Below are 57,671 nucleotides of genomic sequence, written 5' to 3'. Positions count from 1 at the left end.
GCCGACTAACCCCGCACTGGTGACATTAGCAATCGAATTCTGGATAAAAATGGATTCATCCAATGTGGCGACTAATTCAATATCGTCGGTAATTAAACCCGATTGTCGCAGTTGTTCAATGCGTTTTTTTACGCCATTGACGACTTCAATCGTATTCGCATCGGGTTGTTTTTGTACACTAACTTTAACCGCTGGTTCTCCATTCAGAAAGACAAATACCCGTCTATCTTCCGTCCCATCAATCACTTCTGCAAAATCCCGCAAATAGACCTGACGCGGAGGAGTGGTTGTGTCTGTATCCTGGATTTCAAAGGACAAATTCCGCAATTCGTCCGCCTCCTGAAACCGTCCCATCGTTCGGGTTAAAGGTTCTGATTCTTCTCCCCGTAGTCGTCCCCCGGCTACATCTTGATTTCGTTCATCCAAAGCATCTAAGACATCGGTTAATCCTAATCCTAATCGCTGCAAACGATTCGGATCAATCAGCACTCGAACCTCTTCCCTTACCCCACCGGAAACATCGACGGAGGCGACGCCAGGAACTACACTCAGTTCACGGCTGAGTTCTTCATCCGCAAAGACGCGCAAATCTACGTCTTTTAGGGATGAAGATTTTAGGGCTAATTCATAAACGGGTAATTGAGAGGGATCAAACTTAAATAAACGCGGTTCTTCGATAATTTCGGGTAAATTGGATTGAGCGCGATTATACGCTGCTGTTGCATCATTGAGCGCCTGATCAATATCACCGCCAGGTCGAAAAAATAAGTCTAAACTAATTCGTCCCTCGCGAGTTTGGGAGAAGACTTGGACAACACCCTCCGTTGCGCTTAATCCTTGTTCCAAGGGTTTAGTAATTTCCTCAACCGCCACCTCTGGCGAGATACCGGGCGCCCCTAAACGTAAGCCAATCCGGGGATAGGTAATCGAGGGTAATAAATCAACCTGAATCTGGAGAATGAAAAATATTCCTAGTACAATTACGGCTAAGGTTAAGACTAGGGTACCGATATGGCGGCGAATCGCGATCGCACTAATACTGAGTTTGTCATTTGTCATTTGTCAAAACACTGATTTCACGGATTTATTTGAGAGATTGGGGTGGGGAGGTGAGAGGGGAATGACACTGATTTCACGGATTTATTTGAGAGGTTGGGGGTGGAAAGGTGAGAGGGTGTTGACAGGGATTTTACTCAGAGGGTGGTTTTCTTTCATTTATTATTAATCGTATCTGGTTAATTTATGACTCCCTGCTTTCGATACTTAGTCAGCAAAAGTTGTTGATAGTTACTGGCTGGTTTATTAGGAGAAACCTCTAGGCGATCGACCGACTGAAACCATTGTAGCCATGCTTTTTTTACATCACTGTTAGGCTTATCTGTAGCCGTTCTGTGTTGTTGCTTGTCCCTCAAAAAGTCGATAAAATTACTGACTTCCTGTAAAAGTGGCTCCGGCAATTGTTGCAATTTGGCAATGGTGGTTTCGCGAATCGTCATCAGAATTCCCTCTCCAAAATTTCCCCGTGCTAGTCTTTGACCATTATAGGAGTAGCAACCATAACGGTTCAATTATCTCAGCCTGAGTACCGACGACTGATCTGTATTATTTAAACATTACCAGTCTTTGCCACGGCAGGTGATTGCACAGACTTGGTTGCAGAGGCGTTGGCACACTTGACTGTCTCAGTTTTGGTAGCCGTGACAGTCAGGGTGAGGTAAAGGAGATGCGATTGCCCCTTTTTTGAGGATATTGAGGTAAAACGGTACTAGGTAAGAGGAATTTTAGACAAGGGTTTAGCTAGTTTAGCCTCACAGAGGCAGCATACCCACAGCCTAGATGTTGCTCAAATTTAGAGAAAACGTATCCTACCATCTGTTATGGAACTTCCGCAAATAGTTGTATCTTTAGTACAATCTGGTCAAGTCGTGCTTTTTCTCGGTACAGGAGTAACTTGTGGTTCAATACCAAACAGAGGACAAATCCCCTTCGGAGACAATCTGCGGGATGCATTGGCTGAAAAATTTTTGAATGGTCAGTGCAATCACGAGCCATTGGCATGGGTCACTGAGCTGGCTATTTCAGCAACTGATTTAGGAACAGTTCAGGATTTTATAGCTGATCAATTTCGAGAACTTCAACCAGCAGATTTTCACCTGATTTTACCAACATTCAGATGGCGAGGTATTGTTACAACAAACTTTGACCGATTAGTGGAGACTGCTTATGAAAAAAAACGGAGTCGAGTTCAAGAGTTAGTGCCACTTATATCAAACAATGATAAAATAGATCAGAAAATTCAATCATTAAATAATCTGGCGTTGCTAAAGTTACATGGGTGTATTACTAGAACACAAGATTCTAAATTACCTCTCATTTTAAATACTGACCAATACGGCACTCATAAAGAAGGTCGAGATCGCTTATTTAAGACTTTCTATGAATGGTGTTATGAAAATCCAGTAGTTTTCATAGGAAACAGTTCTGATGATCCAGATTTACGATCAATTATTCTCCAGGTTTTAAAGAATGTAAAAACTAGACCACCCTACTATTTAGTTCAGCCTCACGCTAATAAAATTGAAGAATCTCTTTGGGAATCTAAAGGTATTACACTCCTAAAAGGAAGATTAAAAGACTTCTTGGAATCTCTTGCTCTGGCAATACCGAAAAATTTAAGACCTCTGTCACAAGCACTGCAAATTCAGCATCCCATACAAAAAAAGTTTATCAAAAATGATCCAGTAATTGGTTCAGTCAAAGATTTGTTAATTCACGATGTAGAATATGTACATGATGCTATAGAAACTAAGGAAAGTGAAAGTGATCCTAGACAATTCTATAAAGGATTTGACCTAGGATGGTATCCAATTATTAAAGAACTCGATGTAAGGCGTCGTCTCACAGATACTGTACTGTGCGACGTTATACTGAAACTTGATAGCGATAGACCTACACTTTCTGAACTTTATATAATTAAAGCCGAGGCAGGAGCTGGCAAAACAATATTTTTGAGAAGAGTAGCATGGGAAGCGGCTACTCAGGCTAATGTCATCTGCTTATTTATGAAACCTTTAGGTAATATAAGTTTTGGTGCAATACAAGAGCTTTATCGACTTGTTAATGATCGGATTTTTATTTTTATAGATGCAGCAGCAGATCACGTTTCTTTAATATTAAAGTTACTTGAAGAATCACGCAGTTCTGAAGTTCCGATTACTATAATTGCAGCGGAGCGATCAAACGAATGGAATATGTCATGTGACAGTATTGCTGATTATGTAAATACTGCCTATCAGTTGAAATATCTTAGCGAAACTGAGATTATGAATCTCGTTAATTTATTAGATAAACATGACGCATTAGGTCCTAATCTTCAGGACAAAACTGTTAATGAAAGAGCTAAAGAGTTTGCAGAAAAAGCAGGTAGGCAGCTATTAGTTGCATTGCACGAAGCTACTATGGGACGTCCATTTGAAGAGATAATTTTAGATGAATACAACAATATATATCCTAAACGAGCTCAAAATCTTTACCTTACTGTTTGTCTTCTTAATCGCTTTGGTACTTTAGTTAGAGCTGGTCTTATAGCGAGAGTCTATGGTGTTGTATTTAAAGATTTTAAGGAGGAGTTGTTGACACCTCTTGAATATGTTGTTCAGGTAAAAGGAAATTCTTCCAAAGGTGATTATTATTACACATCTCGACATCCACAAATTGCTCAGATTGTATTTGAAGAGGTTCTTACAGAGGATTCTGATCGCTACAATGAATATATTCGAGTACTTAGATGCCTCAATATTTCTTACGATGTAGATAGAGATTCTTTTCGTAAGCTAATCAATGCCAAAATGCTTGAAAAGATATTTCCATTACCTGAAGATGTCAAAGCTATTTTTGATATTGCTAAAGAAAGTTTTTGCGAAGAGTCTTATCTCTACCAACAAATGGCAAACTATGAAAGGCTCAGACCTGATGGTGATTATCGGTTAGCCGAAGAACTGCTTCATGCAGCTCAAGAAATTGATCCAAGAGATAGTTCAATAGTCCATTCTCGAGCAGAGCTGGCAGTAATGCGGGCACGCAGAACGGAGCGTCCATTAGAGCGGAATAAATTTCGTCGTCAAGCACGCTCACTTTTAGATAGTTTAATGAACAAGCCGCAGTCAGATCGTTATGCTAGAAGCACCTACCTCAAGCTAGCTATTGATGATTTAAAAGATATCCTAAAGGAAGAAAGTACAAATAATCGTGATATAGAGGATGCGATTCGTGACATTGAAAAAATTCTTGAAAGCACAAAGCAAAAATATCCAGAAGATTCTTTTGTTAATAATTTAGAAGCAGCTTTTGCCAACCTCATTGAGGATAATGAGCGAGCTTTAAAAGCTCTCGAAACTGCATTCAATTTGAATCATCGAGATCCTTATATTACAATGCGTTTAGCTAATTTTTATAGAAACAGAAACAACCTAAAATTTGCTAAAGATTGTTTAGAAAAAGCTTTAAATAGTCAGACTTCAAACAAAGAATTATATTACGAATATGCTCAAGTTTTGAGAATGACAGATCCATTAAATATCGATAGCCTTATCTACTACTTCAGAAAGTCTTTTTCTAAATGGGATCAAAATTATTACGCGCAGTTTTGGTATGCTCGCTACTTATTTCAGAGTAATGACTCAGAAAAACTAAATGAGTCAAAAATAATTTTTAGCCATTTGCGAGCTAAGGCTCCCATAAAATATGAACCGCGTATCAAAGTACGTGATTACATAAAAGATAATCGTGGCAACAAGCTTTTTTTAGGGACGATCTCCAGATTAGAGGCAGAGCATGGTTTTGTCATTGTTGATGGGCGAGGAGATAATATTTTCTTTCACAGAAATAACATAGATGATACTACTTGGGCTTCTTTGAAAACTAGCTTGAGGATATCCTTCAATATTGGCTTTACATTTAGTGGTCCTATTGCTGTTGAAATTAAAATTGAATAAATAATTGACTTTAAATTATTTATTTTTTATTGAATAGAAGAGCAAACAATCCGAAAACCACTACTGCTACTCTTTTGACTCGGCACATCTTTATGGCGATTTGCTGAGCGACAATCTTCCATTTTAAGAGAGAAAGAACCGCCACGTAATATTCTAAATCGGTTGTTGCCACCTGTTGCCCAAGAACTTCCATCAGAGGGTGCTTCTTGGTAGTTATCATGCCAATGATCAGAACACCATTCTCTTACGTTACCGTGCATATCATACAGACCAAAAGCATTTGGAGGAAAGGTCATTACATTGGTTGTTTTACCGACGTATTTGCCTTTGATAGTATCTTCATCATATAAACGAATATCTGAGTAGTTTGCTAATTCTGTAGTTAAAGTTTCTCCAAAGTAAAATGGAGTTATAGTACCAGCACGGCAGGCGTATTCCCATTCTGCTTCACTCGGTAAGCGATATTCATGACCTGTAGTCTTAGAAAGTCTATGACAGAACTCCTTTATTTCGTACCAGTTAATATTTTCAACAGGACGATTATCACCTTTAAAGTGGGAGGGGTCAGGATTTAAACTGCAATCGATTTGAGGAAGTAATGCTACCGCTCGCCATTGAGCTTGAATAATTGGATGTTTGCTCATAAAAAATGGCTGAATAATTACTTCATGCTGAGGGATTTCATTTTTATTTTGTTCAATTTCAAAGTTAGATGAACCCATCATAAATTGTTCACCTCGGATAAATACCATATTCAACTTAATGTTTCTGCCCAATTTTTCCGTAAAAAAATTAGCTTTTCTTTTCTGTTGATTAATTATCTTTCCTTGACAATTAACCGTTACTACATTGAAGTTAAAAGTTGAATCAAGTTTAGGTTCAGAATTTCTAGTTTGAGGAGATTCATGCAAACGAAGTGGCGTAGTGGATTGTGGGGAGGATGGCTTATCCGTCTCCTTAATCTGAAGCTTTGCCAACACCTCAAAGGCGAACGCACTTGCATGAAGAGAAGCTTTCTCCTGTCTAACCTGTTCAGGTTCTATGGCATCGTCATTTTTGCCTTCAATCAGATCAGAAATGCCTCGAATCACGATCGCTTGGATATCGGGGTAGGCAAAGGCTGCACTCAGGAAACCGAATCCTTCCATCTCAACAGCGATCGCGTCGTTATAACTCGCCCTCAGAAACTGAAAAATATCCGACTGTCTAGAGGCAATCACCTTTTCACCAGCAGCAATGGGAGCCACGCGAACACAGGGCTGTGGAGAGGGACTGTTGGTTAACCGTTGTAGCCACTCCCCTTTTCTCGCCTCCGCTCTAGCTCTCTGCACCAGCGCATAGGCAGACTTTTCCGCTTTCGGGCGAGTGAAAAACTGCTCTCCTACTTTTCCTGACTCATAGCCGTAAATATCCGTCGCTACCACCACATGACCAATTTCAACGTCTTTGATCCCTCCAGCGATACCTACAAAGAAAAGGATATTGGGCTGGAAATAAGCGATCGCCCGTTCTGCTTCCACTGCTGCACCTGCATTGCCAGCCCCAACCTCGACAATTCCCACTTCCCATTCGTGTCCGTTGGCGATGAATATTCCCCGTTCATAAATTGTTCCTTGGGGATGCATTTCCTCCTGAAGATCGGTCAGATGAGTACGGACAGCCAGATATTCAACAGGAAGAGCAGTCAAGACAACAGCGCTCGGCATGGACTAATAATTCGAGTAATCTGAATATTCACTATTTTGGCGATTTATTCTGGGTTTGCCCAGAGTCAGCGAGAATTTCTTTGGCTGGCAGAGAAAGGGTTTCTCATCCGTCACAATAGATGCAGGGTTTTAGGAACTGGGGAGTCAGCCATGAGCGATAAAGACCAAATTCTGGAAATTTTCTTTAAGGAATATGACAAGCTGAAGTCGGAACAGGCTCAACGGATTGGCTTTCGGGATAACTTGTTATATGTGACGCTGGGTGTGTTTGGCGGGGTTGTCTCTTTTGCCGTTTCCAACCCGTCCAACTATTATGCCCTGCTGGTAATTCCCTGGGTATGTCTGATTCTGGGCTGGACGTATGTGGTCAATGATGAGAAGATTTCAGCGATCGGCAGATACATTCGCTACAAGTTGGTCAATAAGGTCAAGGAACACACGGGCTATGGGGATCTAGAAACCCTCTTTGGTTGGGAGATTGCCCACCGTAGTGATAAGCACCGCAAACGCCGCAAGATTCAGCAATTGATTGTAGATGAAATTACCTTTGTCTTTTCCGGCATAATTGCCCTAAGCGCATTCTGGTTTCTGGTTGCCAAACCCCCTTTAGGTGTGACAATTTTGTCCTGGGTAGAACTTCTACTTTTAATTCTGTTGGGAGTCGAAATGTTTATTTATGCTGACTTGGCAGAGGGGCGTTAACCTTTAATCGGGGTGTACCATACAGCAACGAATGGAAGTTAGGCTATGGCGAAAGTGGAACGGGATGCAGAGCGAGAAGAGCGGATCACAATGGAAATTGTGGTGGATGCTTATGAACCAGAAGAGCAAGCAATGGGCTGGTACTACTACTTGCAGGATACAATGCAGTTTCCCTTCACAGCCGTCTGCATCAGTAAGCGACGCACTTCCCCTGTGAAAGAAAAGGCAACCGTAGAAGTGGTGAGGATGGCACCAGAGGAAGAGTGTGAACAGGAAATGTTTGTTGAGATTGTCTGGGATGACGATAGGCTAGCAGTGCCGTTGATTCAGCTAGAGGCACCAGAGGCAGATGCTACAAACCCAACAGGCGATCGCAGACTGGCATTACTGGGTGAATCAGGGCTATGAGTTTGGGTAAATTACCCAATTTTGGAGTGTGTACGATCGCATTCTGGTATTGATAGTCAACAACTTGATAAACTGCGTTCTTGGATTGATTTAGGATGAATGTCACTGACTTAAGGCTGGTGGGCAATGCCCACCCTACGATAGATAAAGGGTTTTGGTTCTCCCCAAATGCTTATTTCAGTGCTATTCGATTTAGGATGGCATTCTGATCCAGCAACGGATACCGCTGATAGTGATGCTATTGGGGAAAACGTGTGATCGCGTCTCCATGATGATATCCAATTCTGGTATGGCACAATGCCGCTTTGGGGCGTGGATCAGTAGACCATTGGGTGTCATTGGGTAATTTGTTTGTCGATGTCAATATTCTGGAGGAATTGAGCAGCAGCCGTCAGTCAGAATTGGAGGACTTATGGCAGGATTTCAAGGAAATGGGCGAGAGGTTGCCTAGGGTCATCCTACCCCTACCGCTACAATCAAAGCAATCTTGAACAATCTTGGTTGTCAGGAACCCACGCCTAAAGGCGGGGGCTTGAATCAAGCCCATACCTGACCAGCCTAAGTTCTTAGCGAACTACGTTAACGGCAAGTGCCAAACGTCCTACCTTGGGGTGCGTGCCAGCCCTGAGCTGCTAGAATCTCAGCATTAAACAGGTGTATAGGGTTAAGCCAGTGTGTTGAGAAAGTGCCGACTGTTAACATTGGCGAGGCAAACATTACCCCGGAAACGGGAGGGGCATAAGCCCAATCAAGCAACCCTTATGCGTACAGATTAAAAGCACGAGTCTGTAATTGCCCAGACTTTCATGTGAACGCAATACATCGAACGTCAGCAAGTCAATCCAAGGCGGTAGGGGTTTCCATTCAAATATGCAGTCGTGTACACAAGGGAAATGGATACCAACAGCTTCTCAAAGGAAGTCCTGTCGGACTGCTGTTTATGTAAGAGGGCGAATTCCTGCCCATACATAAATGACAGGGGTTTCCATTCGCCCCCTTACCAACCCCAATTTCCGATGATAGCCACTCCCCAACAATCACCCAAAATGAGCTTTGAGGACTATCTCGAATGGGAATCTCAGCAAGAGATTCGCTATGAATATGTCAAGGGTGAAGTCTTTGCCATGACAGGTGGTACGATTCCTCATAACGATATTGCTCTGAATCTCTACAGAGCCTTGTATCCTCATCTACGTTCTAGAGGTTGTCGGGTTAATGTCTCAGATGTGAAGGTGCAAGTGAGTCCGAAGAGCATTTACTACTATCCTGATGTTATCGTCAGTTGCGACCCTGAAGACCTTAACGCTCGCCAGTTTATTCAAAACCCTAAACTTATTGTAGAAGTTCTCTCGCCTGTTACAAGTGCTAAGGATAGAGGGGAAAAATTCACTTACTATCTGACAATTCCCAGTTTGCAAGAGTATATCTTGATTGACTCGGAAACAATCTCTGTCGAACGTTACTCTCGGGGAGAGGGAAGAATGTGGCTTTACTATCCTTACCAGGCGGGAGATACTATCACTTTATCCAGCATTGAATTTGAATTTCCGATTGAATTGCTCTATGAAGGTATCGTCTTTGAAATAGACGAATAAACGCACAGTTGACAGTTTGAATTGACGGTGAAATTAGACTCGAACACGATCAATGAGTTATTTGAACTGCTCAAACCCTTGATGGAAGATGAGCGCAGCCGTCGCTCTTGGTTAATCCTAGCGCTGGGTAATGATGCATCGGTGTTACAGCGCATCACTTGGAGTGGTGCTGTTGCGACGTTCATTCCGGAGATGGTGGAAAAGCTAGCAGACTATGGTGAAATTGCACCGGGTAAACAAGCACTTTGGGCATTGTTGGAGTGTGTGCGATCGCATTCTGGTATCGAGAGTCAGCAACGTATTGATAAACTGCGTTCTCAGATTGATTTAGGATGGGATTCTCAGCGAGTAGCGGATACGTCTGATAGTGATGCTCTCGTGGAAAACGTGCGATCGCGTCTTCATGATGACATCCAATCCTTACATGGCACAATGCCGCTTTGGGGCGTGGATCATTGGGTGCCATTGGGTGATTTGTTTGTGGATGTGAATATTCTGGAGGAGTTGAGCAGTAGTCGTCGGTCAGAATTGCAGGACTTGTGGCAGGATTTCAGAAAGAATCCCGACTATCGTAGTTTAGATCGCATTGGCTTGGGTAAAGAACGGAAACGGGTGTCAGGATTGGAGGTGTTGGCGAAGAATACCAACCTGATGGTAGTGGGTAAACCCGGTTCGGGGAAGACAACCTATTTGCAGCGAGTGGTGACGGAGTGTAATTGGGGAAATTTACAAGCGCACCGGATTCCTGTATTGATTAAACTGCGAGAGTTTGTAGACGATGGGCGAGAGTTTGCCTATTCGCTAAAAGGGTATCTAGAGCAATACTGGCAGTTATCGAATGCCGAAACTCAATTAGTTCTAAAGCAAGGTAGAGCGCTAGTTCTGCTGGATGGATTGGATGAGGTAACGGGGGAGGATGGGAAGAAAATCACCAAGAAAATCAAACAGTTTACTCGTACTTATCCCCAGGTGCAGGTTATTGTAACCTGTCGAATCCCAAGCCAGGAATCGCGATTTGAGCGGTTTGATTATGTGGAGGTAGCGGATTTTAATGAAGCCCAAGTGCGAGCATTTGCGGAACATTGGTTTAAGGCGGTAGTGCGGGATGAGTCGGTGGGATTGGTAAAGGCGCAGGAGTTTTTGGAACAGCTCTTTTTAGAGGAGAATAAGCCGATTCGAGAGTTAGCAATTACGCCGATTTTGCTGAGTTTAACTTGTGCAGTGTTTCACCAGACGGGAAAGTTTTACTCGAAGCGTTCCAAGCTTTATCAGGAAGGGTTGGAGTTGCTGCTGGAAAAGTGGGATAAATCGCGGGAGATTGAGCGGGATGAAATTTATCAGGATTTGTCGGTAAAGCGAAAGCTGGAACTATTGCGCTATTTGGCGGTGAAGAAGTTTGAACAAGAGCAGTATGTGTTGTTTGAGCAGGAGGAGATTGAGGGATATATTGGGGAGTTTTTGGGAATTGGGCTGCGGGATAGTCGGGTAGTTTTGAAGGCGATTGAAGCGCAGCATGGGTTGTTGATTAAGCGCAGTCAGACAGTTTGGTCATTTTCACATCTGACGTTTCAAGAGTATTTAGTTGCCTTAAGCCTAAGTTACAAAGACAAACTTGGGGATGAACTGATAAAACATCTATCTTTAAAAAAATGGGAGCAGGTTATCCTGCTGTTCTCTGAAAAACTATCCCATAGGGATTATTGTGTTTTTATTGATCGACTTCAAGTTACTATTACTCAAACTTTTTCCCATGATGGAAATCTACAAAATTTACTCAAGTGGGCAGATCATAAAGCTGGCAATACTCGTATTAGCCCTTATTCAGAACCAACTCTTCGTGCCTTTTATTTGAGCTTAATGGCAAGCATTAACACAATTGATGAATTAGACCCCCTCCAGATGCTAGAACCCTCCTGGAGACCAAGCTGGTTTTTGCAAGATTTTGGCAATCTTTTATCAAAATTGGATGATGAAATTGAGTTGTCTGTTAATCATTGCTTTGGGACAGGATGGGTCTTAGGGAAGCCTTGGGGTTCTCTAGAGGGTGAACCTGCCTTAGATAACTCTCTCTGCCATGCTCGCGCTCATGCTTCCTTAGACGGGCGAGCTGTACTTTTAGACAAGGAGAAATTTGAGTTGTTTAGTAGCATGGATGATGTCAATTATGATGCAATCGATAAACCTTTGTCTGAGGCTATCGAGTTTTGTCAGAAAAATAATTTTAAAGACTTAGGAGTTGAACTATGCCAACTCTATGATCAACTTAATCAATGGACTGACTGGAACCAGGAAGAATATCATGAATGGTATGTTAATAACATTGAAGAATGGGCAGAAAAGCTAAGATGTATTTCAATTCAATATCGCAATGTAGATTATCTGTGGCAGATGGAAGAGCAAGATTGGTCTAGATTATATGTATATATTTATATCAATAAAGTTTTACTATACTGCATTGAAAACAATCCGGAAAAGTGCAATGATATAATTTCATCTATTAAGAATAATATTTTGCTGCCATACTCAGAGATTTGAGTAACTTGTAGGTTGGGTTGACGAAGGAAACCCAACTGCTCAGTTTTAGAAGCTGGATTTTGCTCCAATCAAGGTCATCAACACATATACAATGTAGTAGTTTTCTTGCATAGGAGTAGTAACTGTGACTGTTCAACTATCCCAGCCAGACTTCAACCGACTCACCCGTATTGTTCAGAATTTACCCGACTTTGCCAATGTACGCGATCGCATACGTTTAGTTGCAGGGGCGTTAGATAAGTTTACCCCAAATTGCGTGATGGCTGGGATTACTCGAAGCAGAGCGCGATCGCTACAATAAAGATAATTTTCAATTATCCCTGTACTCTATGACTCGTCAGGAACTGGAACATCAGCTTCTTCGCCTATCCCCTGCTGACAAAGCAGACATCATTCAGAGTCTGACCAAAACCCTGAGAACGGGCGGAAAAGGAATCAGCAAAACTCCTGGTATTTGTGGTGGAGAAGCCTGTATTGCCGGAACCCGAATTGCCGTTTGGTTATTAGTTGAAGCCCAACAGATTGGTATCAGTGAAGCCCAACTTCTACAAGACTATCCTCACATCAGTGCGGCTGATCTGGTCAATGCTTGGGCGTATGCAGATGCTCATCCCGAAGAAATTGCAGCAGTGATTCGCGCCAATAATGAGGTTGCCTAGGCTCATCCTCCCCCTACTGCTACAATCAAAGCAAGCTTAAACAATACATTACCGCCAATGCAAATTATCCTAGAAGTCCCCGATCGCCTGGGTGAAAAACTGCAACAATTGGGCGATCGCCTCCCAGAAGCCCTTGATCGCGCAATTGAGGAACTTACCCCCCCAGAAACCATCTGCTACCAAGACGAACTCCAGATCATCGAACTGCTTGCTAGTCAACCCAGTCCAGAAGTTATCCTTGCCATCCGCCCCACGCCTGCTTTACAAACCCGCATGAGCGAACTGCTCGATCGCAATAAATCGGGTACACTCTCGCGCTCGGAAGAAGCCGAACTTGATCGATACTTGCTTCTAGAACATTGGGTGCGTTTAGCAAAAGCTCATGCTTATAAACACTTACAAACAGCAGCATGAGTTATGTATCAGCAACTCTGCGTCGGCTAGTGACTCAACGCGCCGGAGAGCAATGCGAGTATTGCCGATTTCCCCAAACAGCTTCACTTTTCGCCTTTGAAATGGAACATATCATTGCCGAAAAACATGATGGCATCACTGAAGCTGAAAACCTAGCTTTATCTTGTCCTTACTGCAACCGCTTCAAAGGAACTGACCTCGGTTCACTCGACCCTGAGACACAACAGCTAACCCCCTTTTTTAATCCCCGTCTCCAGAAATGGTCAGACCACTTCCGGCTAGATGGAGGAACGATCATTCCACTAACTGCCCAAGGGCGCGTAACCGCTAAAATTCTACAATTTAACCTTCCAGAACGCATCCTCGAACGCGAGCAACTCATTATGAACGGAGAATATCCACCACCTCATCCACAAACAACATAATGGCTCTTTTCCCTGGCAGTAGAGGCAGATGCACCAACCCAACAGGCGATCGCAGATTGGCATTACTGGGTGAATCAAGGCTATGAGTTTGGGTAAATTAAATTGATAAAGATACTCCAATAAGCAAGGCAAAAAATCTCAAGACGGCTAGCCGTGCGGACGCGATCGCATACGCTTAGTTACAGGGGGTTTAGATAAGTTTACCCCAAGTTGCGTGATGGCTGGGATTACTGGAAGCAGAGCGCGATCGCTACAATAAAGATAATTTTCAATCATCCCTGTACTCTATGACTCGTCAGGAACTGGAACATCAGCTTCTTCGCCTATCCTCTGCTGACAAAGCAGACATCATTCAGAGTCTGACCAAAACCCTGAGAACGGGCGGAAAAGGAATCAGTAAAACTCCTGGTATTTGTGGTGGAGAAGCCTGTATTGCCGGAACCCGAATTGCCATTTGGTTATTAGTTGAAGCCCAACAGCTTGGCGTCAGTGAAGCCCAACTTCTACAAGACTATCCTCATATCAGTGCAGCTGATCTGGTCAATGCTTGGGCGTATGCTGATGGTCATCCCGAAGAAATTGCAGCAGCGATTCGCGCCAATAATGAGGTTGTTTAGCCAATGGCACGTTTGTATGCTGATGAGCAGTTTCCACGGGACGTTAGTGAACAGCTTCGGACAATGGGACATGATGTCTTGACTGTGCAGGAAGCGGGAAATGCTAACCTAGGAATTCCTGATGAAGAGGTATTAGGCTTTGCTGTCAGCAATAATCGGATAGTTATCACCCTCAATCGCCAGGATTTTAGGGTCTTCCGTAGTTAGTGTGCTAAATTGTTAGTTTAATTTGCCCAAATATTGAACAGCAATAGCTTTAACTATTTCTACCCGGATTTCAAGAGAGTTTTGAGGCGATGAAAAGCTACAGTCCTTGCTTGGCAAGCTTTCTAGCTCATTGAATCTGATAGTTTAGCACACTAAGTCCGGAAGAACCAGATTTGCCAGAGTTTGGCAGTCCCCTTGTCCTCAAGAGTAAGCCAATGCGGAGAGACGATCGCGTAGCCATCATTCAGCATCCAGGTGGACATCTGAAGAAAATCTCGATGCAGAATAACTTTATCGCCTATGCTGATGCCAATGTGGTGCAATACACGACGAGTACTCTACCGGGTTCTTCCGGTTCACCTGTGTTTGATGATGAATTTAAAGTAGTGGCGATACATCACAGTGGCGGGATGTTGGTTGAACCAGGAACGCAGCAACGTTATTTACGCAATGCAGGTACGAGTATGATTGCTGTGTTGAAGGATATGCAAGCGAATGCACCGGAAATTTATGCTCGTTTACAGGGGTAGTTGAGCGATGGCAATCAGTATCGATAGCATCCAAAAATTATTGCTCTTTCTAAGACCTTATATGAAGGATAAGTTATAAAAATGACCTCTATTCAAATCTCTGGTTTACGCGAAGATTTAGAGACAATAGAGCTATTAAGCACAGAGATTTTTCAAGAAAACGAAATTTCAGAAAAAACTAAAATTTCTGAATTTCGTGCAGATAGCATTGAAGTAGATCAAATACTACCTGTACTTACAGTTACTTTTAGTGGAGTGAGTGTACTTATTGGAGTAATCAACCTCGTCATCGCGTCGGTCTACGATCAAGCACTTCTAAGGCAGATTGCGTCTCTCGAAGATTGAAGGCGAGTAACTGCTCAAAAAGCTGAAGACCAACCTCACGATATAAGGGCTGGCGATGTAATTGGATGGCAATCGTGGTTAAACTTTCTGCAATAAATGCAGTCGCTCTGGCTGGATTGGTGAGTTCTAAACCAATCCTAGTCAGGCTCTGACAAACTTCAGCCACGATTTCTGGATGGTTATCTACAAGTTCCTCAACTTCAATAATTTCAATCAAATCATTAGCGGCTTCTACGAGTACCCCTTGGTTCTTGCAGACTGCTTGAATGATTTTCAACATTCCCTTGTCTAAGTTAAAGTGGTCTCGACTCCAGCGGAAGACGCTTGCTACAGCATGTTGAATAGAAGTGGTAGAAGAGAAAGCAAGGGTGGAAAGAATTTCTGCCGCTCGCTTTCGACATTTTCTTTGAATCCATAAATGACTTGCTGCGTAAGCCAGTCCGCAGAGAATTGCTTCATTGTCTTGATTAGCAAGATGGTGATGGATTTGCTCAACCGACCATTCATCCTGATACTGAAGATACTGAACTAGCAACAGTTCTCCATACGCTTGCTGAGAAAAGTTTGAGTGGTTAGCCCTGAGCATTTCCAGCCAGCCTTGTACAGTTTCTTTGGGTTCAAACCAACCAGTCGTGCGTGAGATAAAGTAAAGTGACCAGGCATATTGAAGAACTTCTGGGCAGTTATGAATAACCTGGTCAAAGAGTTCAGTTGCCTGAGTGCGATCGCCATTCAATAGTGGCGGCATCCGCGTCAATATATCGACCCATACGGCTGGATGAGGTTCTACACCTAATTGTGATCTAATAAATTTTGCCCAACCTTCTAAATCCGGAGGGCTTTGTCTGAGATATCCCTCGGCGATCACTCGTACAATATTATCTCTACCACCAGGGAGAAAATGGCAGCCTCCTAAGCCAAACAGGATAGGTGATTTTAGATCAGAATGGCAATCCTCGTTACTCTGGTAATGCTCTAACTCCGGTTTGGTTTGAGTAGATAGCCAACTTTCCATAAGAACTAAGATTTGTGTTGGAAGCCCTTGATTACGTTCAGCCACTTTTTCTAAAGCATCGGCAGCATCTTCACGAAACTCCTCTGAGGTGAAGCCGCGCTGGTCGAGATTTTCGACAATTTGAATTAGATTGCTAGATAAAAAATCTATTTCTGCAAGGTTAACCAGTGCCTTGCCTGCATATCTTTCGTGGCGCTGTGGCTTAAGTTGGGGAAGAAGCCCTAGACAGCGATCAGGATCATTTTTGACAAGTTTACCAAATTCGTGGGATTGTTGCTCTACACCCCCAGCCCGTGAAAGATCTTTGCTCCATCTTCGCAGAGGATGATCCCACCCTGTTTCATCAGAAAGCTCATCAAATAAGCTTAAGAGATGCTCATCTTTTGCACGAGCCATTTCTTCCTTGGTCATGCGTGGTCCGACAATTTGAGCTTCTGTCACAGTTGGGTATCGATCTTGAGCAAATTCCCCCGGAAAAGCACGAATTTCTTCATCTCTTAAGCGTTTACCTTCTGTACTGAGACACTCATCAGGAAATGCGAGTAAGAGCTGGAGCCGATGCTGGCGGTTGTATTGCGAAAAGTGGAATCGAGCCTCGGAATTCCAACTCTCTCTCGGATGGTAGTAATCAAATTTGCGAATGGCATCCTCGATTTTTACCCTTTCATTAGGTGATAGGTGTGGACAAACGGAGGAAATGAGACGTTTGGTTTCATCATGGTGATGCCCTTTTATACTGTCGCCAAGACATAAACGCCTTTGATCGCCCAAAAGATAATCTAAGATCGTTTGTGGTTCCTGACTCGATATCTTCTCCAATCCACGAGCAAGCAACCTGTGAACTAGAAGTAAATCTGATTGTAGGTTTTGCGCTACCAATGCCAAGAAGCTTTGCCTGTGATGCTCAGCTAGGTTGAAAATAGCTTCCAATAGCGCTTCAATAATTGCTCCATGATGACGACCCAGCCTAATCATTGAGTGATCCTCACGATAGCTTGTGCTACTCAAACGAGTGTCTCTTGCAATCTGGTCAACCAGATCGGTAAACCATGTCCAGATTGCATCTAAAAAAGTCTTTGGATTTACCTGTGCAAATTTCTCAATTTCATAAAAACTACCCTCCAATAACCGTTGTAGAGGTTTTCTGGGATCGTGCCAGTAATCATGTGCATACCACTCTGCTTCGTCAGCATCGGGTGGCAACTCTGGAGGCGACACCTGACTAGCTTTAACTGCCTGGGTTAACAGATAGTCCAAATGACCACGAATAACTCTCGCACCGTAGTCCGGTAAAGTCTCAGTGATTCTTTCAGCGATCACCCTAACATCATGCCATTCAAAATTGGAACGCCGAATAATTTGTTCTGTGAGCCAAACTCTTTGGGGAGTCCATTGACTGATACTCCAAATTAAGCGAATGCTCAAAAAATCGTAGGTTGCGTCGTTAAGCCAGTATTCTTCTAGCAGGCCCCAGACATCTTCAGATGCAAAACTGGTAGCTGTGGTTAGCAGTGAAGAACAATAGACAGCCTTTTCTGCTGGTTTCTCTAACCACTGGGTAAATTCAGGGCGATCGCGCAAACGCCTGAACCAGCCCGGACTCCCAATCATTGCATCTAGAACTTTGATTCCCTCTGTTTCTGAGTTGAGTAGAGGGATGAGTAATCCAGCCTCAACTGAATCGGGATTAGGTTGCGCTCCTACAAATTCAATTAGCAGATTGCGAATGTGAGGTCTTACCTGTTGTTGGGAGGTTTGCAACAGAGTTGTTAATTGCTTCTGATATTGCTGAGTAGCTGTGCCACGAACATAGTTCAGGCTCCTTAGCAAAATAGGTCTTACAAAAAGACCATCCTGTCGTTCTAAAACGAGTTCGGTCAGGGATTGTGACCCACGGGCAAAAGCACGGGCAAGGGTATGGTCATAGTAGGTTTGGTGACGGAAGCCGATGGTCGCATTCTCTGGATTGGTCATTAATAGTCCAGCTCGCTCCAACGCCTGCCAAATTTCTGGAGATGTGTCGGTGATCGCATCTGATACCCATAAAACTTCTTCTTCCGTCATGCGATCAGCAAGCTTTTCCAAAAACGCTACGCATTTTTCAGCTTCTGGTTGTTTCTTCACCCGTTCTTGCCAGAGGCGGTCTAATAGTTTTTGGGAAGACGTAAAAACATCTCCCGGTTGGGCAACATCGAGAAAAACATTCAGGTGGAGTGGATTTTGTAATAACTCTCGGAGAGGTTCCCCCATGGTTGCGGGTTGATGTCCCGATGCTTCCAAAATTGGGGCAATACTCTCCCAAGCAGGAAGACTCAACTCCAATTTATCGATTTCTTCAAGCCGAGCAAATTGAGAACCATAGCGAAATTCAAATTCCCGACAGGTGGCAACGATATGAACATTTTCACTGCCAGATAATCTCTGAATTAGAGATAGAAGCAGGTTCAATCGCTGGGATTTGCGATCCAGTAGCTCCGAGACAGCATCTAGCTGATCAATCAAAACAACTATAGGCTCTTTGCTGGCAATTGCATAAATGGCATCGTTGGGACGCAACTCAAGATGCAGGTCATGCTGTAACTTTTCAATTGTGTCGATTGCTCCATTCAACTGGTCGGCCTTAATCGCAAAAATGGCAAAACCTTGCCTGACCAGTTCATTTCCCAAGGTTGCCATCAGTGCTGATTTACCCGACCCAGGAGTACCTAGAACAATTGTTGTGGACGATTCTTCTGTTTTGATGCGCTTCAGCAATTCATCTCGCTCAGGACGTTCAATCTGCTGATTATTACTCAATGTGCGCCGCCAACTCAGCAACCCTTTGGAGGCGTTTTCCAGATTTCGTTTGAGCTTGGCGTACTGATCCGGACTTAGACCCAGAGAGGAACTAGCCTCTAATTTTGCCAGTATTTCAAAGGCAAACGCACTTGCATGTTGAGCTGCGACTATTCTTGGTTGGGCTAGGTCGATTGTGACATCTTGATCGAGTATGTGGGTAATGCCTCGAATAATCAGAGCATTGGTTTCAGCATTGGCGTGAACTGCTTTGAGGATACCATAACCTGTGACATCGACTGCCAAGGCGTCCCCATAGTTTGATTGCAAAAGCTGGTAAATCTTAGAGTGACTGGAAGTAATTTCCTTTTCACCAGCCGCGATCACTCCTACAACGGCTTTGGGTGTCCAGTTTGGCTGCTTGCCTTGAATGCGCTCAACCCAATCGTCTCCTCTAGCTGTTGCTTTTGCTCGCTGTTTCAATCTGTAACTGGCTAACCCAATTTTGGGTCTTGTCAAAAAGCCAGATTCCGTTTCTGTGCCAGACTCGTACCCATACACCTCGATCGCAGCGACAATATCTGTCGTAGCTACATCTTTTTTGAGTCCAGTTGCTACACCAACCGACAAGACTACTTGGGGTTCCCAGTAAGTGATCGCCCGTTCTGTTTCCGTTGCTGCATCCGAATTTCCTGCACTGACTTCAGCAATCGCTACTTCCCAGGTTTTTCCATTTGCAGAAAATTGCCCTAACTCATAGACTGTACCTTGCGAATGTGTTTTTTCTTCAAGGTGCGTTAAATGAGTACGAACAGCACGGTACTCATCAGGATGAGATGTCAGGATGACTGCGCGAGGCATTCGCAAGTACCTTTGTATTAGTAGCTATCACCCTATTGTGACAAGACTCAAGAAATTTGCCTAGTTGGACTCAAAATTAAGTGATGGATTCCTTTCCGTCACAATAGATGCAGGGTTTTAGGAACTGGGGAGTCAGTCATGAGCGATAAAGACCAAATTCTGGAAATTTTCTTTAAGGAATATGACAAGCTGAAGTCGGAGCAGGCTCAACGGATTGGCTTTCGGGATAACTTGTTATATGTGACGCTGGGTGTGTTTGGCGGGGTTGTCTCCTTTGCCGTTTCCAACCCGTCCAACTATTATGCCCTGCTCGTGATTCCCTGGGTATGCCTGATTCTGGGCTGGACGTATGTGGTTAATGATGAGAAGATTTCAGCGATCGGCAGATATATTCGCTACAAGCTGGTCAATAAGGTCAAGGAACACACGGGCTATGGGGATCTAGAAACCCTCTTTGGTTGGGAGATTGCCCACCGTAGTGATAAGCACCGCAAACGCCGCAAGATTCAGCAATTAATTGTGGATGAGATTACGTTTGTCTTTTCCGGCATAATTGCTCTAAGCGCATTCTGGTTTCTGGTTGCCAAACCTCCTTTAGGGGTGACAATTTTGTCCTGGGTAGAACTTCTACTTTTAATCCTGTTGGGAGTCGAGATGTTTATTTATGCTGACTTGGCAGAGGGGCGTTAACCTTTAATCGGGGTGTACCATACAGCAACGAAGGAAAGTTAGGCTATGGCGAAAGTGGAACGGGATGCAGAACGAGAAGAGCGGATCAAAATGGAAATTGATAAAGATACTCCAACAAGCAAGGCACAAAATCTCAAGACTCCCGCTAGCCGTGCGGACGCGATCGCTCTTACAGACTACCCCAGTGAGTAAGTTATAGTTTACCTATGGGGATTACGTTGGTAAAAGGTTAATTTGACGGTGAAATTAGACAGTTACACTATCAATGAGTTGATCGAACTGCTCCAACCATTGATGGAAGATGAGCGAAGCCGTCGTTCCATCCTAATCCGAGCGCTGGGTAATGATGCACCTGTGTTGCAGCGCATAACTTGGAGTGGCGCTGTTGCGACTTTCATCACGGAGATGGTGTGTATGCTAGCAAACCACGGCGAAGTTGAACCGGGTAAACAAGCACTTTGGGCATTGTTGGAATATGTGCGATCGCAAAGGGGTCTTGATGTACAACAACGTATTGACAACCTGCGTCCTCGAATTGCTTTGGGTGTCAAGTCAATGGACGATATGTTAGCTATCGATATTAATTTTATTTCATTTATTCGTTTGTGTTTGGATACTGCCGAAAAGAGACAGAATGCTGGAAAACTTTCAGAAGAACAACAAACCACTATTAATATATTAAAGGATAAGGTGCAACCTCTGATAACCATGAGCGACCAGTTATCTGAAATGGCAAATAAAGCACAAGTATTTCTTAGAGAAACAAGACAAATCCTAGAAACTGAGATAGAAGAGTTACGTTCGCAAGGAAGTAACAATATACTACAAATAGAGCAGCTTAAAACCGATAAAGCTGAACTTGAACAAAAGATAAGACCTCTAGAGGAGCAACTTCAAGTTTTGAGACAGTTTGAACAAGACTTAAAAACTGGCAAAGACGCCGCAAAATGGCTGGACAAGAATCGAGCCGCCCTGGCGAAAAGAGCAGGTAATGTTGCCTTAGATGAATACAAAGATCTAAAAATAGCTTTTTCATCTGAGCAGATAGATGATTTCTATTGGGAAATTGAAAAGTATCTAGAACGTATATCTTGGTGTTTAACTTGGGGAAAATACGATCTTATAGAGGAACCTGATCTCCAAACTTTACCTGCCTATGCTTATCAAATGTCCTTCATTTATATCAGAGACCAAAGAATTCCTGACTCTATGTATAGCCAAGCAGTTACCGAGCTAAAAGCTTGTATAAGCTATCTCATAGAAAGATTATCGTGAGCGAACTAAGATCTATTCCTAAGAGATCTTTCTTTGGCAGTTTCGGAGAGCTTTTTCAAGAGCTTGTTTTTCTAGCAAGTTTTGAGCCGCTTGATCGGCAAGCTCACCATATTGTTGATTGACACGCTGAACCGCTTCATTTAGAGTGACTCCTTGGTCTAGAAGACTAGTTAAAGAATCTTGGAATCTTTGATAGGCAGGTGACATATCAAAAAACTTAGTTTAAGGATTACGTGCTTCGTATACGCTTTACCGGAATTATTCTTAGAGTCCGGAATTCTATTAGGAAAAGAAAATTAAACAAAAGTGGCATGATTGTAGTAAGGCTAACCGATGCTTGGTTGCAGAGGCGTTGGAAGGCAGACCCAAAGCGGATGTAATCTTGGCTCAGCTAGACTTAGACGGTTCCTTGATCGGGGTTTCGTATAGAAAAATTACGTCATCGCCAGTCGGGAACCGGGTGAACAGACAGACTACGCCTTCAATTACCAACTGGATATTAACGGTCACAAGTACGGAATACAGACGGCTCAGGCGTTACCGGAGGTGCATCTTACACGAATCCTGAATTAGACTATACAGTTGTATCCCTAAAACATTTGCCTGACTTTGGCAGTCTCCTTATTCTCAATAGTAGGCAAATGCGGAGAGGCGATCGCGTGGCAATTATTCAGCATTCAGGCGGACACCTGAAGAAAATCTCGATAAGGATAGTTAGGCAATGGCAATAAGTAACGATAGCCTTGAAAAATTATTGCCTCTACTCAGACCCTATTTACGGGATGAGAATGAGCGTCGAGCCTATTTGATCAGGGCGTTAGGCATGGATACACCTGTGTTGAATCGCCTGGTTTTAAATACACCTGTGGATTCTTTCATCACTAGCATGGTGACAGAACTGGTAGACTTCGGCGAAATATCCCCAGGTCAACCAGCACTTTGCGCCTTGTTGGAAGTGATTCGTGAAGATGTGGGCGTAAACAATAAGGCAAAAATAGATAAACTACTTCAACAACTGCGAGAGGAGTTAACTGAGACACCCGTTGCTCAAGAATCCGTATCATCAAAACAAGACGCTCAAAATTTGCAGTGCGCTGTTATCCTCACGGCTATTCCCATTGAATATAGAGCTGTTCGCGCTCACTTGACAAATCTAGAGGAAGAGATACACCCTGAAGGCACTATCTATGAACGAGGAAACTTCTTATCCAACGGTCAATCCTGGCAAATAGGAATTGTTGAAATCGGGGCAGGTAATGCTGAGGCGGCGGTAGAAACGAAGCGAGCCATTGATTACTTTAAGCCGACTGTTGTACTCTTTGTTGGTGTAGCAGGTGGAATCAAAGATGTTGTCCTTGGTGATGTGGTAGCAGCGACAAAAGTTTATGGGTACGAGTCCGGAAAAGTTGTCGAGGAAACGTTCCAACCTAGACCCAATACTAGCCTCGTAAGTTATCGTTTAGAACAGAGAGCTAAGGCTGAAGTTAGGAAAGAAGAGTGGTTAAACAGGATTGGAGAATCGATGCCAACACCAAAACCTCGCGCTTTCACGGGAGCCATAGCTGCAGGGGACAAAGTGGTGGCTTCAACGAAGTCTGATCTGTATCAGCTTCTGCGGACAAATTATGGTGATGCGCTAGCGGTAGAAATGGAAAGTCATGGTTTTCTCAAGGCGGTTCGTGCTAATCCAGAAATCAATGCATTAATTATCCGTGGTATCTCTGATCTCATTGATGGTAAAAGCAATGCTGATGCGGCTGGCTCTCAGGAGAAAGCGGCACAACACGCTAGTGCTTTTGCATTTGAAATCTTGGCAAAACTGTTAGGTGATGGCAATCAGTAGCAATATAATTCAAAAATTATTGCCTCTACTTAGACCCTATTTAAGGGATAAGAATGAGCGTCGAGCCTATTTGATCAGGGCGTTAGGCACGAATACACCTGTGTTGAACCGTCTGGTTTGGGATGTATCTGTGGATGTTTTCATCACAGATATGGTTGAAAAACTAGGAGAATTCGGTGAAATTCACCCTGGTCAACCTGCGCTTTGTGCTTTGTTGAACGTGATTCGTGAAGAGGTGAATGGAAATAGAAAGTTAGATATAGACGAATTGCTACTTCAGGTTAATCAAGAACTGAAAACACCAACACCAAATTTTGTCTGGAAAGGTGTACAGACTCTCAAGGGACATTCAGAGTTAGTTCGCTCTGTGGCAATTAGTCCTAATGGTCAGATACTTGCTAGTAGTAGTAATGATCAAACGATCAAGCTGTGGAATTTGCCAACTGGCAAACTCCTTTACACCCTGGCGGGACACTCCAGTATGGTTACATCTGTTGCCTTCAGTCCGGATGGGAAAACCCTGGCTAGTGCCAGTAACTTGGCAGTTGGAGACGGTAACATCAAATTGTGGAATGTCGAGACAGGAACGCTACAGCAAACACTTGACAAAGGATTGCTCAATTTACGTGTTAGCTGCGTCACCTTTAGCCCAGACGGAAACACTCTGGCTAGCGGAAACATTGATGCCACGATTAAACTATGGCAATTGAACAGTGGCAGATTGGATAATACTCTCAAAGGACATGGGTGGGATGTCAATTCAGTTGCCTTTAGCCGTAATGGTAAAATCCTGGTGAGTGGAGGTTTGGATGGTGCCATCAAGATATGGAATTGGCGTACAGGGGAATTACTACACACCCTGAATCGACCCTCACCGTCAGATATAATTGGTTCCTTGGTATCTTGGTTTGATTCTTCTGTTGGGGTAATTTGGTCTGTGGCTATCAGTCCTGATGGACAAATGATTGCGAGTGGTGGTTCCGAGCAACCCATCATGTTATGGAATTCTGAGACGGGAAAATTGGTGCGTATTCTGACGGGACATTCAGGAAAAGTTTATTCGGTTACATTTAGCCCCAACGGGAAGTTACTTGCCAGTGGTGGTGATGACAATACGCTGAGAATTTGGAATTATCAGACAGGTGAACTACTTCAAACCTTAGAGCATTTAAGCCCAGTTTATTGTGTTACTTTCAGTCCTGATGGACAGACATTAGTCAGTGGTAGTGCAGATAGTACTATTAAGCTTTGGCGCATACATGGTAGTTAGGTGATGGCAATAAATAGGGGAAAATTAAATTATGCAGAACTCGTGCAAACAATCCTTAAGGCGCACTTCGCCCAACTTCAAGATGACGAAACTGAAGTACAGTTAATTCTTGATAGAGAACGCCATCATTACTTACTAATGCTCGTGGGTTGGCACAACCAACGACGAGAATATGGCAGCCTAATTCATATTGATATCAAGGATAACAAAATTTGGATTCAGAGTGATGGAACAGAAGTAGGAGTCGCCAACGAATTAGTTGAGGCTGGAGTGCCACAACAGGATATTGTTTTAGCGTTTAAATCTCCCTTCAAGCGACAATTTACTGACTATGCTGTTTGTTAACCGCAATGAACGCACCCAAACGCCTACTGACTATAGCATTGTCCTGGAAAATCAAACGATGAATCATCAGACGCGATCGCGACTTAGAATGATCAGCCTTAACAGACAAAGCTTGCAGTACCTTCATAGCCTCATCTAGCATGGGTTCTGGCAACTGTTCTAGCTCAATGACGCGATCGCGCACTCTGCTTCTCCTTGCTGCTGCTGGTTGCTCATGGATAATGCGATCGCTTACTAATATTACCTAAAATTGATAGTGAACCAGTACAATGAATTATCTTTACATCTCAAATCAGCGTGCCAATAAAGTAAATGGAACCTCTACCCAATAGCTGGGCAGATATTCAGCCTGATATCATATATCAAACAGCTAATGGGCTGCTCGTATCTTTTAGTCAAGCTCAAATACAACTCGGAATCAAATATGACCAAAATAACAAACATTTAAAAGCCATTGAAAGAGGAATCGTTGCCTCTCGCGGTAATATTGGTCTTGTTCCTTCTGAAGTAGAGAGTTACGATCTAAAATCAAAGGTACTAGGAAAAGGAGGCGATCGCCGTTTTCATGGAAAAATAATTGAGGGAGTCTTACACTTCTCCGGTTTTGTGACAAAACATTAATTATCAATAAACTATGACGAGAATTGAGTTAAAAAATCATCCTGTTTGGCAAGATTTAACTGAAGTATTAGAAGATCTAGATACCAAGGTTCTTGTGACAGAACATCTGGAGTCATGTAACTATAAAATCTGTGGTTACTGGGACGAACAAGATGCATTTTATGAAGAGATTACCTTACCCCGTTCCTTGTCTGCTGAGTTAGTCGGCACTTCCATTGGTATTACAGACAGAAATCGTTGGATTAAACTTAAATTTATTCTCAAGGCTGACCGAATAGTTCACGAAGATGGGTCGAATTCTAATAGTAAACAAAATCTTGGCGAACTAACCATCATTTATGATGAAAATCTGCAATTCATTGATGAAACTTGGCAGATAAACATCGACTCGCCTGCGATTGTTGCCAAACATCTTACCGATATGCCCCTTGACTAATCGCGTTTCAAAGCTCGTGCCTTTAATAAAATCATCAGATGGTCTAATTGCTCGTAAACATCTAACTCCGCTAATTCCATTGAGCTAATTGTTGCAGAGCGATTTTTGGCTAATAAAAATTCCAACTGAGCTTGAGCTTTGGGCGAAACTTTAAAAGCAATAATTTCTTCAGGAGTTGGGTGCTTAATTAAAAAATCAATTACTTCTTGGTAAACGGCAGGAATATCTATAACTCCTGTTTTCACTATTGGCTCAGATGTTGTTTGGAGATTAACAACATCTAACAATTGCAAAAGCAATTCGGGTAAGCGATTTTGTAGAGGTTTTAAACGTTGAGCTAGTTCATCAGAAATTTGAATCGTTAATTCTGCCATTGCGATCGATCATTAGTGCTATCCGGCTGGTCTAGTATCACAATTATAGCTTTACTACCCTGGCAATTTCTCAACTACAAGATTTCCCCTTTTGTAGAGACGTTCCGCCGGAACGTCTCTACCAACTGGTTTTCAAACCTCATCCGGATCAATGCCCATTTCTCGTAGGCGTTCAGCTAGTTGTTCGGCTCGTTGTTGAGCTTGTTCAGCCTGCTGTTGAGCTTGTTCAGCTTCCTGTTGAGCTTGCGCCGCCTCTTCTTCAGGAGTAAGTAACAACTCTCCCGCTAATGTCGCCCAACGTAGCCAGGTTGTTTGAATATCTTTATAGGAACCTTGCCAACGCACTAAGGCTAAACCTAATATTTGGCTGACAAATCGCCCTTGTTCATCCAAATTCAGGGGTTGATACACGCCACCTTGTAAACTAAATCCCGCCCAATCTTCTGAATCAAAGGGATTGTACCAAAAATATTCCGGAACTCTCACCTTATCTTGGTAAATTTGTTTCTTTTCGGTTTTATCTTTGGTGGCTGTACTATTAGAAATTAATTCAATAATAACATCCGGTGCTTTACCTTCATCCCACACAACCCAGCTAAGTCGTTCACCTTTGGGAACTCCCAACACGACAAAGACATCAGGACCGCGAAAGTCTTGGTTTTTGATTTGAGCCGCACTGAAATAAAGGAACATATTACCGCCAACATAGCCATCCTCTCGTTGAGCTAACCACGCGACGAGAGTATCCCTAAGCATTTGCATTTGCAGAAAATGTCGCTGAGTTTCCATGGGAATATCATCTTCACAGGGTAAGTCATACTGGGTTGGCGGTAGAGCTAAATCAACAGGAGCCGATTCAATCGTAGTTTGAGACATGGTTTTTCTTAGATTGCGCCTATTTTCTTAACTGTAACGCCTGTGATCAGACTATTTGAGAGATTGAGGAGAAAACCTATTCAGATTGGGTTGTGTTTTTGTACAAGTTGTGTTATAAAGATAGCCCCGACATCCGCCCGAAGCCCGGAGTTCAAACTCCGGGCTAATAGCTCAAGTCCACTAAAGTGGACTAATATAGCAGTCTGCTGAATAAGCTCGCCCGGAGTTCAAACTCCGGGCTAATAGCTCAAGTCCACTAAAGTGGACTAATATAGCATTTTCATTTGGGTCGTAAACACAGGAACCTGGTAAAAAGGCAATAGGCAATAGGCAATAGGCAATAGGGGAAAGAGAGAGGGAGTTTTTTTGAAAGCAAAGAAAAGACAATCTAGATGCACATTTCATTTGAAAACGCTATATAGCAGTACCATCGTTTCAGGTGTTTTTATCGGACATGATATAAATACTCCCGTTATAATTTATATCAATTCCGTTTAAATGCTCATCCTTGCAGTACGACAGTACAAGGGTTTGAGGCTATTTTTATAATGACTACCTAAACGGAAGTGATATTAGTCCGCGTAGGCGGACTTTGTTTGTGTAGCAGCGATTTCAATCGCCGTGGCTTGTTGAGTTTCTTGCTGATAAAATACTCAAACGCACCGTATCTCCATCCTTTAACGGCGCATCACTGCGAACCACAAACCGTTCCCCTGGCTTTAAACCGGATACAATAGCCACTCTACCCTTAGCGCGATCGCTAATTTCTACTTGACGTGCCTTAACTTTAGATTCACCCCCATTTTCAACCACGACAAATACCGTCGCTTTCTCTGAGGTTTTAGTCGTTTTCGCCGTCTGAGTATCGCCACGCCCTGACTCTCCGCCAACCTCTAACGCCGTTTGCGGAACCACAACTTGGGCTTGGGTATTTGGGGTGAAGCGAACTCTGGCTAAAAGTCCACTCCCAATTTGACGATTCGGATTGGGAATTGTCACTTCTACAGGAATTTGTAAGGCTTCACTATCTGCGGCTGGAGAAATTCGGGTCACTTTTCCGGAAAACAATTCATTGGTAAGGGCGTCTAACTGCACCGTTACCGATTGTCCCACCTGAATATCCGCTAATGCTCGATCTGAAACCCGAACTTCTACTTTTACCTGAGAGAAATCCCCTAACTTCAGCAGTTCACTTCCTGGTGTCACCAAATTCCCCGATTCGGTGACTCGTTCTAATACCACACCGTTAATCGGGGAGGCGAGTAACGCATAGGATTGACGTTCCTTATTTTCAGCTAAAATAGCTTGCTGCGCCTTGACTCTCTCTTGTGCAGCAGCAACGGCTTGTTGTTCGGTGCGAATTTGCTTGAGGGTGGCTTGCAGGTTTTGTTGGGCGGTGGCGGCGGCGGTTTGGGCTAATTCGGCTTCTTGTCGAGAAATAGCGCCTTCTTGTGCCAGGTTTTGGAGTCGTGTCGCATCAACTTTAGCTTGCTGCAATTCTAACCGGGCTTGTTCTGCCCTGGCTTGGGCATTTCCGACCTGGGTTTGGGCGCGGGCGACTTCTGATTTGAGGGCGGCGAGTTCCGCTTGGGCTTCGGTTACAGCCGTTTGTAATAAGGCGTCATCAATCTGGGCTAAAATTTGTCCTTGTTGCACCTGATCGCCAATATCAACCGCTAGCTTCAACACCCGCCCTTCGATTTGAGATCGCAGGGAGACATCCCGCAGCGGTTGAGTGTTACCTTTATACTCTATGGGTTCGACCACCCATCCCGTTTCTGCGATCGCGACATCTACGGCGGTACTGCTTTCTTGTTCCGTACCAGGAGGTTTCGGTTGCGCCCCCACTTCAGTTTGGGCGACAAGATTACATCCACTGAGAGACGGTAGGAGTAAAATAACCCCCAACACCAGAAAACCTGAATAGTTAGTCTGAAGATTTTTCAGATTTAACCCTTTCCCTGGATTACCCAATATCTGACACTTCAGCCCCGTGGGTGGCTGATCACAATGAGACGCTGAATGACTCGCTTGATGCTGAGAGTACACGCTTTTGATTCCAACTAGAGTAAAGTCGCCAAGGCTGATTTAAACTTTCTTCATATATCTACTCTAAATGTTACCGCCTATTAATCACGTTGCCTATCAAAAGCATCGCCACTGGATGAATCAAGCTCTCGCGATCGCCAAATCTGCGGGGGAAGCTGGGGAAGTCCCTGTTGGTGCAGTAATTATTGATCATCAGGATAATCTCATCGCCACTGGCGAAAATCGGCGAGAACGCGATCGCGATCCTACCGCCCATGCGGAAATCCTCGCTCTACGTGCAGCCGGACAAGCCTTAAACACCTGGCATTTAAACACCTGTACCCTTTATGTCACCTTAGAACCCTGCGCCATGTGTTCTGGGGCGATTATCTTAGCGCGGCTAGGGTTGCTGGTGTATGGCGCAGATGACCCAAAAACTGGCACAATCCGCACTGTTGCCAATAGTCCTGATAGCGCCTACTCCAACCATCGCTTACCCGTATTGGCTGGGATTATGGAAACCGAATGCCGAGAGTATTTGAAATCCTGGTTTGCCCAACGACGCCAGCGCGATCGACAATCAACGCTTAACCATGACATTAACAGAACTGTCCCTTCAGTAGACGACAGGGGTTGTCAGACCTCATAAGGTAAAAGTGGAGAGTCGAAACACAAAAAACCCAATCCCTTATGATGCAACTCCAATCCCGTGAACAGAACCAAACCTCCTCCAACTTGGACAAGCCTGATTCAAAGACGGTCAATTCCGCCAAAATAGTTCCCGTCAACTCCAGTGTATCCCCTTTGTTAACCTCCATCCTCTATCCCTTGGGTCGCCGTATCCTCATGCCTCTTTATTTTGGGCGGCTGCAAGTGAGGGGACAAGACAACATTCCCCAAACGGGTCCAGTTATCTTAGCACCCACCCATCGATCACGTTGGGATGGGTTAACCATGGCTTATGCGGCTGGGAAACCTGTCACAGGACGGGATTTGCGGTTTATGGTGTCGCAAGATGAAATGAAAGGATTACAAGGCTGGTTTATCCGCCGCATGGGTGGGTTTCCGGTGAATACGAAACAACCGGGAATTGGCAGTATCCGCCACAGTGTCGAACTTCTGCGTCGTGGCGAAGCCCTAGTTATGTTTCCCGAAGGGAATATATTTCGTCATGGTGAGGTTAATCCACTTAAACCTGGTATGGCAAGAATTGCCCTGCAAGCCGAATCTAATCAACCGGGTTTGGGATTAAAAATTGTCCCCGTTAGCATCCGTTATAGTGACCCTGTTCCTCACTGGGGTTCTGATATTGACATTCAGATTGGATCGGCTTTAGATGTCGCCAAGTATTGCAGTCAGTCGGCTAAAAAAGGCGCTCAACACCTAACCACCGATCTGGAAATGGCACTCAAACAGGTCGATCAAAAGCTAGAAGTAATCAAAGAAGCTGTTTAAGCTAATGTTCCTAGAATCTGAGAGGGATGGGTGATCCGGATTTTGTTGAGATTCCCGTTAAGCGCCTGTTGAGTCAGGGGTATGCGGCGCAGATTCGGGAACAAATTGGGGAGAGGGCGCTGAATCCCCAGGGGTTGCAGATGCAGGATATGCCTCAAGGGACGCATACGACGCATTATTCTATTGTGGATCAGTTTGGCAATGCCGTGGCGGTTAAGTATACGATTAATTCCCTGTTTGGCGCGAAGGTGATGGCAAAGGATACGGGGTTTTTGTTGAATAATCAGATGAATGATTTTACGGTGAAGCGGGGGTAAGGGAATCAGTTTGGTTTGGTTCAGGGGGAGGCGAATCAGATTGAACCGGGGAAGCAACCGTTGAGTTCGATGAGTCCGACAGTACATTTTCGATCCCCCTAAATCCCCCTTAAAAAGGGGGACTTTGATCTACTGTACTTTATTACAGAATTAAGCGCTGTAAGGCAGAAGGCAGAGGGCAGAGGGCAGAAGGGAAGAGGGTTTTAGTTGCTTAATCGTTGTTGATAGTTCTCTCGTGTGTTTGTGCTTGAGAAATGACTAAGTTATTCCTGTACATCACAAACTAAGCGTTTAAACAAAGATACAGAAATAATGGTGGTATTGCCCAAGGTTTGAACGTCTGAGAAATCTCTGTCTCCGGTGATTAAAAAGTTGGCGTCGGCGGCGATGGCACAGGCGAGGAATTTGGCGTCTTTCTGGTCTCTGGGAAAATCAATGTTGATGTTGACATCAATGAATTGGGTGATTTCATCTAATAGTGTAAACCATCTCTGTTTCTGGTCTGGGGTTAACTTGAGCCGACGGCGATTTAAAACCTCTTTATATTCGGTCAAGATTTCGGCTGATACGACCCACTCAATCTCTGGATTGCCCACCACAAACAGAATCACGGCTTCGGGATTCCTATCGGCAATCGCGGCGGAGACTAAAACGTTTGTATCAATATTGTACAGACACGCTATGGCGCGTCTCTACATTTCCCTCCTGTTTTCTGCTTTTGCCTGTGACACACCGAGCGAAGTCGAGGTGTTGCCTTCTTCTAGATGAGTCGTTTTAAAATTTGAATCACCCGATGCAGTTGGTTATCACGGCGAGTTGAAAGGGTAAATTTGTCGGATAAATCATATTCTTTTTGCTGAGGGTCTAGTTTCACAAAAAGGTAATCTTCTCCGGTGGTGATTAAACCATAAGCAGGATTCTCAGTTATGGGGTTAGACATCATGTAGGCGAGGGTTTGGGGTAAAGCTTGCATAACACTAAAACCATAACGTTTGGTTTCTAAAAGGATGAGCCATAATCTATCCTGCATGACTAAAATATCAATGAGTCCCTCTAGGGTTTGGTCTTTGTCTTCGATTTCAATTTTGATGTATTTTTCCCCTTTAATGAGATAGGGGGGATCGTACAAGCCTAATAGTTCTAGAATGGGAGCAATTATAATCAGGTTTACGGTACTTTCGGTAATCGCACCTTCGGCTTGGTAGTAACGATAGCGGGTGCGTAGGCGATCGCACGTTTCAATTTCCCCTAGGCTGAGTTCGGGTAAGGGTTCTAGCCATTCTGGGAAGAAGGTGGGGTTGGTTGTCGGCTGCAATTGAAAGGTTTGATGCGCCTGGTTTAAGTTTGTAATTGCTTTGGTAACACCAATAACCTGGGGCATGGCATAGATTGGAGATAAAGGGGTGAGTTCTCTTGGGAGTTGGTAACGCCTAGGCGTTCTTTTATTCTAGGGGGTGATTGTCAACCTGGGGTGACACCTGTAATGGGCTTGGAAACCAAGTAATATACCGTAGGGTGGGCATTGCCCACCAGCATACCAGTCACCAAGTAATGGGCTTGGAAACCAAGCCCCTACGACGGTTGGGGTGAAACGTTTAAGATTTGATACGAGACTCTTGTCAAATTCCGCTAGGCATTTGTTAGATTAGGATATCTTTTTCCGGTTTTCCCGATGAACTCAGTCCAACTCGGTATCCGCATTCCTACCCATCTTAACCAACGTCTGACTGACTATATTGAACGCACGGGATTGTCGAAGACGGAGGTGGTGATTAATGCGTTGGCGTCTTATATGGGGTGTAGTGAGGAGATTCCCCTGAATGAACGGGTGGCGTCTCTGGAGGCGAAGATGATGGTGTTGGAGGGATTGGTTAAGGAAAAGTAAGCCAAAACCGTTTGATGTGACCTAATTTTGCCCTCTACAGAACAATGGGATAGCTGGTGAGTAACTTCAATGATTTAATCGAAATCTCTGGGTGTGACAACTCATCCCGCCGGGGGGATGTAATTTTTGTCCACGGATTGGGGGGTACAGCGAGGGGAACTTGGCACCCCCAGGAACAGCAAGATGACGATAATTTTTGGTGCGCTTGGTTGGGGGAAGATTTACCCGATGTGGGAATTTGGTCATTGGGGTATGAGGTGGAACCCTTTCGCTGGAAAGGAAATTCTATGCCCTTGTCAGATCGGGCTACGAATAGTTTAGATCTGCTGGATAGTTATGAGATAGGCGATCGCCCGATTATTTTTATCACTCATAGCATGGGGGGATTGCTGGTTAAGCAGATGCTGCGGAGTGCTAGGGATTTTGGTAGATGGAGTGCGATCGCACAAAAGACAAGGGGGATTGTATTCCTGTCTACGCCACATTCCGGTTCAGATATGGCGAGTTGGATTAAGCATATCGGTGGGATTCTGCAAACCACTGTCAGTGTTGAGGAGTTGGAGGCACATCACTCGCGGTTGCGGGAATTGAATCTTTTATATCGCAATGATGACCAGTTTAGCCAAATCCCGATGTTAGTGTACTGCGAAACGCGACCCACGAAAGGGATTTTAGTGGTGAATCAAACCAGTGCTGATCCGGGGATTAAGGGGGTTGTTCCTGTACCAATGGATTTTGACCATATTTCTATCTGTAAGGTGGCGGATAGGAAGAGTCAGATTTACCGCCAGGTGAAGCGATTTATCGATAAGAATTTACCTATCCATTCAGCACCCACTCCAGATTTAACCATTCAACCACCCCCGATTCAAACCAATAAGCAGATGAAACGCGAACAAGTTTTTATCAGTTATAGTCACAAGGATAAAGTTTGGTTAGATAAACTCCAGACTATGCTGAAACCGCTGATGCGGAATAAGACAATCTCCGTGTGGGATGATACAAAAATTCAAGCTGGGGTCAAGTGGAAAGCAGAAATTGAAAACGCTCTCGCCGACGCCAATGTAGCCGTTTTAATGGTCAGTTCTGATTTTCTTGCCTCTGACTTCATTGCTGAACATGAATTGCCGCCTTTACTAGCAGCCGCTGAAAAGGAAGGCGTTAAAATTATTTGGATACCTGTAACGTTCTGTCTGTACGATGAAACAGAAATTGCTGACTATCAAGCTGCACACAACCCAAATCAACCTTTAGATGGTCTGAGTCCAACTGAGTTAAATCAAGTATTAGTCAAAATTTGTAAGCAAATAAAAGCTGCCGCTACTGGATTGTCGCTAAACCCTTAGATGACCCACTGTTAAGTAGTCGGACAAAAGAAAACGGCACTGTATGAAGTTTTGTAATCCTTGTCAGGCATCAGTTGTGGAGAAAGACAATCTGGAGGAAGGGGGGTTTGTGATCGCGTCCAATCAGGGGTGATTCTCCCATCCTTGTCGGAAGGCTCTGTCTTACTATGGGATAAAGCTTGACGCTATAGTCTAGTACATCGGCACGAAAAAACTTACGGTTAATGTCTAAAAGGCGGATTTCCCATCAACTTAAGTTTTTAATTTTTGACGGAAATCTAAATCTTTCTACCTTTAATCCTCGGTTTTTTTGTCGGCATTCGATTGCCCCTATTACCGCCTCAATCAAGTCATATTCATCCTCAAACATAGAAGCTGCTAATTCATCTTCTTTGATTCTTTGCCACTCCATTTCAATAAGATTTAGTTCCGGTGAATAACTCGGCAATAAGAATATCAATAGCCCCAGTTCTGCCCATTTCTCATAATGGCTTTTTGTGAGTTTACTTATGTGTATCGAGCCTTGGTCTTGAACGACTACTGTCAATTTCCCAGTTTTTTCCCATCTTTCTTTAGCTTGAGTCGCTTGCCAATCCATTAATTTTATATAACTCTCACTTCTAAAGCTTTTTAATGCCAGACCATACTCAAAACTTTTTCCCACTTCTAATAAGCCACATATATTTAATCTTTTTCCTTTCTTTTTTGTTTGTTCAATTCTTTTTTGTTCTCCTCTTTTTCCCCAAGTATATATTGGTGTAGACCACAAACTAAAACCTGACTCATCTAAGTATTTCAAGCAAATTTCCCCAGCGGCTTCTGCCCATTGGAGCATCTCTAAGTCCGCCTTCTTTATCGCTCTTGCTTTTGAATCTTGCTTATTCACCAGAGACGTTCTTGTTCTTTTCCAGATATAATTTTTTTTTTGAGAATCCTCCTTAACTGACGCTCACTTAGTTTCACTTTCCTTTCTTTTAACAAAATTTGGCAGAGTTGGCGACTGTTATAACTTCTTGATTCTGTCTCTAGTTTTTTCTCTATTTCTGCTATATCTTCTGTCGTCCATTTCTTTTTTCTTCCCGTTTTGGGTGCATCCCACAATCCGACTAATCCCTTTTCTTCCCATTTGTGTATTGTTTCTCTCACCCGTTGTTTTGACCATTTTAAGTAAACCGCTATTTTGTCCACTTTCCAGCCCCTAGATGACAGTCGTATTGCCGAAGCTCTATCTTTTGTTCTTTGATTAACCTGGCTGGCTCGACTTAATTCAAATAAGGTGTCTTCTTGATGAAGAGTTAAAAATACTCTTAGTGGGGGAGATGACATAAAAAAGTTGCTAATCTCTCTATTCAATTCTCTCATAATTACCGACCGAACACCAACCAATATTAAAAACGGTTATTTCTTGGGCGGCAGTGTAGTCTTAGGGACACATTTTTACATTTACACCAATAAAGTCAGCCTACACATCTAATCCACAACAAGCCATCTGGGACTCTTCATTACAAAACTTCATACAGTGCCGTTTTCTTTTGTCCGACTACTTATCTGCTGACACCGCGTCAGTGGGTCGAGTTCAGGTGTCTGGTTCTCCCCCAATTCAACAACCGATTCAACTGGGTATTCATAACAAACCTATAACTCGGCAAGAGTATCGCAATCGTCAGGCGTTACTCAATCAAGTCAACAACTTTTGGGTCAAAGGAGTTCTAGAAAAATCCCTCTACAATCAGGTGATGATTGAGTTGGGATTGGAGGAACGCCCCGATGCTATTACTAATCATTGGAGTGCCATTATAGAGACGGATGACTCACCTCAACCTCTCCCCGATGGAACTAATATAATTTATATATTTGACCAAATCGGCATAGGTAGAACGCTACTAATTTTAGGAGAACCTGGGTCAGGAAAAACCACAACATTATTGGAACTAACCCGCGATTTGATCGACCGTGCTAAACAAAATAGTAATCTCCTAATTCCCGCTTTTTTAAATCTTTCAGCTTGGACTAATAAACAGCAAAAAATAGCTAATTGGTTAGTGGAAGAACTCTATACTAGGTATGATATTCCAAAGGAAATTGGACAAGTCTGGGTAACACAACAGAAACTTCTACCTTTGCTGGATGGTTTAGATGAAGTAAAGGCGGAGTATCGAGATGACTGTATTGCAGCCTTGAACCAATTCAAGCAGGAGTATTATGGTGCAGAGTTGGTAGTGTGCAGTCGGATTAAAGACTATGAAGCCTTATCTAGTCGTCTGAATTTTCAAAGTGCTGTTTATATAAGATTGCTGACTTTAGAACAAATCTGTGATTACTTGGATAATGTCGGTGGTGATTTGAGAGGGTTGAGGGCATTAATGGAAGAGGACACGGTACTGCAAGAGTTAGCTCAATCGCCGTTAATGCTTAATATTATGACTCTGGCTTATCAGGGGGTAGCGGTTGAGGATTTGCCAAAAACTGAGATAGCAGAAGAACGGCGTAAGCAGCTATTTGATGATTACATTGAGAAAATGTTTCATCGCCCTAATCGTTCAAAAGGCAAGCAAATATACTCAAAATATAAGACGATTCGATGGCTTAATTGGCTGGCGCAGAGAATGGTTCAGGAGTCTCAAACAATATTCTTGATTGAAACTATTCAACCTTATCTGTGGTTGCAAAACATTCAAGATAAATTAGTGTACGGTTTTATATTGGGTTTAAACCTAGGATTACTAAGTTTTATTTTTCTGTATTTGCTAGATATAACAGTTTTTGGATTCATAGGAATCCCTTTGTTTTTGATACTTGGAATGACCAAAGGAAATCAAGTACAAATACAACCGATTGAACTTCTGCAATGGTCTTGGAAAAAAGGATTACATGACTGGTATGCTTTTATCAATAAATCTAAAATTTATAGCTCAAGTTTTTTTATGATTTCTACAGCTAAATTTTATCTGGAGTCAAATTCATATAATCAAATACTCAGGATATTTATTGCTTTATCTGGAGGGTTAATCTCTGCTATAGCATTGACTATATTTATGACAATATCTGTTGGAACATGGCGATTTTTGATGGCTGGGTTTCAGATCAAGAATACAGCCAATACAACTGTTCCAAATCAAGGTATTAAAAAGTCATTTAAAAATGCTATTTTTACAACTTTAATTGGTTGTTTGATTACGGTAGTAATATGTTTACCGTTAATTGGTTTAACCGAACTGCTGCACATAAAACCTGAATCTTTAACTGGACTAGGCATTCTGAAACTAGGGTTGTCGGTAGGACTGATGGTTGGTACAATGCGCGGTTTTTTATGCATAATCCAACACTTTATTTTACGCCTAATCCTTTACTTCAACAACTACATTCCTTGGAACTACGCCCATTTTCTCGACTACGCCGCAGAACGCATATTTCTACAAAAAGTAGGCGGTGGCTACATTTTCATCCATCGAATGCTGATGGAACACTTTGCCCAGATAGAACGTGAACGCTAAACTCCCACCGGATAAAGCTTACAGACAAATACCCAACATCACCCTACCTGTACTCAACCTCATCAAGACTCACCGCTCCCTCATACAAATCAAACACATCTTGTCCTTGTGCTGTCCGCATGGCTCGATTTGGTTCAATCACCAGCCACCCCAATCCATCGATATCTTGACTATTAACAGCTAACCAACCTGTCGTAAATCCCGTATTCAACAACGCATCAACTTGAAACGCTTCACCCTCGGCTGTAATCAAATCAATCTCAAAAAAAAGCTCACCAATATCGCCAAATCTGCCATAAATCATATCATGCCGCAGGCTCCTGTCTGATTAATTCGGAATGTCATTAGCCAGCCAGTCGGATACTTTTGACGCGCCTTTTCCACCGCCTTATCTTCATCAGCATCAATAAAATAGTCCCCACTATTTGGCTCAATCAGTATAAACCAGTTATAGTAATCCCCAATTAACTCATCCCGGACTCGTTCAAAAACTGGGAAACAGCGTTGATACCGTGCGTTTCGTTCTGCTTTACGTCTTGCTAGTTCTTGCGGCGGTATTGTATGTTGAGGAAATATTCGACCCCGACGTAAGGGGCGCTGGGTTTGCTGCTGAGTCATACTTATTTTTATTGAGATAAGCTAAAACGCATTTAAATTGTGTATTCCCTGTTGCCGACTTACAAAGCAGAAGGGAATAATACCAGTTTAGGCAGATATAATATCAAACACCAACTGACTCTTGGGAAAAACAATCTCAAACTCCGTAACTCCCCCACCTGAGACGTTACCCCAATCGCCCAACGACGGCGCGTAAGCCCCAATCAACACCACCTTATCCTGAAACCGTTGGACAGAAACCCGTCCCCGTAACACATCCATCAGCGAAAGGTTATTGGTGGGGAGGGCGGGTTTCGTTGTTCCGTTATCGGTGAATATCTGAATTTAGTCCCTAAACCCGCCCCTACAAGTCCACCAGAAGACGTTCCACAGTCACGTCTCTACGAGTTTCCCCATAATTCACCGGAACATCGCGAAACAAACCCAACCCCACCACCACGGGATTAAGAGCCAGAATCTGACTCAGTACCTGTGCCAAAAGGCGATCGCTTATCGGATAATGGTCTAAGTCCTGGATATCCGCCTCGGTTATCCCTACAATCACTATATAATTGCTATAGGCGGCGAGAAACGCTTCCGGACTAACCTTTATTGACATACGAAACAACCATTAACCTTAAAAAAAAATTAAGTTTTATTGCTCTTATTTTTAGAAGAGTTTTAACAAAAACTTTAAGCCAACTTGATGAGATTTGCTTGAAACAGGCTTATGCTAGGGTAGTGACTGACTATGGAATCCTAAACTATTGTTCCCTTAGTCAGTAAAAATTAACGCTTAAAGACAAACAAGTATCAGGTTCAGATATCTACACCTGTCCCTAACCTCTCTGCATACCCATGAGCATTACCGAAACCACATCCTGGAACGATGTCCGCCTCGCCTTTAAAAAAATCTGGGGCTATGATAATTTTCGTCCGCCCCAAGGTGAGATTATTCGCAGTATTTTGGAAGGGCGAGATGCACTGATTGTGTTACCCACAGGTGGGGGAAAATCGATTTGTTTTCAACTTCCCGCCCTCTTACAAACCGGATTAACCTTGGTGATTTCGCCGTTAGTGGCTTTAATGGAAAATCAGGTACAAGAATTACGCGATCGCAACTTACCCGCCGCCCTGTTACATAGTCAATTAACCCCGCAACAACGGCGAAAAACCCTGCAAGCCCTGGAAAACCAGGAACTCCGATTACTCTACCTCTCTCCAGAAACCCTATTAAGTGCGCCTGTCTGGGAACGACTCTCTCAGCCTGATCTAAAAATTAATGGATTAATTCTCGATGAGGCACATTGTCTGGTTCAATGGGGTGATACCTTTCGACCTGCATATCGACGCCTAGGGGCAGTACGACCCACCCTACTTAAGTCTAAGCCACCAGGCAGCCAAATCCCGATCGCAGCATTTACGGCGACGGCTGATCCCAGCGCCCAAGACACCATCAGCCAGGTGTTGCAATTACAACACCCCCAAGCCTTTTTAATCAGTCCCTATCGCCAAAATCTCAACCTAGACGTGCAAATCGTCTGGACACCACGAGGACGCCGCCAGAAGATGTTACGCTTCATCCAAGCCAGAAATCGGCAATCGGGGTTAGTTTATGTCCGTTCCCGGCGAGATAGTGAGGAATTAGCCCAATGGTTTGGGGAACGGGGGTATACGACAGCCGCCTACCACGGGGGGTTGAGTTCCCAAGAACGGCGAGAGATTGAACAGAGTTGGCTGAGTGGCAAAACTCAATTTGTAGTGTGTACCTGCGCCTTTGGGATGGGCATCAATAAGCCCGATGTGCGGTGGGTGGTACATTTTCAGCCCCCCCAATTATTATCAGAATATATCCAAGAAGTCGGTCGCGGTGGACGCGATGGTAAACCCGCAGACGCCCTGACGTTGATCAGTGAGCCAACGGGGTGGTTAAATTCAGAGGATAAGCAAAAGCGTCAGTTTTTTGTTGATCAGATGCGATCGCAATACCAAGAGGCACAACGCTTAGTCAAAAAGCTACCCGAACAGGGGGATGTCGCTACCGTCGCCCAGGACTTTCGCCAGGGTGAGGTAGCATTAGCCCTGCTCCACAGTGCTGAACAATTGGAATGGCAAGATCCCTTTCATTATCACAAACACCCATCCCCCGATTCCCGCGCTTTGGCTAACTTAAGTTCTCACCAAGTCCAAGTCCAGAAACTGATGACACAATACCTGACAACTCGCCAATGTCGTTGGCAGTTTTTATTAAAAGCATTTGGGTTTAAAAAGGAGGCGATGGGATTTAAATGTGGACATTGTGATAATTGTCGGAAATAGGGGAGATGAGGGAGATGGGGGAGATGGGGGAGATGAGGGAGATGGGGAAGCTGTAGGGGCGGGTTTTACCATTAACCTGTGATTTTTACCCTGATGTCACTAAACCCGCCCCAACAAAGTGTAATAATTCTTCGACAAATGACAAATGACCAATGACAAATGACAAATGACCAATGACGAATGACAAATGACGAATGACAAATAACAAAATTATTTCTATTTTTCTAAGTACCTTTTTATGGGTAACTGTGTTCTCCCCCCAGCGTCTAAACGCTCAAGGTGAAGAGGGATTACAGTTACAAGATTTTAGTTACTGGGCTAACCTCTGTGCCTCCCAAAAAGAGGCTAGAAATTATGAAGACGCCCTAGAAGCCTGTGATCAAGCGATCGCGTTGAATCCGAATGAACCTCAAGCCTGGATTGACCGAGGTGATATTCAACGGGCATTAGACAATTATGCCGAAGCCGCCGCCTCTTATGGGCAAGTCATTCGCCTAGAACCCAGACATTCTGAAGCTTGGGCAAAGCGCTGCGCGGCAAATATCCAATTGGCAAATTATCAAGCCGCGACAACTGACTGTGAAACAGCCCTGCAACTTGATGAAAACTGGAATCAGGTGACACGGGCTTATGCGTTGTATCATCAAGGGTTAGCTCTTTGGGGACAAGCAGAACGAGAAAAGGCGCTATTTTCCTTTGATTTAGCGGTTCAAAGTAATCCCAATTATTCCCTGGCTTGGGCGCAACGCTGTCTATTATTATCCCAATTTGATCAGACGTATGATGCCCTTAACTCTTGTGAACGAGCATTACAAGTGAATGGGGATTGGGGAAATCGCACTCCCGCGATCGCCTGGACAAATCGTGGTAAAATTCTGGCTCAGTTGGGACAGTATGACGCCGCCCTGGAGTCTTATGATCAAGCTCTGGCGATTGATCCCAAGGATGCAACCGCTTGGACGGAACAAGGTAAAGTTTTATTAATGATTGGTCAACCGGGTGAAGCGTTAACCTCGCAGGAATGGGCGCTGAAAATTAGTCCCGATTATTCGTTAGCCTTAGCCAATCAATGTGCCACGCTGAATCAATTGAGTGAATATGAGGATGCTTTAGCTGCTTGCGATCAAGCGATTCAAGAGGGAGACGGGCGCTGGGGAGACGAAGGGGCGGCGTATGCGTGGAGTCATCGGGCGGATGCGCTGACGGGTAATGGTCGATTTCAAGAGGCTTTGGCATCGGCTAATCGGGCGGTAGCACTGAATCCTGACTATGCTGATCCCTGGAGTAGTCGGGGGGCGACGCTGTGGTTTATGGGACGGTTTGAAGAGGCGCTAGGGGCGACCGAACAGGCGATTGCGATTAACCCCAATTCCTCGAAGGCTTGGTTTAACTATGCCCGAATTCTCACCACATTGGGAGACTATCAGGAAGCCCGTGCTGCGTATCAACGGGCGCTGTTAGGGGATGCGAATGTGGGCGATACCTTGACTTTGGCAGAGATTTGGGTGAATCTGAGTGGCTTAGACTTCCGTCTGGAACGCTATCAAGAGGCGATCGCATCAGCGGAACGAGCGATTGGGATTAACCCAGATTCGGCAGCAGCATGGTATAATAGGGGGCTAGCATTAATGGCATTAAATCAATACCGTGATGCTATAGTCACTTATAATCGTGCGATCGCGATCGATGCCGAGAATGCTGATTTTTGGGCAGGGAAAGGCATTGCGCTGCGGTTTTTAGAGCAATATCCTCAAGCCTTGGAAGCCTTGCAAACCGCATTAGAATTGAATCCATCTCATCCGCAAGCATTGGTCAATCAAGAGTTTGTCATGCAAAAGTTACAAACTCCCAATGGGATGGAGGCTTTACCAAATTCAGGGGTTAGGTAAAGGCAACAGGGAAAGTGACAGCCGATCCAACCAAAAAAGCCGGGACATGACCCTGGCTTTTTTGGTGGCTGTGTTTCGTACCTGCGGGACGTTGACGTCGGCGAAGAAGTCGTTTGCCCAGACCGATGGGCTGCGCGGCTGTTGAATGGAGACGACGCAGACCTTGACCTAGCCGCCGCGTTGGTCGCTGGGCTAGGGGAACACCGGCAGACCGCGACCCGTCTGAAATCAGCTACCCCCCATAACTGCCTGGGCGAGCCCGATGAAGAGCGGTATTCCAATGGCAAGCGCAATCGGTGTGCCGACGGCTGTGGACGAGCCGATGTAGGCAGAGGGATTTGCCTTGGGAATACCGCCTCGTAAAGTGGGCGGTCCTGAGATGTCTGAACTGGAGGCGGCGATGACGGACAGGAGTACGACGCCGCCGGGGCTGAATCCCGTGATGAGGTGGGCAATCCAGCCGAAGAAGAAGCCAATGAGCCCATGCAGCAGCGGCGCCACCAAGCCATATACGGCGTACCACTGAGCCACCTTGCGCAGCTCGCCGATCCTTGCCCAGGCTTCCATACCCAGGATCAGCATCAGGATCGAAAGCAGACCGCGGAATAGGGGATTGTAGAAGCTCTCATAGACACTGTCCGGCTGGGTTAGTATGCCTAGAGCGAGACCGAGCAGCAGTGCCGATAGGGCAGAACCCTGGAGGCTGTCCTTCACGATGGGCCATATTTTGACTCGATTGCTTGCGGTATCGTCCGACTCGCTGGGATATCCGCTTGCGGTAATGGGCTGCTGGCTGCGATACTCCTGCCTGGTGGTGGGATACTCCGGCTCGCTGGGATACCCGCCTGCGGTAACGCTCTGCTTGCTGAGAGACTCCTGCTTACTGAGAGACTCTTGCTTGCTGAGAGACTTTTGCTTGCCGATATAAATGCTGGCTAAGACGATCGCCGTTACAAGTGCTGGGATGTCCATGAAGGGATAGAGTGCGGCAGCCCAGGGCTCGTATTGGATGCCTTCCGATTCCAGCATCGTTATGCCGGCGGCGAGGGTAGAGCCACTCACGGCACCAAACAATCCCCCGGTGGCAATGGCATCCACGGTTCTGATGCCCGGCAGCCTACCCAACGTATTGCGCGAGATGAACACGACAACGATCCCGATTACCACGGCGAACACAGCAGGCAGCAGCATCTCCGCCAGTTTGGCATTGCGGATCGCAATGCCGCCGCTCAGACCGACTTTAATCAGCAGCATGAAGACGATAAACTTATAGATCGCATCTGGAATTTGCAGTCGGCTATTGACGGCGGCAACGACCATACCACCAATCAGAAAGCCGAGTGTCGGGGACTGCAGCTTATCCAGGAAGCGGGTCAAAAATTCGGTCAAAAAATCCACTTTGTAATTCCTCCTTAATCAGATCTTAAAGATAGAGTCATGCCAATTTATTTCCATAAATCTTTAGAGTCCGTGAAGACGGACTTCGTTGTGTTAGCCCCAGATTTCCAATCCCCAGGCAGTTGTTGCTGTTGGTTTCTACTTGGAACTACAATAGAGCCGGCTGCGGAAGCGCCGGCAGTGTACAGAAAGTTCTGACGAGACATGCGAGAGAAATTTGCCATGAATACCTCCTTGCGCCTCCCTTGGCTGGGGGAGTGGTGATTGTGATCAGTGAAATTGGTTAAAAGTTGAAGAAAGCGGGGGTGCAGCGCTACACCCCTACAGCACAGGTATTATGCGAATACCTGTCCCGCAGTACCTCCCATAGATCAAGATCTATGTAAGACCCGAATCTCTATGTGCTTAAGTTTATCTTAAAATCTGCACCAATTTGCATGGAAATGCCCAATTCAAATCATAAGTTTTCCTTTTAGTCTCAGAAAACCCTTATATCTGTGGAGTTGGTGAACAAGCCTTTTTCTTTCGCGATCGCGATCGGCGCACAAGGACGGTACTGCAAACGGCAGAGCCCTCGTCCCTAGTACCCCCTGCAATCTGATGTTGAATGGTGGTCATAGCGCCAAAAGGATAAGTGTTTTTTATAAAATGCTTCCGCTACTCTGAGTCAATCTTTCTCAACAGAGGGTAATGGATTCGCCGATCTTTGGCATAATCTTAAAGATATGGTTCAAGGCAAAACTTTATGGTTTTGCCTTAAATTGTCGTAACAGAACGCATCAAGAGGTAAACCACATGACCCAGAAAGCCAGCAAGCTCGTCATCGTCACGGAAAAGGTGCTACTGAAAAAGGTCGGCAAGATCATCGATGAAGCCGGAGCTACCGGTTATACGGTGGTGGACGCTGGCGGTAAAGGCAGTCGCAACGTGCGTTCGTCGGGACAACCCAGCGTTGGCGAAAACTTCTCGAATGTAAAGTTCGAGGTGCTCACCCCCAATCGGGATATGGCCGTGAAGATTTCGGATGAGGTCGCAGCGAAGTTTTTCGACGACTATTCGGGCATCGCCTATGTATGTGATGTGATGGAGGTACTACACGCGCACACCTTCTGACCGGAAATAATGGGTCGCAAGCCTCCCCCTTCTAGGGGGACTTTTCACGCTTAGTCTTTAATGTGCGGATCAATTCTCTCAACGAGGAGAGCGGGAGTCCTCGGAACCTCAACCAAGTAGGTTCCGAGGAGGGATAGCGGGACGCCGGAAGAATGGAGGCGTCCAACACCTCTCCTATCGCCACGCATAATTGGTAGGTCAAGGGACTCGATCTAAAAATCCCGCCCAATAGCAGTTGAATTTCCCAAATGAGAATTGCTGGGAAAGTGATGAATTATGAGTAACTGATGCCAAACTGGGGTAAACTGGGAGAACACCTTAGTGAATTTTTTTAGCAGAATTTTGTTACAAGCCCTATGACTGTGGTAATTTCAGCAGCTCGTTCAGCGACATCTGCTGCACCAACTCAAGCTCCTGAAAAATCGCGTCAAGTTACCCGCAAGCCTTATCCCAACTATAAGGTGATTGTTCTCGATGATGATTTCAACACCTTTCAGCATGTCCATGACTGCTTGGTGAAGTATATTCCCGGAATGAGCAGCGATTACGCTTGGAAACTGACGAATCAGGTTCACTTTGAAGGTCAAGCCATTGTTTGGGTTGGTCCTCAGGAACAAGCTGAACTCTATCACCAACAGCTAAGTCGGGCTGGATTAACTATGGCTCCCCTGGAGGCGGCATAATTATGTAGAGACTAGGCATGCCTAGTCTGGGAGAGGGGGTAATGATTTTGCACAAAACTGATCGACATGCAATTTAGATAGACAAAAATATATCATGGGTAAGTCCAATGGCGGTAGACTGGTTTGGAATCACTCAACTCACTTACCCGGGTTGATTCCGGTTCTAGAACGTCTCACTAGCTATACTGGGATTCAAACGATTACGCCGGCTGTCATTGGACGGGCGAGAAGTCATCGTCCTCGCTTAGAGTTAAAAGTGTCTGTACCCATTCGCGGTGGATATAAAATTATTGCTCGCTCTGGTAAAACGTTTCAAGAAGTGTTTATTGTTACTGAGTTGAGTAAGCGAGAATTAGAAGGTGCGATCGCGCAAGCCTTGAAAAAAAAGTAATAGTAATCTGTCAAGTGTAGATACAGTGTAGGGGCGGGTTTAGCCGTTTAATTGTGATACCCACTGATAACCTTTAAGCAAAACCCGCCCTCCATCATATCGTGAAAAGTCAATTGTAGGGGCGGGTTTAGCCGTTTCATCTTGATACCCACTGATAACCTCCCAACAAAACCCTCCGTCATCGGTAATATCATTCCCTTTCACCTTGCAACCTTCCTTCTGCCCTCTGCCTTGTCCTAATTTTTACCATGGACTCCCCACTAAAGTAAATGCACTCCAATAATAAGGATGGGTCAATTCTCTATCCGGTAAATCAGCTAACTTTGGCGGTAAAGGAATAATCTGATTCGGAGTCACCAATTGACCATTTTCTACCCGCACCTCACCCCGAATCATCGCTAACTGTGCCTGTCGCAAGGCTTCAGCTTTAATCGGGACTTCTTTTAACTGAGAATAAAAGGTAGTCATTAACCCCAATGTGGCTTCATCGCTAACATACCAGAGACTTCCCAAGGCTGATTTTACTCCCGCTTGTACCGCTAACCCAGTAAATCCTAACTCCGCCTCTTTATCCCCTAAAGCTGTGCGACAGGCACTTAATACCATCAGTTCTACAGGGGGATTACTTAACCCCAATCCTCGAATTTGGTTCAAGGATAGTCTGGTATCCCAAAACTGGATATACGAGTTTTCTGGTTTACCGGATTTAAACTCACCGTGGGTGGCTAAGTGGAGTATACCAAACGGGGTTCGATTGCGAACTGTTTTCAATCTTTGGGGAGTAAACGTAGAATTTAGAAAGGATTCACCCTGCCATAATTTATCAGCAATCGTCGCCAACTCCACAGGGACAGCCGGTAAAGGATTTTGGTCAGTAAATTCAGACGCCCCCATCGCCAACACCTCCAGATTCCTCACATCCACATAGCGCGTATCTGTCAGCGATAAACTCGGCATCAACCCAATACTATAGCGTTCCAAAATAAACCCATTCCCATCATGCAAAACCGCCATCGGTAACGAACGCAACCCCACATCCACAACAAACGCCAAATTATTAATCTCTCGACTCGCCAACTCTGCTTCTAGGGGCGCAATTAACCACTGATAAAGCTGTTGTGACACCGGAAGATAAGGACGAGGAATCCGCACATCCGTCACAGCGCGACGCAATTGTTGACTCATATTCAAAACCTTCTCTCGCGTCGCCCCCGGCACAGCAAATCGCATCACTTCTCCCTCAGCCGTCACCAAAATCAACTCCAATTGTTCCCCCTCCAAAGACAACAAATCCTCCTCAGACATCGCCACCCAACCGTCATCCCCCTCTGCGAACCTCTGCGCTAACCTCTGCGTTCCTCTGCGTTTCCCTAAACCCTTCACATCCCCACCCTTAACTGATGCATTAGTTGGCACAAACATGGCATAAACCAGCGCAGGTTTCACCCCAGCCACCCGTTCAATTCGTTGTAACGTCGCTTGGGCTTGTGCCAAGGTAATAATTGGCGTATCCCCTAACCCCAAATACTCCTCATATTGACTCGTAAACGCCGTTTCAGCTTCAGCCACTGGATTGAAAACCGGGGAACTCGCGATTATCTCACTCTCGTTTGTGATATCCTCAGAGTCATCAGTCTGGGAACAATAGGGTGGACAAGTTCCCGTAATCGTCCGGGTAATAATCTGAATATTCCCCAACGTAAAACTACCCGGAAACGATTCAAATGGAAAAATAGTAAACTCACCACTGCTAATCGCTGCACTTGTGCCATTAATCGTTCCATCTCCCACATCAAACGGAGTTCCCCGTAAACCGCCGCCGTGACGAATTGTAATATCGCCACCTGCAATTCCGCCAGCCGTAGAGATACTGGTAAGACTCCCATTTTGGTCAGTGAAATCGTTCGTAGCGCGGAAAAATTGTTGTGTGGTGATATCAACCTCACTGCCGTTTCCACTACTCCCGCCTTGGGCATTAATCGTGCTAACCTGAATATCACCCCTGGGGTCTAAGGTAACATTACCGCCATCACCAATACTGCCACTGGTATTAATGTCGCCTGTTGTAATCGCCTGTTCTGCTTGAATTACAATATCACCGCCGCTGTTTCCAGAACTATTGAGGTTTCCTGTAGTAACGGTTCCGTTATCGCTGGTTAAAGTAATGTCTCGACTGGGGTTGAAAATATCGCCTGTGGTGATATCTTGGGTTGCCAGTAATGTTAGTGTGGCGTTGTCCTCTCCGAATAACGTTCCGCCCGTGTGGTTAATCGAGTTGGCTTGTAAGGTAACGGGGTCATTAAATGTCGCATCACCCGCCAAGGTGATTACACCAGTATTATTGTCGCGTCCGATAATAAGTTGAGTAAATCCGTTTTGGATACCATTGAGTTCATTAGTATCGAGATTCAAGCGAGTATCATTAATCGTGTTACCAATCGTCATGCCTAAATTGGCGTCTAGGGGTTGGACTTGAAGCAGATTATTTCCTTGAATTGTTCCTAGTCTTATTTCATTAGCGGTGAGGCTGATATTACCCAATCCGCTAGCCGTAATTCCACCATCATCTCCTAAGAAAATTCCTTCGCTGGTGTTGCTAGCGCCGTTAACTATTCCTTCTAAAGTAATATTACCTGTCCCTGTTGATTGGACAACACCGCCACTCAAAAAACTAAACCCACCCACCCAAATTCCATAATGACCTGTTCCGGTTCCCTGACTGGTTCCCTGGAGAAAAATATCACCGTTGATGGACGTAACTCTGGAGTTTTCTTCGATAATGACAATACCCTCATTATTCATCGTTCCTTGTCCACCTGTTCCCAGGAGGGTAATGTTTCCAGTTCCGGTAGATTCTACGCCGCCGCCAGCGACAATGGAAATGCCATCGTTCCCGAATTCTCCATTACTGGTTGCGTCAGTTGTACCTGTAATTTCAATCGCACCTGTTCCTGTTGATTCAACTAAAGCACCCTCTTGAATCGAAACACCGTGATTTTCTTGTCCAGTCCCATTACCACCAGTACCTGTTAAACTAATATCTCCATCACCTGAAGAGACGCGAGAATTTGTCCCAACAATCCTGATTCCGCCATTAATATTTTGTCCGTTTCCACCTGTTCCGTTAAAACTAATTGTTCCTATTCCTAACGATTCCACTACACCACCGTCTGTGACCAAAATGCCGAAATTTTCGTCACCTATGCCAATACCTGTACCCGTCAGATTAATATTTCCATCGACTGACCTGATAATACCTCTACTAATTATCCCCTGACTTCCACTTGCCATCCCACCAATACCTGTTAAGGTAACATTGCCAATTCCAGTTGCTTCCACTAGACTATCGCTATCTAGCCGGATACCATCACCATTTTCATCAGTTCCGTTGCTTGTGCCTGTAAAGGTAATATTTCCGGTTCCGTTTGATTGCACGGAAACATTATTGAAAAGAACAATGCCGTGATTGTCCTCTCCAGTGCCATTTCCCGTACCTGTTAGGTTTATATTTCCATTTGCTGAGTTGATGCTGCTGTTGGTAGTAATAAATATGCCATGGTTGGCATCTGTACCGTTTCCACCTGTGCCTGTCAGAGTAATTATCCCTGTCCCCGTTGATTCCACTACAGCGCTATCTTGGATTGCAATACCAGAGTTTCTTTCTCCAGTACCATTACCACCAATACCTGTAAAACGGATATCTCCATCGACCGAATAAATTCTCGTTTCTGCTTCCTTTATATAGATGCCATAATTAGAACTTGTTCCTATACCACCGATACCATTGAATGTAATATTTCCTTGTCCCGTTGCTTCGACCACACCGCTAATATCAATGCCATAGTTGCCACGAAATCCCAAACCTCCTTGTCCTGTAAAGCTTATATTTCCATCTACCACAGAAATTCTAGAGTTTCTCAGTATTTCTATCCCGGCGGATAATAATTCTCCTGAACTAGCAGTACCGTTTAGAGTAATATTCCCTATTCCAGTTGATTCCAACACACTGTCTAAAATTGTAATCCCGTCGCTGGTAACACCAGAAGTTCCGGAACCGCTAGTGCCAGTCAAGTTGATAGTACCATTTACCGAAGAGACTGTACTGTTATCGTTAACGAATATGCCTGGATTGCCACCCATTCCATTTGCACCAGTACCTTCGAGAAAAATATTGCCTGTTCCAGTGGAGTTAACTAACACGTTATCTTGAAGTCTAATCCCAGTATTACTTCCTCCAGTTCCACTACCTGTACCTGTTAAGCTGATATCTCCATTTTCTGTAGAGATATTGGAACTACTCAACAAGTTTATTCCGAGATTAAAATTCGCACCCTTTCCGCCCGTTCCGTTTAGAGTAATCGCACCTGTTCCAGTTGTTTCTATTACACTACCATCGTTCACAAGAATGCCGAAATTGTTGTCACCACCGCCACCTCCCGTACCCGTAATGTTAATACTACCGTCTCCAGTGGTAATGGTACTGTTATTATTAATAGTAACGCCAGCAGTAGAGGCAGCATTACCTCTACCAGTGCCGATAAAATTTCCACCTCCCGTATCAATCGTGGCATTGGTGATGGCGAGAATACCACCATTGATGTTATCGAAATCAGCATTAAGGGTAACATTACCCCCATTCGTTCTAATGTTCTGATTAACGACAATCTCGTTATTAGCTTGAGCAGTAAGCCCGACCCCGCTGGCACTAATATTAATCGGTGCATTAAAAGTAATAGTGTCAGTCGCTTGCAGAATTACATTTGCCACAGCAGCATTAATCGTGCCATTGTTAATCGTGTTATCTATTCCAGGATCATTAAATGCATCATTTGCGGCGAGTTGATTGGGAGTATTTCCACCCGCGATAACTGTGATATTTTCGGGGTCTAAGAGTAACCTACCCAATTGACCTTGCATCGCTGATAAATTAACGGTACCCGCATAATCTAGATACTGTTTACCCGATATTTCAGTAAAGCCACCATTACCCCTTTCGCTACCGCCTCGTGCTGTAATTGTTCCATAAAATCGGCTGGCTTCATCTGCCCAAACAATTATTTGTCCCCCATCGCCATCGGTTAAAGCATCTGCATTAATGGTTGAATCTTCGCTAACAAATGTGATATCAGCATTGGGAATTGTTCCTTCCCCTTGATAATCCCCACCAATTCTCACTGTACCGCCACCATTGATACTCGATGCGTCAATATTGGCGGAAAGTAACCCTACCTTTTTGCCAATAACATTGATTTCATTGCCAATTGAGGGTGAGGAGGAGGAGGGCGCAAAGCCTTGCGCCCCTACGGTGTCGTCAACGGTGTCGTCAACGGTTTCGCCAATGGTTTCGTCAATCGTGGAAACATCAATTGTGCCAGAAATAATTGCAACTCCTGTTTCCTTTGGCACAGTTATCTGAGAATCCGCCAACTGTACCTCTCCCGATGCGGTAACATCAACCCCCGTCTCTACCTTGTCCGCTGAACCTGTTAATAACTCGGCGACATCTAATGGCGTGATTGGTAATAATACCCCGTCTTGATTCCGAGGCGCAGTAATCTCTAATGACAGTAACTGTCCCGATTGAGAAATCTTCACCCGATTTGACCCTTCAACCGCCGTAATTGTAATCTGTCCCCCTGGTGCAGTTAGTTCCCCGGTGTTAATCACGGTTCCCCCTAATAGAGTTAAATTCTGTCCCGGAGAAACGGTTAAATTTCCAGCATTGATAATTGTCCCCGATTGGGATAAATCAAAGGCAAATTGATTGGGATCTCCTACCAATTGCAAATAATTATTATCCCCAAATGCATTGAACCAAAGATTATCGCCAAAGCCAATCCCTGTCGCGGTTGTGGCGATGAAATCAGCGGGAACATTTAATTGAGCATTTGTGCCAAAAACAATCCCGGCTGGATTCATCAAATATAAATTCGGCGTTCCTCCCGTCACCTGAATCAACCCATTAATCAGCGAGGGATTTTCGCCAACCACTCGCCCCAAAATATTCCTCAAATGCGGATTCGCCAAAAAGTTGGCAATTTGCCCTGTATCTAAACCAAATTCCTGAAAACTGTGGAAGAGATTCGCCTCATCTGCATCCAGACTCCCCCCGGAAATATTAAACTGATTCCCCTCTGGTGTAATCACTGTCCCCGTACCATCAGGGGCGGCGGTAATCGGTTCAGCGTTCGTAGTCGGCGCTGTCTTCGCCACCAACATTAAACCCACAACTAGAAACAACCAGCTAAAGCACCATTGAGCAGATTTCATGGGAGTAAGAGTTAAGGAAGGATCTATCTCAATTTTTTCGCTTGTGCAAGTAATTTTTTCCTGGATGTTATAAAATTATAGAAATCGATAGCTAATTTAGGTTTCGTTAATTTTAATTTACGTCTGAACGTTTTCCGGATAAGAGTTGTATCGGTTATGAATAGCAGAACTATTGGCGGGCATAAGTAATATCACTGACGTGCTATAGTGTCAAGTAAAAATTGAGGAGAGGGCAATCCGACCGTCTGTAGGGGCGGGTTTTACCGATAACCTGTCAGCCAAAACGGGTAACTTTTGTAAACCCGCCCTGTTTCTAGGGTTGTTAATTAATGCAAGAAACCTGAGTCGGGGCGGGTTTAGTCACATCCGGGTGTCACCGAAAAGATAGTAGTGAAACCCGCCCCTACACAATTCAACACTCGCGTTGCGCCACATGCCGTGACAAGTCAGACCTATTAACATGGGGTAAAAAGCAGATATCATAAACCTTAAAGCCTTCTGTTTTTTACCTTTTTATACGATAACCCACTTATGTCAAGCGAATTTAACTTCTTTCAACATTGGTATCCCCTCTCCCCGGTTGAAGATCTCGACCCCAAACAACCCACTCCCGTCACCCTTTTGGGGTTGCGCTTGGTGATTTGGAAACCGCCGTCCTCACCAACCTATCGTGTTTTCCTCGATCAATGTCCTCATCGGTTAGCACCCTTAAGCGAAGGGCGCGTTGATGAAAAGACAGGGAACCTAGTATGCAGTTATCATGGTTGGCAATTTAATTCTCAAGGCATCTGTACTCAGATTCCCCAAGCCGAAAATCCCCAACTCGTGACCAAGAATCAAGATAATATCTGTGTACAAACCCTTCCCTGTTGCCAGGAAAACGATTTACTTTGGGTGTGGCCCGATGCCAATTCTTCTGAACTAGCGGCGGCTACTCCTCGCCCCTTGTCGCCTCAAGTTGATGCCAGTAAAGGGTTTGTTTGGTCTTCGATGGTGCGTGACTTAGACTATGATTGGCAAACCTTAGTCGAAAATATTGCTGATCCTAGCCATGTTCCTTTTGCCCATCACGGTGTTCAGGGGAATCGGGATCAAGCCCAGCCCATTGCTATTGAAATTGTCCAATCAACTGCCAATCGAATTGAGGGTAATACTGTCGGACGTTTTAACACAAAAATGACATTTGAACCACCTTGCTATTTGGAATATGCTATTAGTTTTGGCGACAAAGGGAAGCAGGTGGGATTGGTAACCTACTGTATCCCAGTTGCTCCCGGTAAATCGCGGATAGTCGCTCAGTTTCCTCGTAATTTTGCCAAAACATTATCGCGGTTAACCCCTCGCTGGTGGAATCATATCACCGTCCGCAATCTGGTACTGGATGGGGATATGATTTTGTTGCATCAACAAGAACGTTTTCTCCAACAACGCCAATCAGTGGAAAGTTGGAAAACGGCTTATAAATTGCTAACCAGTGCCGATCGCTTTGTGATTGAGTTTCGTAAATGGTTTGATAAATACTGCCAAGGCACTCTACCCTGGAATCAGGTGGGGCTAAATTCTTTAGATACAATCTCTATCAACGATAACCGCCAGGAGGTGCTGGATCGTTACCGACAACATACCCAGCATTGTCGTAGCTGTAGCACCGCTTTGAAAACGGTGCAGCGTTTACAAGTTGTACTTTTAGGGGGCTTTGTGTTAACAGTTTCTGGCGTTGCTTTACTTCCCGATGCGTTGCGCTTGCGTCTGGGTTTACCGTTAATGGTTATGGCATTTTTGGGTTTGGTTGGATTCACTTGGCTGAAAGTTTGGCTAGAACCCCGATTCTATTTTGTAGACTATATTCATGCTCAACGATAGAGGGTTATCTGGTTTTATCAAGCATTGGTATTCCACTTTTTAGATCCCCCTCTTTCCTTTTAGATCCCCCTCCCGTCCCCCTATTAGATCCCCCTTCCGTCCCCCTTCAAAAGGGGGAGACCAGATGTTGCTTCGCTTTTTGTTCCATAGGGGAGACCAGATGTTGCTTCACTTTTGTTCCATGGGGGAAACCAAAGGAGAAACTCGTTTGTGTAGCATCAGTTTGAGGAGAGGGCGACCCGATCCAATTGAGTGGATGAGAGTTGTTAATTTATGCAAGCGGGTCGCCCCTACAGACGCCTTACCAATGACGAATGACGAATGACAAATGACAAATGACAAATGACCAATGACCAATGACCAATGACCAATGACCAATGACCAATGACCAATGACCAATGACCAATGACGAATAACAAAATCCTTTATTTAATCGCCGCGTCATTTCTCTTCTGGCTAGGCGGTTCTCATCCTTCCCCAGCAGAAATGATTGATCCAGCTATGTTATCCGGGGATATCCGTTTAACCCTGAAACGTGGGGTATGGAAAACCTGGGAAGGGGAACCCGTTTATCAGGATATTACCCTCGATTTAGTCTGTGATGCGAATACGTGCGATCGCGAGGTGTGGGGATTTGCGCCAAAGTTCAATCAGGCGGATCATCAGGGAGTTCTCCAGACAAGTCAACGGGGACGGTTATGGAATCTGGATGTGCAGATGCAAATTTATCCTGATCCTTGGCAATCTTTGGACGGACAAGGGGATTATGATATCCAAGTGCGCTTACATAATGATAATCAACTGATTGGCACTTATTCTGGAACAGTAAATGACCAACCTGTCAAGGGAGAAGTCCAGGGAATCATTCGTCCCCATTGGTCAAAACCGGTGGCAAATCATCGTCCTCTGCGCCCCCAAGAACATCCTCGGTTAATTTTTCGCCCAGATCAACTTCCCCAATTGCGTCAACAGGCTAAAACGCCCAGGGGTGAGGCGATTCTGGCACAGTTGCAACGGAGTCTTGATCAACCCATCTATTATGATGGCTATGTACCAACGGGGGGCTATCACGCGGCTGGTTACTGCTTCCTCTCCCTCATCCAGCAGGATCAAGCCGCTGCTGCAACCGCTTGGCAGATTACCGTCAATTCCATGAACCAACCCGGACGCCGTTTACTGGAACATTCCACGGTAGTTGCAGGCGTGGCGTTGGCGTATGATTTGTGTTATCCGGCTTGGAATGAGGAACAGGTACAACAGGTAGCCGATTGGTTAGCGACTCAAACCGCCCTGCTGGTGAAGGGAACAAAAGGTGATGGTTGGAATCCTAACCCGGCGAGTAACTGGAATGCGAGGGCGCGAGGGGCGGCTGGGTTAGCGGCGTTGGCGCTACTGGAGGAGGGGGATGTAGAGACGTGGCGTTGGCTGAAAGTGGCAGAACGAAATATTAAACGCTATCTTACCATTGGCATTGGCGATCGCGGTTTTGGGTCTGAGGGGGATCATTATAGTACCGAACCCTGGTTTCTCACGGTGATGCCCTTTTTACAAGCGTATCAGACTGTATTGGGGGAAGATTTGGTCACGCGATCGCACGCGGCTTGGTTTCTACCCCAGTATGTAACCCGGATGGTGGGTGAAGATGGGGAAGTGGCGATTCCCAGCTATGGGCGTCATCGCTTAAGCCCCACGGGTTCTATGTTTGCAGTCGGATTGGGGATAGTCCCGGAACGGCTGCTACCAGGGGTAATCTGGTTCTTTAACCGTCATTGGGGGAGGAATGGGGATAACAGTTTTGGCATTGAATTACCCCATGAAGCGGCGTATATTTTCGCCGGATATCCTCAAGATGTAACCCCCCAGAACCCCGCAGACGTATGGGGGCGGGTAGTGGTGGATGAACAAAAAGGGTTTTTTGTGTTTCGCAATCAGTGGCGAGATGAGAATGATTTTGTCACCAGTATTTTTGTCAAGCGAGAGAAACCCAGAGGTGGACATTGGTCATTTCCCGATGCGGGAAGTTTCCGGATTTGGGGCTTAGGAGGGCGCTGGGCGACGGCGGGAATGGCATCTGATGGGACACAGAGGGATGAAAATGTGGTGTTGTTACCGGAAAAACAGGCGGGAAAGACGGCGAAACTGACGGGATTTCTCTCAAGTGCCGATGGGTCAGGTATGGTTAGTTTACAACACAATAACTGGTTGCGATCGCTCGCAGTAGATTATAGTGGTGCATCCGGTGTACCGGGGTTGTTTGTCTTGGTGGATCAAGTGGTTGACGCCGCAGAACCGGATCAAACCTGGATTATGCATACCCAGAAAAATGTGACGATTCAGGGTCAACAGTTTACCCTAGAGGCGGAATCGGGGGCGACGATGCAGGGGACCTTTATTACACCTTCTGATGTGAACCTAGAATTTATCCCCAGTGAGACAGGGGGAAGGATTCAAGCCACAGGGCGCGATCGTTTTATTGTGGTGATGACCGTTCAATCCGGTACAGCGCCTGATGTTGAGGTTTTAAGAACTGGATTCAATCCCCAAATTCAGGTGGAAAACCAGACTATTGAAATAATAGAGGATAAAATCGTATTGAAATCGCTAAAAGAGGGTGCTAACTAGCTGAATTTTATCCGGATAGAATTTATTCTATCGCGAATAATTTCAGCAGACTTGTTTCACGAGTGTCTTTTAGGATTTATTGTTATGATGTCTGGTTTTGTAATAATTGCCATGTATGCCCTGTTTTGGATGTGGTTCTTTGGCGGCTTTGCACCGAAGAAAAAACCGCCAGAGAAAAAGAAAACCCCAGAACAAGAGTTAGGAGAGGCGCTGAGTAAATATTTGGCGACCTTGAACAAACCCGGAGATGCCAAATAACAGCGGGTGTAGGGTGTGGGGTGTGGGGTGTAGGGTGTGGGGTGTGGGGTGTGGGGGTGTACTCATAAGGGTAGGTTTTTTAAGTTGGGGTGGAGGTAAGACAAGGGAGACAGGTAGACCAGTAGACAAGGAAGAGTGAGAACGAAAAATCGGGCGTTTCGGCTTTTAGAAGTGAGTTTGACATAAGACATAAGACATAAGACAAATCACCACTCAACAATAACT

General features: G+C 44.7%; 49 protein-coding genes and 4 pseudogenes (1 of these 53 running past the window's edge). 35 read left to right on the top strand and 18 right to left on the bottom strand.

Annotated elements, in window-relative coordinates; translation table 11 throughout:
• Positions 1 to 1,059 carry the beginning of an efflux RND transporter permease subunit gene (locus RIE73_RS34495; RefSeq protein ID WP_446405454.1) on the bottom strand. Its footprint begins 2,214 nt before the window's first position, so only the first 1,059 of its 3,273 coding nucleotides appear in the window; its start codon is at positions 1,057 to 1,059; its stop codon lies off the left edge, out of view.
• Between the two features lie 176 nt (positions 1,060 to 1,235).
• Complete coding sequence (locus RIE73_RS34490; RefSeq protein WP_446405453.1) at positions 1,236 to 1,496, bottom strand: DUF2281 domain-containing protein; 261 nt, start codon at positions 1,494 to 1,496, stop codon at positions 1,236 to 1,238.
• A 381-nt stretch (positions 1,497 to 1,877) separates the two neighbouring features.
• On the opposite strand from RIE73_RS34490, the gene RIE73_RS34485 reads away from it, so the two are divergent.
• Complete coding sequence (locus RIE73_RS34485) at positions 1,878 to 4,994, top strand: P-loop NTPase (protein WP_446405452.1); 3,117 nt, start codon at positions 1,878 to 1,880, stop codon at positions 4,992 to 4,994.
• Positions 4,995 to 5,020: 26 nt separating this feature from the next.
• Here RIE73_RS34485 and RIE73_RS34480 read toward each other — a convergent pair whose 3' ends face one another.
• Entirely contained in the window at positions 5,021 to 6,700 is a 1,680-nt protein-coding gene (locus RIE73_RS34480; RefSeq protein ID WP_446405451.1) for an SUMF1/EgtB/PvdO family nonheme iron enzyme, read from the bottom strand.
• 150 nt (positions 6,701 to 6,850) lie between these two features.
• Here RIE73_RS34480 and RIE73_RS34475 point away from each other — a divergent pair, with 150 nt between their 5' ends.
• From RIE73_RS34475 to RIE73_RS34420, 12 genes and pseudogenes are all read left to right on the top strand, one after another.
• The gene (locus tag RIE73_RS34475; protein WP_446405442.1) at positions 6,851 to 7,402 is read left to right on the top strand and encodes a hypothetical protein; all 552 of its coding nucleotides are present in this window, start codon (positions 6,851 to 6,853) and stop codon (positions 7,400 to 7,402) included.
• A gap of 45 nt (positions 7,403 to 7,447) precedes the next feature.
• Positions 7,448 to 7,820: pseudogene (locus tag RIE73_RS34470) on the top strand (calcium-binding protein).
• A gap of 1,006 nt (positions 7,821 to 8,826) precedes the next feature.
• A complete protein-coding gene (locus tag RIE73_RS34465) occupies positions 8,827 to 9,405 on the top strand; it encodes a Uma2 family endonuclease (RefSeq protein ID WP_446405450.1) in 579 nt (192 codons plus the stop codon).
• A 27-nt stretch (positions 9,406 to 9,432) separates the two neighbouring features.
• Positions 9,433 to 11,940 carry an NACHT domain-containing protein gene (locus RIE73_RS34460; RefSeq protein ID WP_446405449.1) on the top strand — a complete coding sequence of 836 codons (2,508 nt, stop codon included), beginning with the start codon at positions 9,433 to 9,435 and terminating at the stop codon, positions 11,938 to 11,940.
• 124 nt (positions 11,941 to 12,064) lie between these two features.
• Positions 12,065 to 12,241 carry a hypothetical protein gene (locus tag RIE73_RS34455; protein ID WP_446405448.1) on the top strand — a complete coding sequence of 59 codons (177 nt, stop codon included), beginning with the start codon at positions 12,065 to 12,067 and terminating at the stop codon, positions 12,239 to 12,241.
• 28 nt (positions 12,242 to 12,269) lie between these two features.
• A complete protein-coding gene (locus RIE73_RS34450) occupies positions 12,270 to 12,599 on the top strand; it encodes a DUF433 domain-containing protein (RefSeq protein ID WP_446405447.1) in 330 nt (109 codons plus the stop codon).
• 57 nt (positions 12,600 to 12,656) lie between these two features.
• Positions 12,657 to 13,013: a hypothetical protein gene (locus RIE73_RS34445; protein WP_446405446.1), complete on the top strand. Its 357-nt coding sequence runs from the start codon at positions 12,657 to 12,659 to the stop codon at positions 13,011 to 13,013.
• Positions 13,010 to 13,438 (top strand): HNH endonuclease, encoded by a 429-nt coding sequence (locus tag RIE73_RS34440; RefSeq protein WP_446335930.1) that lies wholly within the window; start codon positions 13,010 to 13,012, stop codon positions 13,436 to 13,438. Before RIE73_RS34445 ends, RIE73_RS34440 begins: the two co-directional genes overlap by 4 nt.
• 12 nt (positions 13,439 to 13,450) lie before the next feature.
• Positions 13,451 to 13,534, top strand: a complete 84-nt coding sequence (locus RIE73_RS34435) for a calcium-binding protein (protein WP_446405484.1) — start codon at positions 13,451 to 13,453, stop codon at positions 13,532 to 13,534.
• Positions 13,535 to 13,725: 191 nt separating this feature from the next.
• The gene (locus RIE73_RS34430) at positions 13,726 to 14,055 is read left to right on the top strand and encodes a DUF433 domain-containing protein (RefSeq protein WP_446405445.1); all 330 of its coding nucleotides are present in this window, start codon (positions 13,726 to 13,728) and stop codon (positions 14,053 to 14,055) included.
• A 3-nt stretch (positions 14,056 to 14,058) separates the two neighbouring features.
• Positions 14,059 to 14,244: pseudogene (locus tag RIE73_RS34425) on the top strand (DUF5615 family PIN-like protein); the annotation flags it as partial.
• Positions 14,245 to 14,435: 191 nt separating this feature from the next.
• Positions 14,436 to 14,792: a trypsin-like serine peptidase gene (locus RIE73_RS34420; RefSeq protein WP_446405444.1), complete on the top strand. Its 357-nt coding sequence runs from the start codon at positions 14,436 to 14,438 to the stop codon at positions 14,790 to 14,792.
• Positions 14,793 to 15,078: 286 nt separating this feature from the next.
• On the opposite strand, the gene RIE73_RS34415 is transcribed toward RIE73_RS34420, so the two are convergent.
• Positions 15,079 to 19,788 (bottom strand): phosphorylase family protein, encoded by a 4,710-nt coding sequence (locus RIE73_RS34415; RefSeq protein ID WP_446405443.1) that lies wholly within the window; start codon positions 19,786 to 19,788, stop codon positions 15,079 to 15,081.
• 138 nt (positions 19,789 to 19,926) lie between these two features.
• On the opposite strand from RIE73_RS34415, the gene RIE73_RS34410 reads away from it, so the two are divergent.
• Genes RIE73_RS34410 through RIE73_RS34400 form a run of 3 tightly spaced genes read left to right on the top strand, consistent with a single transcriptional unit; the run spans position 19,927 to position 21,753 of the window.
• Positions 19,927 to 20,478: a hypothetical protein gene (locus tag RIE73_RS34410; protein WP_446405442.1), complete on the top strand. Its 552-nt coding sequence runs from the start codon at positions 19,927 to 19,929 to the stop codon at positions 20,476 to 20,478.
• A gap of 45 nt (positions 20,479 to 20,523) precedes the next feature.
• Positions 20,524 to 20,670 (top strand): hypothetical protein, encoded by a 147-nt coding sequence (locus RIE73_RS34405; protein WP_446405441.1) that lies wholly within the window; start codon positions 20,524 to 20,526, stop codon positions 20,668 to 20,670.
• Between the two features lie 48 nt (positions 20,671 to 20,718).
• Complete coding sequence (locus RIE73_RS34400) at positions 20,719 to 21,753, top strand: hypothetical protein (protein WP_446405440.1); 1,035 nt, start codon at positions 20,719 to 20,721, stop codon at positions 21,751 to 21,753.
• An 18-nt stretch (positions 21,754 to 21,771) separates the two neighbouring features.
• Here the strand turns inward: RIE73_RS34400 and RIE73_RS34395 are convergent, their stop codons facing one another.
• The gene (locus tag RIE73_RS34395; protein ID WP_446405439.1) at positions 21,772 to 21,960 is read right to left on the bottom strand and encodes a hypothetical protein; all 189 of its coding nucleotides are present in this window, start codon (positions 21,958 to 21,960) and stop codon (positions 21,772 to 21,774) included.
• Positions 21,961 to 22,474: 514 nt separating this feature from the next.
• Here RIE73_RS34395 and RIE73_RS34390 point away from each other — a divergent pair.
• From RIE73_RS34390 to RIE73_RS34380, 3 genes are read left to right on the top strand one after another with little or no spacing between them, the layout of a single operon-like run.
• Positions 22,475 to 23,596 carry a phosphorylase family protein gene (locus RIE73_RS34390; protein WP_446405438.1) on the top strand — a complete coding sequence of 374 codons (1,122 nt, stop codon included), beginning with the start codon at positions 22,475 to 22,477 and terminating at the stop codon, positions 23,594 to 23,596.
• Positions 23,583 to 24,866 carry a WD40 domain-containing protein gene (locus RIE73_RS34385; RefSeq protein ID WP_446405437.1) on the top strand — a complete coding sequence of 428 codons (1,284 nt, stop codon included), beginning with the start codon at positions 23,583 to 23,585 and terminating at the stop codon, positions 24,864 to 24,866. The genes RIE73_RS34390 and RIE73_RS34385 overlap by 14 nt, the downstream gene beginning before the upstream one ends.
• A gap of 3 nt (positions 24,867 to 24,869) precedes the next feature.
• A complete protein-coding gene (locus RIE73_RS34380) occupies positions 24,870 to 25,211 on the top strand; it encodes an element excision factor XisI family protein (protein WP_446405436.1) in 342 nt (113 codons plus the stop codon).
• Here RIE73_RS34380 and RIE73_RS34375 read toward each other — a convergent pair.
• The gene (locus tag RIE73_RS34375; protein WP_446405435.1) at positions 25,189 to 25,395 is read right to left on the bottom strand and encodes a hypothetical protein; all 207 of its coding nucleotides are present in this window, start codon (positions 25,393 to 25,395) and stop codon (positions 25,189 to 25,191) included. The two genes, RIE73_RS34380 and RIE73_RS34375, sit on opposite strands and share 23 nt — an antisense overlap.
• 128 nt (positions 25,396 to 25,523) lie before the next feature.
• On the opposite strand from RIE73_RS34375, the gene RIE73_RS34370 reads away from it, so the two are divergent.
• Together RIE73_RS34370 and RIE73_RS34365 are read left to right on the top strand one after the other, a co-directional pair.
• Positions 25,524 to 25,832, top strand: coding sequence for a hypothetical protein (locus RIE73_RS34370; protein WP_446405434.1), 309 nt, complete (start codon positions 25,524 to 25,526; stop codon positions 25,830 to 25,832).
• A 13-nt stretch (positions 25,833 to 25,845) separates the two neighbouring features.
• Positions 25,846 to 26,268, top strand: coding sequence for a hypothetical protein (locus tag RIE73_RS34365; RefSeq protein WP_446405433.1), 423 nt, complete (start codon positions 25,846 to 25,848; stop codon positions 26,266 to 26,268).
• On the opposite strand, the gene RIE73_RS34360 is transcribed toward RIE73_RS34365, so the two are convergent.
• The 3 genes from RIE73_RS34360 to RIE73_RS34350 form a co-directional block, all read right to left on the bottom strand.
• Positions 26,265 to 26,642, bottom strand: a complete 378-nt coding sequence (locus tag RIE73_RS34360; protein ID WP_446405432.1) for a hypothetical protein — start codon at positions 26,640 to 26,642, stop codon at positions 26,265 to 26,267. The genes RIE73_RS34365 and RIE73_RS34360 overlap by 4 nt on opposite strands.
• 132 nt (positions 26,643 to 26,774) lie before the next feature.
• Complete coding sequence (locus RIE73_RS34355) at positions 26,775 to 27,518, bottom strand: Uma2 family endonuclease (RefSeq protein WP_446405431.1); 744 nt, start codon at positions 27,516 to 27,518, stop codon at positions 26,775 to 26,777.
• Positions 27,519 to 28,130: 612 nt separating this feature from the next.
• Positions 28,131 to 29,567: an efflux RND transporter periplasmic adaptor subunit gene (locus tag RIE73_RS34350; RefSeq protein WP_446405430.1), complete on the bottom strand. Its 1,437-nt coding sequence runs from the start codon at positions 29,565 to 29,567 to the stop codon at positions 28,131 to 28,133.
• Positions 29,568 to 29,634: 67 nt separating this feature from the next.
• Between RIE73_RS34350 and tadA the strand changes: the two genes are divergently transcribed.
• From tadA to RIE73_RS34335, 3 genes and pseudogenes are all read left to right on the top strand, one after another.
• Entirely contained in the window at positions 29,635 to 30,195 is a 561-nt protein-coding gene (tadA, locus tag RIE73_RS34345; protein ID WP_446405429.1) for a tRNA adenosine(34) deaminase TadA, read from the top strand.
• Between the two features lie 44 nt (positions 30,196 to 30,239).
• Positions 30,240 to 31,001: a lysophospholipid acyltransferase family protein gene (locus RIE73_RS34340; RefSeq protein ID WP_446405483.1), complete on the top strand. Its 762-nt coding sequence runs from the start codon at positions 30,240 to 30,242 to the stop codon at positions 30,999 to 31,001.
• A 26-nt stretch (positions 31,002 to 31,027) separates the two neighbouring features.
• Positions 31,028 to 31,402 (top strand): annotated as a pseudogene (locus RIE73_RS34335) (gamma-glutamyltransferase); the annotation flags it as partial.
• A gap of 179 nt (positions 31,403 to 31,581) precedes the next feature.
• Here RIE73_RS34335 and RIE73_RS34330 read toward each other — a convergent pair.
• Both RIE73_RS34330 and RIE73_RS34325 read right to left on the bottom strand, forming a co-directional pair.
• Positions 31,582 to 31,992 carry a putative toxin-antitoxin system toxin component, PIN family gene (locus RIE73_RS34330; protein WP_446405482.1) on the bottom strand — a complete coding sequence of 137 codons (411 nt, stop codon included), beginning with the start codon at positions 31,990 to 31,992 and terminating at the stop codon, positions 31,582 to 31,584.
• 86 nt (positions 31,993 to 32,078) lie between these two features.
• Positions 32,079 to 32,699, bottom strand: coding sequence for a type I restriction endonuclease subunit R (locus RIE73_RS34325; RefSeq protein ID WP_446405428.1), 621 nt, complete (start codon positions 32,697 to 32,699; stop codon positions 32,079 to 32,081).
• Between the two features lie 291 nt (positions 32,700 to 32,990).
• On the opposite strand from RIE73_RS34325, the gene RIE73_RS34320 reads away from it, so the two are divergent.
• Positions 32,991 to 33,203 carry a DNA-binding domain-containing protein gene (locus tag RIE73_RS34320; protein ID WP_446354487.1) on the top strand — a complete coding sequence of 71 codons (213 nt, stop codon included), beginning with the start codon at positions 32,991 to 32,993 and terminating at the stop codon, positions 33,201 to 33,203.
• A 56-nt stretch (positions 33,204 to 33,259) separates the two neighbouring features.
• Entirely contained in the window at positions 33,260 to 34,549 is a 1,290-nt protein-coding gene (locus tag RIE73_RS34315) for a TIR domain-containing protein (protein ID WP_446405427.1), read from the top strand.
• Between the two features lie 247 nt (positions 34,550 to 34,796).
• On the opposite strand, the pseudogene RIE73_RS34310 reads toward RIE73_RS34315, so the two are convergent.
• Positions 34,797 to 35,875, bottom strand: a pseudogene (locus tag RIE73_RS34310) (IS630 family transposase).
• Between the two features lie 254 nt (positions 35,876 to 36,129).
• Here RIE73_RS34310 and RIE73_RS34305 point away from each other — a divergent pair.
• The gene (locus tag RIE73_RS34305; protein WP_446405426.1) at positions 36,130 to 38,043 is read left to right on the top strand and encodes an NACHT domain-containing protein; all 1,914 of its coding nucleotides are present in this window, start codon (positions 36,130 to 36,132) and stop codon (positions 38,041 to 38,043) included.
• Positions 38,044 to 38,086: 43 nt separating this feature from the next.
• Here the strand turns inward: RIE73_RS34305 and RIE73_RS34300 are convergent, their stop codons facing one another.
• From RIE73_RS34300 to RIE73_RS34285, 4 genes are all read right to left on the bottom strand, one after another.
• On the bottom strand, positions 38,087 to 38,347 hold the full coding sequence (locus RIE73_RS34300) for a hypothetical protein (protein WP_446405425.1): 261 nt from the start codon (positions 38,345 to 38,347) through the stop codon (positions 38,087 to 38,089).
• Complete coding sequence (locus RIE73_RS34295; protein ID WP_446405424.1) at positions 38,344 to 38,661, bottom strand: hypothetical protein; 318 nt, start codon at positions 38,659 to 38,661, stop codon at positions 38,344 to 38,346. The genes RIE73_RS34300 and RIE73_RS34295 overlap by 4 nt, the downstream gene beginning before the upstream one ends.
• 87 nt (positions 38,662 to 38,748) lie before the next feature.
• A complete protein-coding gene (locus RIE73_RS34290) occupies positions 38,749 to 38,922 on the bottom strand; it encodes a hypothetical protein (protein WP_446405423.1) in 174 nt (57 codons plus the stop codon).
• Positions 38,923 to 39,004: 82 nt separating this feature from the next.
• Positions 39,005 to 39,259 (bottom strand): CHASE2 domain-containing protein, encoded by a 255-nt coding sequence (locus RIE73_RS34285; RefSeq protein ID WP_446405422.1) that lies wholly within the window; start codon positions 39,257 to 39,259, stop codon positions 39,005 to 39,007.
• A 239-nt stretch (positions 39,260 to 39,498) separates the two neighbouring features.
• Between RIE73_RS34285 and RIE73_RS34280 the strand changes: the two genes are divergently transcribed.
• Entirely contained in the window at positions 39,499 to 40,959 is a 1,461-nt protein-coding gene (locus tag RIE73_RS34280; RefSeq protein WP_446405421.1) for a RecQ family ATP-dependent DNA helicase, read from the top strand.
• A gap of 194 nt (positions 40,960 to 41,153) precedes the next feature.
• The gene (locus tag RIE73_RS34275; protein ID WP_446405420.1) at positions 41,154 to 42,848 is read left to right on the top strand and encodes a tetratricopeptide repeat protein; all 1,695 of its coding nucleotides are present in this window, start codon (positions 41,154 to 41,156) and stop codon (positions 42,846 to 42,848) included.
• A 228-nt stretch (positions 42,849 to 43,076) separates the two neighbouring features.
• Here RIE73_RS34275 and RIE73_RS34270 read toward each other — a convergent pair whose 3' ends face one another.
• On the bottom strand, positions 43,077 to 44,246 hold the full coding sequence (locus RIE73_RS34270; protein ID WP_446405419.1) for a sodium-dependent bicarbonate transport family permease: 1,170 nt from the start codon (positions 44,244 to 44,246) through the stop codon (positions 43,077 to 43,079).
• 795 nt (positions 44,247 to 45,041) lie between these two features.
• Between RIE73_RS34270 and RIE73_RS34265 the strand changes: the two genes are divergently transcribed.
• The 3 genes from RIE73_RS34265 (at position 45,042) to RIE73_RS34255 (ending at position 46,433) form a co-directional block, all read left to right on the top strand.
• A complete protein-coding gene (locus RIE73_RS34265) occupies positions 45,042 to 45,359 on the top strand; it encodes a P-II family nitrogen regulator (protein WP_446405418.1) in 318 nt (105 codons plus the stop codon).
• Between the two features lie 356 nt (positions 45,360 to 45,715).
• A complete protein-coding gene (gene clpS, locus RIE73_RS34260; protein ID WP_006101197.1) occupies positions 45,716 to 46,042 on the top strand; it encodes an ATP-dependent Clp protease adapter ClpS in 327 nt (108 codons plus the stop codon).
• Between the two features lie 94 nt (positions 46,043 to 46,136).
• A complete protein-coding gene (locus RIE73_RS34255; RefSeq protein WP_446405417.1) occupies positions 46,137 to 46,433 on the top strand; it encodes a DUF2103 domain-containing protein in 297 nt (98 codons plus the stop codon).
• 243 nt (positions 46,434 to 46,676) lie between these two features.
• On the opposite strand, the gene RIE73_RS34250 is transcribed toward RIE73_RS34255, so the two are convergent.
• A complete protein-coding gene (locus tag RIE73_RS34250) occupies positions 46,677 to 52,703 on the bottom strand; it encodes a CHAT domain-containing protein (RefSeq protein WP_446405416.1) in 6,027 nt (2,008 codons plus the stop codon).
• Between the two features lie 531 nt (positions 52,704 to 53,234).
• On the opposite strand from RIE73_RS34250, the gene RIE73_RS34245 reads away from it, so the two are divergent.
• From RIE73_RS34245 to RIE73_RS34235, 3 genes are all read left to right on the top strand, one after another.
• Positions 53,235 to 54,566, top strand: a complete 1,332-nt coding sequence (locus RIE73_RS34245; RefSeq protein ID WP_446405415.1) for an aromatic ring-hydroxylating dioxygenase subunit alpha — start codon at positions 53,235 to 53,237, stop codon at positions 54,564 to 54,566.
• Between the two features lie 405 nt (positions 54,567 to 54,971).
• A complete protein-coding gene (locus RIE73_RS34240; RefSeq protein WP_446405414.1) occupies positions 54,972 to 57,188 on the top strand; it encodes a hypothetical protein in 2,217 nt (738 codons plus the stop codon).
• Between the two features lie 84 nt (positions 57,189 to 57,272).
• Positions 57,273 to 57,446, top strand: coding sequence for a hypothetical protein (locus RIE73_RS34235; protein WP_446405413.1), 174 nt, complete (start codon positions 57,273 to 57,275; stop codon positions 57,444 to 57,446).
• Positions 57,447 to 57,671 lie beyond the last annotated feature (225 nt).

The sequence above is a fragment of the Coleofasciculus sp. C1-SOL-03 genome (genome assembly GCF_040220555.1).
Lineage (GTDB): Bacteria > Cyanobacteriota > Cyanobacteriia > Cyanobacteriales > Coleofasciculaceae > Coleofasciculus.
Note: the sequence above shows the minus strand (reverse complement) of the source record. Positions and strands in the feature narration are given on the sequence as shown.

Bases quoted from the DNA above. Each gene is read 5' to 3' on its own strand.
- RIE73_RS34295 (WP_446405424.1), bottom strand. From the start codon at position 38,661: ATGACTCAGCAGCAAACCCAGCGCCCCTTACGTCGGGGTCGAATATTT.
- RIE73_RS34390 (WP_446405438.1), top strand. From the start codon at position 22,475: ATGGCAATAAGTAACGATAGCCTTGAAAAATTATTGCCTCTACTCAGA.
- RIE73_RS34450 (WP_446405447.1), top strand. From the start codon at position 12,270: ATGACTCGTCAGGAACTGGAACATCAGCTTCTTCGCCTATCCCCTGCT.
- clpS (WP_006101197.1), top strand. From the start codon at position 45,716: ATGACTGTGGTAATTTCAGCAGCTCGTTCAGCGACATCTGCTGCACCA.
- RIE73_RS34360 (WP_446405432.1), bottom strand. From the start codon at position 26,642: ATGGCAGAATTAACGATTCAAATTTCTGATGAACTAGCTCAACGTTTA.
- RIE73_RS34385 (WP_446405437.1), top strand. From the start codon at position 23,583: ATGGCAATCAGTAGCAATATAATTCAAAAATTATTGCCTCTACTTAGA.
- RIE73_RS34265 (WP_446405418.1), top strand. From the start codon at position 45,042: ATGACCCAGAAAGCCAGCAAGCTCGTCATCGTCACGGAAAAGGTGCTA.
- RIE73_RS34275 (WP_446405420.1), top strand. From the start codon at position 41,154: ATGACAAATAACAAAATTATTTCTATTTTTCTAAGTACCTTTTTATGG.
- RIE73_RS34365 (WP_446405433.1), top strand. From the start codon at position 25,846: ATGACGAGAATTGAGTTAAAAAATCATCCTGTTTGGCAAGATTTAACT.
- RIE73_RS34255 (WP_446405417.1), top strand. From the start codon at position 46,137: ATGGGTAAGTCCAATGGCGGTAGACTGGTTTGGAATCACTCAACTCAC.
- RIE73_RS34355 (WP_446405431.1), bottom strand. From the start codon at position 27,518: ATGTCTCAAACTACGATTGAATCGGCTCCTGTTGATTTAGCTCTACCG.
- RIE73_RS34245 (WP_446405415.1), top strand. From the start codon at position 53,235: ATGTCAAGCGAATTTAACTTCTTTCAACATTGGTATCCCCTCTCCCCG.
- RIE73_RS34285 (WP_446405422.1), bottom strand. From the start codon at position 39,259: ATGTCAATAAAGGTTAGTCCGGAAGCGTTTCTCGCCGCCTATAGCAAT.
- RIE73_RS34490 (WP_446405453.1), bottom strand. From the start codon at position 1,496: ATGACGATTCGCGAAACCACCATTGCCAAATTGCAACAATTGCCGGAG.
- RIE73_RS34340 (WP_446405483.1), top strand. From the start codon at position 30,240: ATGCAACTCCAATCCCGTGAACAGAACCAAACCTCCTCCAACTTGGAC.
- RIE73_RS34430 (WP_446405445.1), top strand. From the start codon at position 13,726: ATGACTCGTCAGGAACTGGAACATCAGCTTCTTCGCCTATCCTCTGCT.
- RIE73_RS34280 (WP_446405421.1), top strand. From the start codon at position 39,499: ATGAGCATTACCGAAACCACATCCTGGAACGATGTCCGCCTCGCCTTT.
- RIE73_RS34475 (WP_446405442.1), top strand. From the start codon at position 6,851: ATGAGCGATAAAGACCAAATTCTGGAAATTTTCTTTAAGGAATATGAC.
- RIE73_RS34250 (WP_446405416.1), bottom strand. From the start codon at position 52,703: ATGAAATCTGCTCAATGGTGCTTTAGCTGGTTGTTTCTAGTTGTGGGT.
- tadA (WP_446405429.1), top strand. From the start codon at position 29,635: ATGTTACCGCCTATTAATCACGTTGCCTATCAAAAGCATCGCCACTGG.
- RIE73_RS34480 (WP_446405451.1), bottom strand. From the start codon at position 6,700: ATGCCGAGCGCTGTTGTCTTGACTGCTCTTCCTGTTGAATATCTGGCT.
- RIE73_RS34300 (WP_446405425.1), bottom strand. From the start codon at position 38,347: ATGATTTATGGCAGATTTGGCGATATTGGTGAGCTTTTTTTTGAGATT.
- RIE73_RS34380 (WP_446405436.1), top strand. From the start codon at position 24,870: ATGGCAATAAATAGGGGAAAATTAAATTATGCAGAACTCGTGCAAACA.
- RIE73_RS34395 (WP_446405439.1), bottom strand. From the start codon at position 21,960: ATGTCACCTGCCTATCAAAGATTCCAAGATTCTTTAACTAGTCTTCTA.
- RIE73_RS34240 (WP_446405414.1), top strand. From the start codon at position 54,972: ATGACGAATAACAAAATCCTTTATTTAATCGCCGCGTCATTTCTCTTC.
- RIE73_RS34320 (WP_446354487.1), top strand. From the start codon at position 32,991: ATGAACTCAGTCCAACTCGGTATCCGCATTCCTACCCATCTTAACCAA.
- RIE73_RS34445 (WP_446405446.1), top strand. From the start codon at position 12,657: ATGCAAATTATCCTAGAAGTCCCCGATCGCCTGGGTGAAAAACTGCAA.
- RIE73_RS34485 (WP_446405452.1), top strand. From the start codon at position 1,878: ATGGAACTTCCGCAAATAGTTGTATCTTTAGTACAATCTGGTCAAGTC.
- RIE73_RS34465 (WP_446405450.1), top strand. From the start codon at position 8,827: ATGATAGCCACTCCCCAACAATCACCCAAAATGAGCTTTGAGGACTAT.
- RIE73_RS34415 (WP_446405443.1), bottom strand. From the start codon at position 19,788: ATGCCTCGCGCAGTCATCCTGACATCTCATCCTGATGAGTACCGTGCT.
- RIE73_RS34405 (WP_446405441.1), top strand. From the start codon at position 20,524: ATGGCGAAAGTGGAACGGGATGCAGAACGAGAAGAGCGGATCAAAATG.
- RIE73_RS34235 (WP_446405413.1), top strand. From the start codon at position 57,273: ATGATGTCTGGTTTTGTAATAATTGCCATGTATGCCCTGTTTTGGATG.
- RIE73_RS34410 (WP_446405442.1), top strand. From the start codon at position 19,927: ATGAGCGATAAAGACCAAATTCTGGAAATTTTCTTTAAGGAATATGAC.
- RIE73_RS34440 (WP_446335930.1), top strand. From the start codon at position 13,010: ATGAGTTATGTATCAGCAACTCTGCGTCGGCTAGTGACTCAACGCGCC.
- RIE73_RS34370 (WP_446405434.1), top strand. From the start codon at position 25,524: ATGGAACCTCTACCCAATAGCTGGGCAGATATTCAGCCTGATATCATA.
- RIE73_RS34290 (WP_446405423.1), bottom strand. From the start codon at position 38,922: ATGGATGTGTTACGGGGACGGGTTTCTGTCCAACGGTTTCAGGATAAG.
- RIE73_RS34325 (WP_446405428.1), bottom strand. From the start codon at position 32,699: ATGCCCCAGGTTATTGGTGTTACCAAAGCAATTACAAACTTAAACCAG.